Consider the following 56,959-nt stretch of genomic DNA (forward strand, 5'->3'; position numbering starts at 1 on the left):
CGGCGACGACTGCACGGTGCGCGCCGTGAACGACTACCTCATCGACGGCACCGTGCCGCCGAGCGGCACCACCTGCGGCTAGCTCCCGGCCACCGCAAGGCCACCCAGCGCCGCGGGCAGTTCGCCCGTGTGCAGCACCCCGAGGCGCTGGGTGGCGCGGGTCAGCGCGACGTACAGGTCGCTGACCGCGTACCCGGCCGGCTCCACGACGAGGACCGTGTCGAACTCCAGGCCCTTGGCCTGCCGCGGGCCGAGCAGCACCACCTCGCGGGTCAGGTCGGGCGTGGGCCCGTGGCCCGCGTCCGGCAGCTCCGCGAGCAGCCCGGCGTGCAGCTCGGCCGGGGCGATCACCGCGACCCGGCCGCCGTCCCTGGCCACCGCCGCCTGGCGCGCGACGGCCACGGCCAGCTCCGCCGGTTCGGCGCGCAGCGCCCAGGGCCGCACCCCGGTGGAGCGCACCGAGCCCGGCGCCCGGAACGCGGGGTCGTGCGCGCGCAGGTACGCGGCGGCCACCTCCATGATCTCGGCGGGCGTGCGGTAGTTGACGCCCAGCCGCACGTGCTCCCAGCGGTCGCCCACGTACGGCGTGAGGACGCGCTCCCAGGAGCCGAGCCCGGCGGCGTCCGCGGTCTGGGCCGGGTCGCCGACCAGCGTCATGGAACGCGTCGGCACCCGCCGCATCAGCAGCCGCCAGGCCATCGCCGACAACTCCTGCGCCTCGTCCACGACGATGTGGCCGAACGCCCAGGTCCGGTCGGCCGCCGCGCGCTCGGCCGCGCTGCGGTGGTCGGCCTCCTCGTGCCGCTCGGCCATCCGCTCGGCGTCGATGATGTCGTGCGCCGCGAGCACCTCGGACTCCTCGTCCTCGAACTCGTACGTCTCCGAGCCCGCCGACAGCTCCAACACGCCCTGCGCGTACGCGATCCGCTCCTGGCGCGCGGCCTCGGCCGCGACGCGGGCCGCGCTGTCGTCCTCGCCGAGCAGTTCGGCCGCCTCGTCCAGCAGGGGCACGTCGGCCTCGGTCCAGGCCCCGCCCGCGCGTCGGATCAGCGCGACCGAGGTCTCGTCCAGGTGGGTCGGCTCGGCCAGGAAGTCGGCGACGAACTCCTGCGGGGTGAGCCTCGGCCACAGCTCGTCGATGGCCGCGTGCACCTCGTGGCTCGTCGCGATCTCCTTGCCCATCTGCGCCAGGTCGTCGGGTCCGAGCAGGTTGGGCCCGCCGAACGGGTCGGCGCCGATCCGCTCGGCCAGTTGCGCGGTGAGCGCGTCGATGACGTGGAAGGCGAAGGTGGGCCGGGCCAGGTTGTGCGGCAGCCCGCTCTCGCGGGCCCGCCAGCGCGCGTCCTCGGCCATGGCCCGGTCCAACCGGAGCGTCCCGTACCCCTCGTGGTCGATCTCCCGGGCCCGCTCCGGCACGGTCTGCCGCTCCCGCAACGCCTTGGCCAGCACGTCGGCCATCGCGGCCCGCCCCTTGACCTCGGCGGCGGCCGGGCTGTCGGTGCCGGTGGCGCGCACGCCGGGGAAGAGTTCGCCCAGGGTGGCCAGCAGCACGCCGGTCTCGCCGAGCGAGGGCAGCACGTCGCCGATGTAGCTGAGGAAGGCCGGGTTCGGGCCGACGATCAGCACGGCGCGGCGGGCCAGCAGCTCGCGGTGCTCGTACAGCAGGTACGCCGCCCGGTGCAGCGCGACGACGGTCTTGCCGGTGCCGGGGCCGCCCTCGACGACCAGGACGCCCTGGTGCGGCGCCCGGATGATGCGGTCCTGCTCGGCCTGGATGGTGCGGACGATGTCGTGCATCCGCCCGGTGCGCGCCGCGTCCAGCGCGGCCAACAGCACCTCGTCGGCGTCGGCGCCCTCGTGGCCGGTACGGGTCGGGTCCTGGAGGTCCATCAGCTCGTCGTGCAGCGCGGTGACGGTGCGTCCCTCGGTGCTGATGTGCCGCCGGCGCCGCAGGCCCATCGGGGAATGCCCGGTGGCCAGGTAGAAGGGCCGTGCGACATCCGCCCGCCAGTCGATTACCAGGGGCGTACGGGACGCGTCGTCCTGGCGAATTCCGATGCGCCCGATGTGATGACTCTGGCCGTCCCGGAAGTCAAGGCGACCGAAACAGAGCCCGTTCTCCCCCGCATTGATCGCACTGAGCAGCCCGGCCTGCTCCGCCACCTGCGTATCCCGCTCAAGCCTGGCCTGGAAACCGTTCCCCACCTGCACGAGCGCGGCCCGCATCGCCTCCTCGGCCTGCTCCCTGAGCTGATCGAGCCGGGCATAGAGGCCGGTGATGAATTGCTGTTCCTGCCGCATTTCCTCGGTTGACAATTCCACTCCCGACGCGTTAAGCTTCCCGCAGATGACTTGATTCCGCGTTTTCTTCTGACGAAGACACGAAGGATCAAATATACGCAGAGATAAGCCCCGGATGTCAATTCATCCGGGGCTTATCTCTTTTGCGCACGCGCCGCCTCACACGCGGCGGCGGTGGCGGTACGTGGGAGCGGCGCGGGCGACGGGCGGCCCGGGGCCCGGCCCGCGGCCGGACACGCGCGGGGCCGGGTCCGCCGCTGACTGACGGTGGACCCGGCCCCTGCGCTCGTGCTCCCGGCCGCGCGGCGACGCCGCCGCGGGTCGCAGGGCGTGCCGTGGCGGTCAGTAGACCGGCTTCTCCGGCTCGATCTGGTGGACCCAGCCGATCACGCCGCCGCCCACGTGCACCGCGTCCGCGAAGCCCGCGGACTTGAGCACGGCGAGCACCTCGGCCGACCGGACGCCCGTCTTGCAGTGCAAGACGATCTTCTTGTCCTGCGGAAGGCCCTGCAGGGCGTCGCCCATCAGGAACTCGTTCTTCGGGATCAGCCGGGCGCCGGGGATGGAGACGATCTCGTACTCGTTCGGCTCGCGGACGTCGATGATCTCGATGCCCTCGCCGTCGTCGATCCACTGCTTGAGCTGCTTGGGCGTGATGGTCGAACCCTGCGCCGCCTCCTGGGCCTCCTCCGAGACCACGCCGCAGAACGCCTCGTAGTCGATCAGCTCGGTGACCGTCGCGTTCGGACCGCAGACCGCGCAGTCGGGGTCCTTGCGGACCTTGACCTGGCGGTAGGTCATCTCCAGGGCGTCGTAGATCATCAGGCGGCCGACCAGCGGCTCACCGATGCCGGCGAGCAGCTTGATGGCCTCGTTGACCTGGATGGAGCCGATCGAGGCGCACAGCACCCCGAGCACGCCGCCCTCGGCGCAGGAGGGCACCATGCCCGGCGGCGGGGGCTCCGGGTACAGGCAGCGGTAGCACGGGCCGTGCTCGCTCCAGAACACGGACGCCTGGCCGTCGAAGCGGTAGATCGAACCCCACACGTACGGCTTGTTGAGCAGCACGCACGCGTCGTTGACCAGGTAACGCGTGGCGAAGTTGTCCGTGCCGTCGACGATCAGGTCGTACTGGGAGAAGATCTCCATCACGTTCTCCGCCTCAAGGCGGTCCTCGTGCAGCACGACGTTCACGTACGGGTTGATGCCGAGGACGGTGTCGCGCGCGGACTCCGCCTTGGAGCGGCCGATGTCGGCCTGGCTGTGGATGATCTGGCGCTGCAGGTTCGACTCGTCGACCTCGTCGAACTCCACGATGCCGAGCGTGCCGACGCCGGCGGCCGCCATGTACATCAGGGCGGGCGAGCCGAGGCCGCCCGCGCCCACACAGAGCACCTTGGCGTTCTTCAGTCGCTTCTGCCCGTCCATTCCCACATCGGGAATGATCAGGTGACGCGAGTACCTGCGGACCTCGTCCACGGTGAGCTCGGCAGCCGGCTCGACCAGGGGTGGCAGCGACACGGGGAACTCCGTAGTTGATGGGAGCAGCGTTGTTCTTCTGGTAACACTGCCACGCGGTGTCTCATTCCGTGACACCTGGTCCGATGCGCGAGACGATTTCGTCCCAGTAGCCGGGCAGCGTCTCCCACGCGTCGGCCTGGCCGTGGCCCTGCCGGTCGGTGAAGTAGATCGTGCCCGCTCCCTGCCAGCGCGCGATGCGCAGCGCCTCGTCCAGATGCGTGCGGGGCACGCCGTGCACCAGGTGGCAGAACCGCTCGGGCGGGTAGTCGGCCGTCCACGCGGCGGCCTGCGACCACCGGTAGTCGGCCCACTGCCCGGAGAAGGTCACCAACTGGTCGGCGCTCTCCACGTAGCTCGGATGCGGGTGCGTGCCGTGCGCGAACACCAGGTACGCCGGCGCGCGCAGGGCGCGCAGGGTGGTCGCGATCCGGCGCACCTCGGCGAGGCCCGGCCGCTCGGTGGGACATCGATCGAGGTAGAAGCCGTCCACCTGGTACCACTCCAGGAAGCGGTGCGCGTCCGAGAGCAGTTCACCGAACGGGCGGGTGCCGAACCGCACGTCGAGGTGGCCGAGCACCCGGCCGCGCGCCTCGTGCAACCGGGCCGCCGCCGCCAGGCAGTGCGGATCGGGGCGGGCGCCGGGGCCGCGCGCCACGTTGAGCACCGCCCAGTGCAACGGGGTGTACGGGCGCGCCAGTTCGGCCCACTCGGCCGGCGCCACCAGCGGGTGCGCGCAGCCGGGCACCCCGAAGCCGAGCCGGCCCGCCACCGCACCCGTGCGCCGGGTGCCGGTGGAGGTCACATACGGCATGCCGCCTCCATCCAGATGTCGGCCAGGGATTCCTCCAGGCCGATCCGCGTCCGCCAGCCCAGCCGGTCGCGCGCGGTGCGCACGTCCGCCTGCTGCCAACTGCCGCAACCGTCCGGGTACACGTGCCCGACCGGCCCCGTCGGGTGGTCGGGCCCGTGCTCGCCCCGGCCGTGCCCGGGGCCGTGGCCGGACCCGCCCGCCGGGCCGTGGCCGGCGCCGAGCGGCAGCCCGTGTCCGCCGGCGTGCGCCAGACCGGGGGGCTGGGCGGGGTGCGGCACGGAGCGCAGCGGGTGCGATCCGCCCTCCATGTCGTGCAGCGCGCCACCGAAGCCCGCCACCCGGGCCAGCACGGCGGCGGCGTCCCGCATCCGCACGGCCCGGCCGGTGCCGATGTTCACCACGCCCTGGGCGGCCGACAACGATGCCGCGTGGACGGCCCGCGCCACGTCCCGTACGTCGACGAAATCGCGTTGCGCGCCGAGCCCGGGGAACTTCAGCTCGTTGTCGCCCGCCTGCATCGCGCGCCGCATGGTGTCGGCGAGCCGGCCGAGCGGCGAGCCGGGCGGGGTGCCGGGCCCGACCGGCGAGAACACGCGCAGCACGATGGCGTCGAGCCCGGAACCGAGGACCAGCTCCGTCGCGGCCAGCTTGCTCACCCCGTACGGGCCGCCCGGGCGCGGGATGGCGTCCTCCGCGGTGGACGAGCCGGGCTGCGATGGCCCGTACTCGGCGGAGCAGCCGAGCTGCACCAGGCGGGCGCCGCAGCCACTGCGCCGCAGCGACTCGCAGATGGTGGCGACGGCCACCGTGTTGTGCCGGGTCAGCTCCCGGGCGCCGCCACGCGTCGTGCCCGCGCAGTTGATCACCACGCCGGGGTGGACGGCGTCCAGGAACCGGGTCAGCGCCCCGGGGCTGCCGGTGGACAGGTCGAACCGGACGTCGGCGGCGTCGCCCCGGCCCAGCTCGGTGAGCTGCACCGCCGGGTCGGCGAGCAGATGGTCGGCGACGTAGCGCCCGATGTAACCACTGGAGCCGAGCAGGAGAACGCGCATCAGCCACGCCCCCGTTCCGCGGTGCCGCTGACGAGCGGGGCGCCGGCGGCGCGACGGCACTGGGGACGGGCTGTCCCGGCGAGCCGGACGGCTCCGGGGGTCCCGGCCGCACGGCGGGCGGGGCGGTCGACGGAATGGTTGGTCATCTCGCTTGCTCCTTGTGAGGGTTGCGCCGCCCCGGCCCCGTGGACGGGAGGTGCGGCGGCAGAGGTCGTGGGTCGTGCGCCGGCTTGCGCGGCGCACGCGGTGCCGGCGGCGGTGCGCCCTACGGGGACACGGCCGGGCCACGGGATCGCCGCGCCCAGCCCTCGCACGGCGCGGGGCTGCCCGCGCCGATCTCCCGTGGCACAGCGCCGCGACGGCGGGTGCCGTCGGTCGCCGTGCGCGTGGACGTGGCGTCCCGCACCGGGGTGCGGTGCGCGCCGGTGTCGGGGGCGGCGGGGTGACCGCCCCGGGTGGCTGGGCCCGTGTCGTACGCGCGCGGGCGCGCGCCGGCCGGCGGGTGGGCGTCGGCGGCGTGCGCCCAGGGGCGGGCGAGCGCGCCGAGCGCGTAGGCGCCCAGCACCAACGCGCCGGTGGCGCAGGCGAGCGTGGTCACGGTCGCGGGCCCGCCGACCGCGACCAGGCGCTCGACCGGTCGGGCCAGCCCCGCGCCCCGGGGCGCTTCGGCGGCCAGCGCGGTCGCCACCGCCGCCGCCTCGATCCCGCAGGCCAGGGCGAGCCCGCGGCGCGCGGCGCGGCGGAACCCGTGCGCGGACAGCAGGCGCGCGACGAACAGCAGCAGGCCGAGCGCGCCGGCGGCGAGCGCGGCCCCGGGCCCGAAGCCGGGTCGCGGTCCTAACCCGTGCCACGACAGGGCGCACCAGGCCGCGACGAGCAGCGCGCCGAGCGCGCACCCGAACAGCGCCAGCGCACCAGCGAACGCCCTGCGCGCCCCCGTCGCGAACCCCGCCAACTCCCGGCTCGCCCACAGCGCACGGCGGGTGCGCGCGGCGAACCACCGCGCGCACCAGGCGGCGGGCGGCCACGCGCCGATGAGCGCCGCCACGCCCACCGCGCCGGGCGCGACCTGCCGCCAGTCGTCGGACCCCCGCCACTCGTGGAAGTCGGGCCACCCCTGGAGATCGAGCCAGCCGTGCGGGTCGGGCCACCCGCCGAGGCCCGGAAGGCTCGGGTACGGCGGCTGCCCGGTGCTCCAGCCGGCACCGAGCGCGCCCGCCAGCGCCTCGGTGAGCAGCCAGTTCCCACCCAGCAGGAACCCGAACAGCCAGCACCACCACACCGGCCCGAGCCCCCACCGCCACGGCACGCGCCGAGACCGGCGCGCGGAGGCCGAAGCCGACTTCCCGCGCGCCACGCCGCGCCCCGGCGCACCGCCGCACGCCGCACCGCCCGCGCGCGGGGTGCTCGCGCGGGAGCAGACGAACGGGGCGCCGGCAGGGGGTCGCGCCGGCGAGCCGTACGGCGGGGCCGCGGGCGCGGCGTGCCCGCACGGGGTGTGCTCGAACGGGGCGTACGCGTACGGGGGGTAGGGGTCCGGTGGGTGGGCGTCGGGGGCGTACGCGTACGGGGCGTTCTCGTACGCGTGGGGCGTGGGGTACGGGTACGGGTACGGGTACGGGTACGGGTACGCCGAGGCGACGGGCGGGGTGGCGGGGCCGTACGGGCTGGCGGCGGGTGCGCCGGGGTGGTCGGCCCCGGCGGCTCCGGCGGCTCCGGCGGCCGGCCGTGGTGCTGTGTCGTCCGCCAGTGCGCCGGCGCGTGGCGTTCTGGCGTACAACTCCTCGGCCAGCGAGAACACGTCGCGATGCCGGTAGCGCGCGGCGGAGCGGTCGCCGACCCCGCGCGCCTCAAGCCCCGCGGCGATCTCCCACGGGTCGACGGCCCGCTCGCACAGCTCGCGGTGCTGGTGCAGCAACTGCCGCACCGGATCGACGTACCTCCCGCGCCGCCGCTCCCCCGGCCGCGCCCGCCCGGCGCCCGGGCCCGGGCCCGACGAACCAGCGCCGGCCGACCGCGCGGGGGCGGGCCCCTCGTCGTCCGACGGCGCCTCGATCGACGGCGTCTCGTCAGACGGCGCGCCATCCGACGAGGCGGCCTGCGCACGCCCGAAGGCCGCAGGGGCAGCCGGAGTCGAGGCAGCCGGGGTCGGGGCGGGCGTCACCGAGGCGGGCGGGCCGTCGTCGGTCGGGTCGGTGGGGTGGGGGCGTGGGCCGAGGGGGGCCGGGTGGCGGGGCGCCGAAGCGGACGGTTCCGCATCGGCCGGCCCGCCTCGCCCGCCGGGGGTGCGCACCTCCCGCGTGGTCTCGGCCGTCGCGCGAGGCTCCGCAGCGCCGGCCAGCGGGGCGGGACCGGCGTGGTGCGGGGGACGCGGGTCGGGTTCGGGCGCGGTCGGGACGGCGGGCGTCGGGCCGGTGGCGGCGGCGCTGGCCGGGGGCGGGGGCGGGGTGTCGGGGGCCCGCTCGGGCGGCGTCATGCCTCGGCCCCCTTTCGCTTTCTCGATCGGCCCCGCGGCGCCTCAGCCGCCTCGGCACGGGGCGCGCCCGCGCACGCCGTCAGCGGCGGGGCCGCGTCGGGTCGCCTCGCCCAGCCCGGCGCGGCGCGCCCCGCTGCCTCGCGCGCCGGCGCGCGACCCGCGCGGTCCAGCGCCGTCCAGTGGCCCGGCACGTGTGCCTCCGCGGGGTGGGCGAACGGCAACGGGCCGCCGTCGGCGCTCACTTCCGCATCGGCGCGGCGCACCGGGGCGTGCGACATCAGCTCCAGGTAGAGGCCGCGGAACACCGCGGCGTTGTGCTCGGCGTCGAAGAGTTCCAGCGCCCGGGACCGGGCGGCGGCGCCGAGACGCTCCCGGCGCACGCCGTCGCGCAGCAGCGTCAGACACGCCGCCGCCAGCGCGCGCGGGTTGCGCGGCGGCACCAGCAGTCCGGTGTCCCCCACCACCTCGGCCACCGCGCCGACGTCCGTCGAGACCGTGGCCCGCCCGCGGAGCATCGTTTCGATCAGCCCGACCGGGTCCCCATCGGCCAGGCTCGACCGCACGACGACGCTGGCGGCGGCGTACGTCTCCGGCAGGTTCGGCACGTCCCAGTCGCCCAGCGTCTCGAAGGTGACCGGGCTCCGCCCCGCCGCGTGCGCGTGCGGCGCCTCGTCGGGGAAGAGTTGCGCGGCGAGCGCGGCGCACCGCGTCCGGTAGGCCGCCGCACCGAGCGGCCCGGCGCCGGCCCGGGGCCCGTGGCCGTCGGTCCCGGACCACGGCCCGCGAGCGTCAGAGCCGACCCCGGGAACGCCGGACCACGGCACCACGGCCGCGCGCCGGGCGCACCCGCCGGCGCCGTGGCGCGCACCGGCGCGCGCCGCGCGGCGCCAGGCGCGGCGCGACACGCCCTCCCGGCGTTCCCGCACCACACCGCCGCCGGCCGCCGCCGCACATCCGAGGCCGTTCCGACCGGCCGTCGCGCAGCCGCCGCCGCGCGCCACCACGGCGGCGCAGCCCACGGGCACCGCGCCACCGCGCCCCGGCGGGGCCGCCGCGACCGCCCCGTACGCCGGCACCCCGTACCCCGGTGATCCGCAGCTCACCGGTCCGCACGGCACCGATCCGCACGCCAACCCCTCGTAGCCGAGCGGCCCGTGCGCCGCCGCGTCGCAGGCCGCTCGCCCGTAGGCCAGTGCCAGCGGTGCGGCGGCGTCGAGGTGGGCCGTGTCGAGGTGGGCCGTGTCGGGCGGGCAGGTGGCGAGGGCGCCCGGCACGCCGGGGGCGGCCGGTCCGGTGTCCACGATCCGCAGTCGGGCGCCGGGCTCCGCGCGGCGCACCTCGGCGAACGCGTGCAGCAGCCCGATCAGGTCCCGCGTGGGCTCGATGCGGCCGACCCACAGCAGCGTGCGCCCGTCGTCGGCGTCGGCCGCACAGTCGCCGCCCGCGGCGTCGCCCGCGCCGTCGTCGCCCACGGCGGCGAACCGGCGCGCGTCCAGGCCCGGGTAGACCGTCCGCACCCGCGCCGGGTCGGCGCCGCAGCGCTCCTGCCAGCGCCGGGTGTGCGCGCCGCCGGCCGTGACGAGGTCGGCCCGCGCGTAGACCTCGGCGGTCAACTGGCGGTGGAAGGAGGCGATCAGGGCGCGCACCGGCGCGGAGTGGGAGGCGTGGCCCGGCGGCGACACCGGGTCGGTCGGGTCGGGGACAAGGGGGGTGAGGTAGTGCTCGCGCAGTCGCGAGCCGTGCTCGGTGACCAGCAGCGGCGTGCCGAAGAAGCGCTTGGCCAGCAGCCCCGGCAGCGCGGCGAGCCCGCCCGACGTGGCGTGGCACAGGTCCACGCCGGCCAGGCCGCGCCCCGGCCGCTGGCCCCCGGCCGGGTCGGGACCGCGCCCGGCCCCGTACCAGTCGAGCGAGAGCGGGCGCAGCGCGCGCTCCAGGTAGCGCAGGACGGTGAGCAGGTCGGCGACGCTCGCGCGGTGCGCGTCGCCCATGGCGCCCGGCGCGCGGCAGGCGGCCTCCAGCAGCCGGGCCGCCGCGTCGGAGCGGATCGCCGAGGCCAACCCGCCGCGCTCCCGGGCCAGCTCGGCCAACCCGTAGAGGCCGTCGGCGAAGGTGCGGGAGGGGACGGCGTACCCGCCGGGGCGCTCGGGGGGCGCGTCGGACCCGAGCGGACGTGGGGCGTCGTGCCCCACAGTGGCGAAACGGTCCGCCTGACGCGCGCGGCGCGCCGCCCCCGCACGACCCCGCACCGGCCCCGCCGACCCGGCCCGCACGCCCCCGCCCGCGTCGGCCTCCGGATCGGCGCTCGCCCCGGCCTCCGCCCCGAGCTGCGTGCCGGGTTCCGCACCGAGCTGCGTGCCGGGCTGCGTACGGGCGTCGCCGCCGTCCGCACCACGCGTTAAGGCGTCCGCCCCGACGCCGCACGCGACACCCGTCGCGTCGGTCTCCACCCCCTCGACACCCGCCGCCCCGCCGCCCGGCACGTCGACGGCCGGCGATTCGATGGCCGCCGCGCTGATGGCCCGCGCGAGGCGCCCGAAGTGCTGGGCGAACAGCGCGCGCTCCCGGCGTCGGTAGGGGCGCGCGGGGCCCGGCATCGACGCGTACGGAGGCTCGCCCCACAGCGGCGCGGTGCGCACCCGGCGCACCTGGCTCGGCAGCGGCAGCCAGCCGGCGGCCTCCTGCTCGGCGCTACGGCTGAGCCCGCAGACCTCGAACTCGTGCTGGGCCAGCTCGCGCACGAGCCGGTCGCACCACCGCCGTTCCGCACCGTTCGCGTACGGATAACCACCTTCGGTCAGCAGTCCCACGCGCACGTTCGCACCCCGATCTCCCTGGTAGGCAGCCGCCGTGAGGCAGCGGCAGCACGCTATGCGCGGGGCGGGGCGGCGCGACGGACGGTTGTCCGTCGCGCCACCAGAAGGGGTGAACAGCCGTAACTTTTACGGCCAGTCGGCGTTGCGAGGCGCTATACGACGGCCTCCACCCGCTCGGTCGCCACGGCCTCCACCGGCCGCTCGGCTCCTGCCAGCAGGGGCACCGCCGCCAGCAAGGAACGGGTGTACGGGTGTTGCGGGTCGTCGTACACGGCGTCCGTCTCGCCCTCCTCGACGATCCGGCCACCGCGCATGACGGCGACCCGGTCGCTGACCTGTCGTACGACGGCCAGGTCGTGGGCGATGAAGATCAGCGCGAGGCCCAGCTCGCGCTGGAGGTCGCCGAGCAGCCGCACGATCTGGGCCTGCGTGGTGACGTCGAGCGCGGAGACCGGCTCGTCGCAGACGATGAGCCGGGGCTCGGGCGCCAGCGCCCGCGCGATGCCGACCCGTTGCCGCTGGCCGCCACTGAACTCGTGCGGGTAGCGGTGGTACCAGTCGGGGTCGAGGCCGACCCGTTCCAGCAGCCCGCGCACCCGCGCGACGATCTCCGGCCCGGTCAGCCTCCCCGCGGCGCGCAGCGGGTCGGCGATGGACTCGCCGATGCTGCGGCGCGGGTTCAGGGACGCCACCGGGTCCTGGAAGACCATCTGCAACTCGCTGCGGAACGGGCGCAGTTGGCGCTCGCGCAGCCCGCCGATCTCGCGGCCCCGGTAGCGCAGCGAACCGCCAGACGGCTCCAGCAGGCGGACGATCATCCGGCCCAGGGTCGTCTTGCCGCTGCCGGACTCGCCGACGACGCCCAGCGTCTCGCCGGCGCGCAGCGTCAGCGAGACGTCGTCCACCGCGACCGTGCGGGCCCGCCGCCCGCCGAACTCCCGGCGCAGCCCGGCCACCTCCAACAGCAGTTCGGGCTCCGCCGCTCCGCTCGCCTCCCGGTACGCGGCGGCGGCCGTGGTCGGCGCGGGGCCAGCGAGGCCCCTGCCCGCCGCGTCCGACGCCGCCGCCTTCGGCTCGCCACCGGGGGCGGCCTCGGTGGCGGGCTCGGGCGCCGTCTCGGCGGTGGTCCCCGCCTCGCGCCGGCTCTCCGCCGGCGCGGGGACCGGGACCGGGGCCCGGTCCCCGCATGCCTGCTCGACGCGTGGCACCGCCGCCAGCAGCGCGCGGGTGTACGGCTCGCGCGGGGCGCTGAGCACCGCGTTGACCGGGCCGCGCTCGACCGCCCGGCCCGCGCGCATGACCAGCAGGTCGTCCACGCTGGAGGCGGCGACCCCGAGGTCGTGCGTGACCAAGAGCAGGCCCATGCCCGTCTCGGCCCGCAGTTCGGCGAGGAGCGCGAGGATCTGGGCCTGCACGGTGACGTCGAGCGCCGTGGTGGGCTCGTCGGCGATCAGCAGACGCGGTTCGCACGAGAGCGCCATGGCGATCAGCGCGCGCTGCCGCATGCCGCCGCTGAACTCGTGCGGCCGGGACCGGGAGCGGCGCGCCGCGTCCGGGATGCCGACACGGTCGAGCACCTCGACGGCGCGGGCGCGCGCCGCGCGCCGGGACGCGCCCCGGTGGTGCACCCGGTACACCTCGGCGATCTGGTCGCCGATCGCCAGGTACGGGTCGAGCGAGGACAGCGGGTCCTGGAAGACCATGGCCGCCACCCCGCCGCGTATCCGGCGCAGCGCGGCGTCGTCGGCGGTGAGCACGTCCCGCCCCGCGACCCGTACGACGCCGCTGGCCTGGGCGCCGGTGCCACGGTGCAGGTCGAGCAGGGCGAACGCCACGGTGCTCTTGCCCGATCCGGACTCCCCCACGATGCCGAGCGCGGCGCCCGGCTCCAGCGTGAAGGAGAGCCCGTCCACGGCCCGTACGGTCGCCGCCCCGGCGCCGGGACCGGAGGTCGCGGCGCCGCCGTCCGCCGCCGGGAAACCGACGCTGAGGTCCTCGACCCGCACCAGCGGCTCCGGCGCCGACGCCTGCTCGGGACCGGTCGCGGCCTCGGTCGCGTTCTGCCCGGGCCCGGGCCCGACCCTGGTCGCGTTCCGCTCGGTCGTGACTCCTTCCGGTTCCCACCGTTGTGCGCTCATGTCAGGGTCACCCTCCGGTCGGTTGCCGCGTAGAGAAGGTCGGCGACGATGTTGGCGATGACCACGGCCGCGCCGGTGACCAGCACGACGGCGACCACGACCGGCAGGTCGATGGTCCGCACCGAGTGCACCAGCAACTGGCCGAGCCCCGGCAGTCCGAAGAGCGTCTCGGTGAGCATCGCGCTGCCGAACAGCGACCCGAGGTCGAGCGCGGTCAGCGCGATCACCGGTGGCAGCGCCCCGCGCAGGGCGTGCCGCCCCACGATGGCGCGCTCGGAGACCCCGTAGGCGCGGAAGGTGCGGATGTGGTCGTCGGCCAGCGTCTCCAACAGGGAGCTGCGGGTCAGCCGCGCGTACTTGGCCGACTCGATGAGCGCGAGCGCGGTCCACGGCAGCAGCATGTTCCACGCCCACTGCTCGGGGTTCTCGGTCAGCGGCACGTACGACGGGAAGGGCAGCCAGCGCAGTTGGGCGCAGAAGACCATGAGCAGCAGCAGCCCGATGATGAACACCGGCGTCGCCGTCCCGGCCAGCGTGAACCAGGTCAGCACCCGCTCGGTGATCCCGCCCCGGCGCAGCGCCGAGAGCAGCCCGGTGCCGACGCCGAGGATCAGCCACAGCACCATGGCGCCCAGGGCCAGCGACGCGGTGACGGGCAGCCGCTGCGAGATCAGCTCGGTGACCTGCTGGTCGTTCTGGTACGAGAGGCCGAAGCAGGGGGCGTCGCAGTGCAGGACCGAGGTGCCGGTGGAGAAGTCCTGCCCGACGAAGAGGCCCTGGAGGAAGTGCCAGTAGCGCACCGGAAGCGGGTCGTCGAGGCGGAGTTGGTCGCGGACCTGGGCCAGTTGCTCCGGGTTGCAGCGCGGGCCGCAGGCCAGCTTGGCCGGGTCACCGGGCACGGCGTAGAACATCGCGTACACGACGATCGACAGCACGAACAGCACCAGGACGGCACCGGCCACCCGGCGCAGCAGATACGGGATCATGCCGGGCCTCCCTTCTGGGGCGCGCTGGTCGCGCCGGCCATGTCGGCCGTGTCGGCCGCGCCAGCCCCGCTGACCCGCGCGGACACGCTCGCCCCGCCGGCCTCGTCGACCTTGTTGGCGTTGTCGGCCTTGTTGGCATTACGGGTACGCCGCCTGCCGACGCCGAGCCGGGACGCCTCGCGCGGGTCGAGCGCCACCCGCAGGGCGTCGCCGATGACCGTGAACGCGAGCACGGTGAGGAACAGCAGGCCGGCCGGGAGCAGGACGTAGGCCGGGTCGGCCCGGAACCAGGTCGTCGCCGTCGAGAGCATCTGCCCCCAGGACGGCGTGGGCGGCCGGATGCCGACGCCGAGGAAGGACAGCGCTGCCTCGGCCACGATGTTGCTCGGCAGCAGGATCGCCGAGTAGGTGATGACGGGAGCGGCGAGCGAGGGCAGCAGTTCGCGGCGGGCGACCCGGAAGGGCCCCGAGCCGCCGAGCCGCGCCGCGGCGACGAAGTCGAGCTTCTTGAGCGACAGCGTCTGGGCCCGCACCACGCGGGCCGTGCCGGCCCAGCCGAACAGCGCGATGACCAGGACGAGCAGCAGTGGGCGCGGGAAGTCCGCGGGCACCACGGCCGTCAGCGCGATCACGAACGCCAGCATGGGCAGCGCGATGAACACGTCGCTGACGTGGCTGAGCAGCCCGTCCACGAACCGGCTGCCGAAGCCGGCCGCGATGCCGACGATCACGCCGATCAGCACCTGGAGCAGGGTGGCGCCGACGGCCACCACGAGCGAGACACGGGCCCCGTAGGCGAGGCGGATGAACAGGTCGCGCCCGGTGCCCGGCTCGACGCCGAGCCAGTGCTCGGCGCTGATGCCGCCCCAGGTGCCGGTGGGCACGCCGCCACGGGCCGAGTCCACCAGGTCGTCGTGGTACGTGTTGGGGTCCTGGCCGGTGAGCGCCGACAGCAGCGGCGCGGCCAGGGCGAGCAGGACGAGCAGGGCCAGCCCGGCGCCGGCCACCACGGCGGCCTTGCGCGCCCGCAGCCGCCGCCACACCTGGCGGGCCCCCGAGGCGGGGGCCGGGGCCCCCGCCTGGGTCGTGGCCAACACCTCGCTGGTCACGGGGTCTCCTCGCGGGCCGCGCGGGGCGCGGCCCAGGCGATGGTCGTGCGCACCCGGATCACCGGACCGCGACCTGCGAGACGTCGAGCACGCCGGTCCAGTCGCTGATCACGATGTTCTTGACGTCCTTGCCGTAGAGCCGCTTGTAGACCGGGTGGAACAGCGGCACGGACAGCGCCTGCTCGCCGATCTTCTTGTCCAGCGCGCCCCACCGCTTGGCCGCGGCCTTCAGGTCGGTCAGCTTGTTGATGGCGTCGATCTCGGCGTTGACGGCCTTGTCGTCGAGCTGCGCGTGGTTGTAGTTGGAGCCGTCCTTGACGATCTGGCGGCCGTCGTAGATCGGTGCCAGGAACGGGCCGCCGGCGGGCCAGTCGGCGCCCCAGGCGGAGAGGAAGAAGCCGGGCGCGTCCTTCACGCTCTTGGTCTTCTCGCTGTAGTCGTTGTCCTCCAGGCCCTGGAGCTTGACCGTGATGCCGGCCTTCTTCAGCCCCTCCTGTACGGCGGTGGCCACCTCGGGGCTGGTCGCGAAGTCCTTGACGGTGGAGTGGGTGAGGGTGATCGTCAGCCCGTCCTCGTGACCCGCCTCGGCCAGCAGCTTCCTCGCCTTGGCCGGGTCGCCCGTCTTACCGGCCGGGAAGTGGTCGTAGGGCGTGTATCCGAAGAAGTCGCGCTCGGGCAGGAAGGTGGTGGCCGGCTCGGCGAGCGAGGAGCCGCCCGCCGCGTTGACCACGCTGGTGCGGTTGATGGCGTGGCTGATGGCCTGCCGCACCTTGGGGTTGTCGAACGGCTTGACCTTCGGGTTGAACGCCAGGTAGTTGGTGTACCCGAAGTGCCCGGTGCCGACCCGGCCCGCCAGCTCCTTGTCGCCGCTGACCTGCGCCAGCTCGGCCGGGCCCAGGTTGGTGTCGGTGGTCACCGCGGCGGCGTCGGCCCCGGAGCCGGTGGACAGCCGCTGGTTGATGACGGCCGAGTCGAGCCCGGCCGTGATCTCCACCTTGTCCGGGTAGGCGTGCCGCTCCGCGTCGGTCTTCTCCGACCAGTGCGGGTTGCGCTCCAGCGTCATCCGCTCGCCGTCGCCGACGTTCTTGACCACCTTGTACGGGCCGGAGGAGACCGGGTGGTTCTCGTACGCGGTGCCCTTGTCCTTGTCCCTCGGCACCGGCGCGAACTGGGTCTGCGTCGCCACGAACGGGAAGTCGCCCTCGGGCTTGCGCAGGTGGAAGACGATGGTCTTCTCGTCGGGCGTCTCGATCGAGTCGAGCCCCTTCTTGTCCTTGTACGGGCCCTGGTAGGTGTCGCCGCCGATCAGCCAGTCGCGCAGGTAGGGCGCGCCGCCGGACAGCTCGGCCGCGAACGAGCGCTCGATGCCGTACTTGATGTCCGCCGTGGTGATCTTGCTGCCGTCCTCGTACTTGAGGTCGTCCTTGAGCGTGTACGTCCACACGGTGGCGTTCTTGCTCGGCTTGCCGGTGTCGGTGGCCAGGTCGGGCACGACCTTGGCGCCGGCCGCGCCGTCCTCGCGGTTGCGGGTGGTCAGGGTGCGGAAGACGAGCCCGGGGATGTTGCCGCCGCCCGAGGTGTAGAGCCGGGCCGGGTCGAAGTCCGACTGCGGATGGGAGTTGAGGATGGTGAGCGTGCCGCCCTTCCGCGGCGCGTCGCTCCCGCCCCCCGCGCCCTTGCTGTCACTGTCCTCGGGTCCGCAGGCGGCCACGCCGCCGAGCAGAACGACGCTGACGGCCGCCGCGGCCACGCGGCGGGATATGAGGGGCAGTTGACGCATGACGAAGTACGCCTTTCGCAGCAGGAGGCATCCGGTGCGCGGCGGGCGGAGGCAGGCCCGTCAGTCGACGGGGCGGACCGCCACCGGGCGGATGCGGAATGAGGGAGACGGCGGTGAGGCCGTGAGACGCGCGATGCGGTGCGCGGGCGGGGCGGGCCGGTCCTGAGTCCGCGTCAGGCGGAGGTCAGGTGACGCTGGCCCTGGCGACAGTGGATGTCGGCGACGGCGTGTCCGGTCACGCCAATGAGCGCCAGCTCGAAGCTGGCGATCTCGATGGCAGGACGACGCGACATGCGCAGAAGACTGAACGATTTTTCGCCACCTGGCAAAGATGTCTCATATAAGGAGACGATGAGTATCGCCATGCGGGACGGCCGCGCGCCCGGCCAACGCCGCCCCACGTTCCGCGCAACGCGGCGCGTCGGCGAGCGAAACCCCTGGTGACGGGCGTGGCGGCGGCTCCCCCGACACCGCGCGCGGCTGCCGGAGGCCGTTCCGCCGTGCCACGACGGGCAGCCGCGGAGTGGCCCGCCGGCCCGGTTCGGGGGCCGGTTCGGCGGCCGGAGTCATGGCCCGCTCGCCGCCGCCTCCGTGGCCCTCGGGCGCGGCGCCTCCGCCACGCCCCGGGCTCGGCGCCTCCGCGCGGCGAGCGCCGCGCCCCGCGCCCCCCCTACCGGCCGCGCTCGTCCTTCGCGCCGTCCGGATACGGCCAGGCGTTCACCCGACAGGTGGCGTCGCCCGTGCGCAGCAGCTTGGTCTGCTGCATCATCACCGGCGCCAGCGCCCCGTCGCTCGGGCAGCCCTCGTGGTCCCGGCCGAGCCGGTGCCCCACCTCGTGGTTGATGAGCATCTGCCGGTAGATCGTCGTCTGGTCGTCGCGGAACGTCTTCGCGCCCTGGGCCCACCGATAGGCGTTGATCATGATGCGTTCGGTGGCCGCCGAGTCACACGAGACGTTGTCCTGTGTGATGTCCAGGCCGGACTTGGCGCACCAGGTGGCCGTCGTCCCGGGGCTGGCCAGGCTGATCACGAAGCGCGCCGACCCGGACGAGACCCGCTCGAAGGTGCGCTGACCGCCCCGGCCCCAACTACGCTCGTCGTTCAGCGTCTTGTGTACGGCCTTCGCGAACAGCTCGGCGTCCAGCGGCAGTTCGCCCTCCACGTCCACCCGGTAGCGCACCACCTCACCCCGGCCCGGCGCCTTGTCACGCCCCGGCACGGTGGTGAACTTGCCGGGCCCCTTCAGCTTCGGGTCCAGCGGGTACTTGGTCGCCAACTTCTCCTCGTACGAGGGCGGGGGCGGCGGCGGGGCCGGTGTGGGGCGCCCGTCCGAGCGCGACGCCTCGCCGCTCTCGGCGCGCTCCGTGGCGCCGCTGGGCTGGGTCGCGTCGCTGTCCTGCGAGTCGGCGGTCACCTGGCCGGCCACCACCACCGCGAGCACGGTGGTCACCGCCGCTGCGGCGATCCCGGTGAACGTGCGGCCCCTGCCGCCGGCCGGCGGCGCGGCGCGCCCGGCCCGTCCACGGTCGGGCCGCCCCGTGTCGTCGCCACCGCCCGCCGAGCCGCCGGCGGCCGGCTCCCTCGGCTCCTTGCCCTCCGCCTCGTCGTCTCGCGCACGCGCCGGCGCGCCCGCCTCCTGGTCGCCCCCGGCCGGAGGCACGGCCTGTCTGGCCGAGGGCACGGCCGCGGCCGGGCCGCGCCGGCGCCGCGCCGCTCCCGTGTCGCCGGCCTCGCCGGCGCCGGGCCCGTCGAACGCCTCCAGGTACTCCCGGCGCGGCCCGGGAATGCCGCCGCGCCCCGGCGCGCGCCCCGCGCCCGCCGGATCGGCGCCTGCCGCACTCCGACCGCCCGCCCCGCGACCGGCCGCACCCCGACCGTCCGGGCCCCGACCGGCCCGCCGCCGCGCAGAGCCGCCCAGCGCGCCCCAGCCGCCGCCGGCCTCGCGCTGCTCGGGATGGCCACCGGGGCCACCGCCGACCGGGGCACCCTCGTGCGGCGGGGTGGCGGCCGGCTGGCCCGGTCTCTGCGGGCGAGGAGCGCCGACGCGCGGCACGCCACGGGCCGGAGTGCCGTCGCCGATGCCATGGGCCGGCGTGCCGTCGACGTACGGGACGCCGTGCGCCGGGGTGTCCGCGGAGGCCGGCGCGCCGCGCGGCGCGCCCTCGCCGGTCGCGGGGGCCACGGCGGCCTGCGGGAACGTCTCTCCGTACCCCCCGGGCGCGGCCGGGGGCGGGCCGGGTTCGCCGGTGCCGCTGCCGCCGGAGCGCCCGTCGCGGGGTCGCGGGCCGCGCGCGCTGTGCCTACCCACGCGCCGCAGCGCCCCTGCTCGCGCCCTGCTCCGCGGCGGGCCCGGTGGGCCGCGCCGGGCGCCGGCCCGGGGCGCCCTCGGCTTCGTCAGACTCCACGGGCTCCACCTTCGCGCGCAGTTCGAGGTCGTTCAGCAGTTCACGGAAGGCTCGCGCCACCGCTTCGGGGTACTCCATCATCGCGACGTGTCCCGCGTCGAGGAGGGTCAGCAGCCGGGCGTCCCGGAACGCGGCCTGCGCGCGCCGGGCCATCCGCAGCGAGATGAGCTGGTCCCGCATGCCGTACACCAGCAGTGTCGGCGCGAGCACCCGCTCCACCTGCCGCCACAGCGAGTGCTGGCCACCCAGGGTGTACGAGTCGACCACGCCGCGCGCCGAGCGCGCCAGCACGTCCCAGAAGTACGGCAGGGCCAGCCGTCGCTCGAACTCGGCGACGGCGGCGGCCAGGTGTTGCGGGTCCACCCGCGTGGGATCGCCGTAACACAGCGCCAACAGCTCGTGGGTGCGCCGCTCGGCCGTCCAGTCCCTGGTCAGGCGGCGGAAGAGGCGGGTGACGCCCGGCACCGCGAGCAGCGCGGTGGGCAGCGCCGTGCGCTGGGGCGGCACCTCGGGCAGCGCGGGCGAGACGAGGGTGACCGTGCGCACCAGGTCGGGCCGCGCGGCGGCGACCCGGGTGACGACCGCGCCGCCCATCGAGTTGCCGAACAGGTGCACCGGACCGCGCCCGCCCGCCTCGATGAGGCGGACCACGGCCCGGGCATGGCTCGCCAGCGAGTACGTACCGTCCTCGGGCGGCGGCGAGAAACCGAACCCGGGCAGGTCCACGGCCTCGCCGTCCACCACGTCCGTCAACTGGGCCATCAGCAGCGACCAGTTGTCGGAGGAGCCGCCGAGGCCGTGCACGAACAGGGCCGGCGGCAGGTCCGCGCGGTCGGGCGCCCGGGAGCGCACCGCCAGCGTGTACCCGGCCAGCCGCACCTCGCGCAGCCGCTCTCCGGGACGGGCCGGCTCGCCCGGCACCGACGCGGGCACACTGCACGGCCTTGGCGAGTCGGTGGAAGACATGGAGCAATGTTACGAGACGATCACGTGGCACGTTCGTGTGTTCGCCATCACGGGTACGAACGACCACGTCATTCGCCATTTCCCTGACTTCTCCTTACGCCTCCCTATCTCCTTGTCCGGCCCCATCCGCCTGACCCGCCCCGCACACCCCTCCCGTACCGCTCCGGACCGCGTGCGTGCGGGCGCCGCGATGCGGGAGCTTCGCCGTGGGAGTGCGCCGGGTCGCGCGCGGTGGCGGCGCATAGCGCGCGACAGAGACCCCTCGTAGGCTCGTATAGAGGGCGCTCGCCCTGGAAAGGGGAGCCATATGCCCATCGAGCCCATTGATCCGACCGATCTGACCGAGCCCATCGATCCCACCGATCCGGAGCACTTTCCCGACGAGGAGCCCACCACGGACACCGACGGCGACCGCAGCGTCGAGGCACCCGAGGCGGACAGCGCGGAGCAGCGCGCCGCCCTCGCACCCGACCGGGACGAGCAGCCCATCGACCTCGACCCGACGACGGCGAACCCCGCCGATGTCGCCGAGCAGCACCGGATCGTGGAGACCGACGAAGAGGACTACCGATGATCCATCCCTTTTGTCGGCTTCCCCCGGTGCCCGGTCCGTGAAATTCTCCGCACGGGCCGCGCGCGCCTCGGTTACCCAAAAGTACGATGGCGGGCGCGGTGAACACCGTGCACGGAACGACCCACCTGGGAGGCGGCGTGACAGCCATCGAGCAGACCGAGGCGCGCCCACGAGGCACGCGCCTGCCGCGCCGAGCCCGACGTCATCAGCTCCTGGGCGCCGCCCAGGAGGTCTTCGTCGCGCAGGGCTACCACGCCGCGGCGATGGACGACATCGCCGAGCGCGCCGGAGTCAGCAAGCCGGTGCTCTACCAGCACTTCCCTGGCAAGCTCGACCTCTACCTGGCCCTGCTGGACCAGCACTGTGAGGCGCTGCTGCAGGCGGTGCGCACCGCGCTCGCCTCGACGACCGACAACAAGCTGCGCGTCACGGCGACGATGGACGCGTACTTCGCCTACGTCGAGGCCGAGGGCGGCGCCTTCCGCCTCGTCTTCGAGTCCGACCTGACCAACGAGCCCGCGGTGCGCGAGCGCGTGGACCGGGTCTCGCTCCAGTGCGCCGAGGCGATCTCCGAGGTGATCGCCGAGGACACCGGGCTGCCGTCCGAGCAGTCCATGCTGCTGGCCGTCGCGCTCGGCGGCGTCTCGCAGGTCGTCGCGCGCTACTGGCTCTCCAGCGAGAGCGACATCCCGCGCGACACCGCGGTGCAGCTCGTGACCTCGCTGGCCTGGCGGGGCATCGCGGGCTTCCCGCTGCACGGCGCGGACGGCCAGGGCCCGGAAGCGGACTAGCCCCACCGTCCCGCAGCCCGCCGGCCCGGCCGGCGGGCCCGCCTCACCGCCGCGACATACGCCCGCCCGGCCCGCCAACGCCGGCGGCCGGGCGGGCGTCGCGCACGCGCCGGGCCGCCCGCGCGCCCGCGCGCGACGGTGATCGTCCACGGACCCCCGGACCCGCCGCGCGTTGCGGCTAATGTGTCCGTACGGCGCGGGAACCGCGCACCTCCCCTGGCCGGTGGCCAGGGGTAACCCGGACCGTCGGAGGGACATGGCCGTGGAGGTCAAGATCGGCGTGCAGCACGCGCCTCGCGAGATCGTCTTGGAGAGCGAGCAGTCTGCCGAGGAGGTGGAGCGCGCCGTTGCGGACGCGCTCGGTGGCAAGGCGCAGTTGCTGAGCCTGGTGGACGAGCACGGCCGCAAGGTCCTGGTTCCGGCCGACCGGCTCGCCTACGTGGAGATCGGTGAGCAGTCGACCCGCAAGGTCGGTTTCAGCGCGCTCTGAGACTCGGGCTCGACTCTTCCGGCCTTCGGGCCGCGGCAGACGACGGCGGGGTCGGTGGATCAGTCCACCGACCCCGCCGTCGATGTGTCGACAAAGATTGTCGCCGGCGCGCGCAGGGTAGTACGGCTAGGACCGATTTGCGACTGCTCAACGGCATGCGCGGGAGGAAAAGCACATGATCCTGGAAGCGCTCGGTTCGATTCTGATCGGCCTCGCCGTCGCCGTCGCGGCGCTCCGCTGGTTGCCGCGACAACTGCCGGCGACCCCGCTGGTCCTGTCCACCGGTCCCGGCGCCGCGCTGTTCGGCGCCCTGCTCGGACACTCGGTGCTCGGCGACGGTCACCCCACGGCGACCCTGACGACCTCGCTGATCATGGCCGTCGCCCTGCTGTCGCTCCTCGTCCGCCGCCCCAGCAGGCGGCTGCACCGCTCCGCGGCTGCCTGAGGAGCCGGCGGCACCAGAGCCCGACGGTCCAGCCCGACGACCACCCGACCCCGACACACACGCCGCGCGCCCCGGCCCCACGGCCGGGGCGCGCCGCTGTGCGGCCGGGCCCCTCACAGGCCGGGAGTCAGGCCGAAAGGCCGAGCGCGGCCATCCGCTTGGTGTGCGCCTCGGTGATCCGCGAGAACATCCGGCCGACCTCGGCCAGGTCGAAGCCGTCGGCCACGCCGCCCACCAGCATCGTGGACAGCGCGTCCCGGTCGGCGACCACCCGCTGCGCCTGCGAGAGCGCCTCGCCCATCAGCCGCCGCGCCCACAGCGCCAGCCGCCCGCCGACCCGCGGGTCGGCCTTGATGGCGGCGCGCACCTTCTCCACCGCGAAGGACGCGTGCCCGGTGTCGTCCAGCACCTGGAGCACCAGGTCGCGGGTGTCGGTGTCGAGGCGGGTGGCCACCTCGCGGTAGAAGTCGCTGGCGATCGAGTCGCCGACGTACGCCTTGACCAGGCCCTCAAGCCAGTCCGAGGGCGCCGTCTGGCGGTGGAACTCGTCCAGCGCGGCGGCGAAGGGCTCCATGGCCTCGTTCGGCTCCGCCTCGATCGCCGCGATCCGGTTCCGCAACCGCTCGAAGTGGTGGAACTCGGCCGACGCCATCTTCGCCAGCTCCGCCTTGTCGTCGATGGTCGGCGCGAGCTTGGCGTCCTCCGCGAGCCGTTCGAAGGCGGCCAGCTCGCCGTAGGCGAGGGCGCCGAGCAGGTCGATGACCGCGGCCCGGTACTGCGGCTCAGCGGACGCCTGCGCCCAGTCCTGGGCGGCGATTCCGGTGCTCTCGGGGGCGTCGTCGGGCGTGCTGTCAGCGGCGTTGGGCGTCTCCATGACGCGCACAATAGTCCGCCTGGGGGCACGCGGAAGCCCCTGGTCAGCCCCGGCGGCCCCGGGCGGTCCCGAGTGTGTTCATCGTCGCACTCAAACAAGCCTCCGGATGGAGCGCCGTATCCGGGGTACAGTGGTAAGGAGCCCGCCCATTATCGGCGGGTCGTTCCACGCATGCGGATGCCCGGTCGGTGGCCCGATCGGCTCCAAATCGACCGCCCTCCACGCGGCGCGTATGAGACATACGTACGGCGAGAGGGAAACGCTCGCGGTGTGCGCGCCTGAGCGGAGGCAGTGGTCCCGCGCCATCCGGCCCGTCCCCGGTCGGCCAAGTACCCGGTGCGGTACGACCCCCTTCGCCGCCTCGCGCCGCGTCTCACAGAAGAGGCAAGCATCCTGTCTACGTTTAGAGAACTCGGGATTCTCCCCGAGACCGCCGAGGCCCTCGAGGCCGTCGGCATCACGTCCCCCTTCCCCATCCAGGAGATGACGCTCCCGGTGGCCCTCAGCGGCTCCGACGTCATCGGCCAGGCCAAGACCGGCACCGGCAAGACGCTCGGCTTCGGTCTCCCCCTGTTGGAGCGGGTCACCGTGCCCGCCGACGTCGAGGCCGGCCGGGCCACGCCCGACCAGCTCTCCGACGCCCCGCAGGCGCTCGTGGTCGTCCCCACCCGCGAGCTGTGCCAGCAGGTCACCAACGACCTGCTGACCGCCGGCAAGGTACGGAACGTGCGCGTCCTGTCGATCTACGGCGGCCGGGCCTACGAGCCCCAGGTCGAGGCGCTCAGGAAGGGCGTCGACGTGATCGTCGGCACCCCGGGCCGCCTGCTCGACCTGGCCGGACAGAAGAAGCTGGACCTCTCCAAGATCCGCGGCCTCGTCCTCGACGAGGCCGACGAGATGTTGGACCTGGGCTTCCTGCCCGACGTCGAGAAGATCATCCAGTTCCTGCCGGCACGTCGGCAGACCATGCTGTTCTCGGCCACCATGCCGGGCGCGGTGATCTCACTCGCGCGCCGCTACATGTCGCAGCCCACGCACATCAGCGCCACCTCGCCGGACGACGCGGGCCAGACGGTCGCCAACATCACGCAGCACGTCTTCCGCGCCCACTCCATGGACAAGCCGGAGCTGGTCTCGCGCATCCTGCAGGCCGACGGCCGCGGTCTGGCGATGATCTTCTGCCGTACCAAGCGCACCGCCGCCGACATCGCCGAGCAGCTCGCGCGCCGGGGCTTCGCCTCCGGTGCCGTCCACGGCGACCTCGGCCAGGGCGCGCGCGAGCAGGCGCTGCGCGCCTTCCGCAACGGCAAGGTCGACGTCCTGGTCTGCACCGACGTCGCGGCCCGCGGCATCGACGTCGAGGGCGTGACCCACGTCGTCAACTACCAGTCCCCCGAGGACGAGAAGACCTACCTGCACCGCATCGGCCGCACCGGTCGCGCGGGCAACTCGGGCATCGCGATCACCCTGGTGGACTGGGACGACATCCCCCGCTGGAAGCTGATCAACAAGGCGCTCGACCTGCCGTTCGACGAGCCCGAGGAGACGTACTCCACCTCGGAGCACCTCTACGAGCTGCTGTCCATCCCGACCGGTACCAAGGGCATACTGCCGCGAGCCGAGCGCACCAGGGCCGGCCTCGCCGCCGAGGAGGTCGAGGACCTCGGCGAGACCGGCGGCCGGGCCGCGCGTGGTCGCAAGCCCGCCGCCGCCCCGGTGGAGCGCGAGCGCCCGGCGCGTACCCGCCCGCCGCGCCAGCGCCGGCGCACCCGCGGCGGCCAGGACCTGGACGGCACGGCCGACGCCGCGACGGCCACCACCGAGGCCACGACCCCGACCACGGCCAAGGCCAGCGACGCGCTGGACGCGGCCGACGGCACCGCCGCCACCGCCGAGCCGGGCGTCGCGCGCCAGCCGCGCCGCCGCCGGCGCACCCGCTCCGGGGCCGCCGAGGCCAAGCCGGTGACGGACGTCGCGTCCGAGGCCGGCGCGCCCGCCAGCGCCGCTGACGCCGAGGCCAGCGCCCCGGCGAAGCGGTCGCGCCCGGCCCGCAAGTCCGCCGCGGCCCGTACCGCCACGGTCGCCACCGGCGAGGCCGGCGCGCACGAGGCGGGTGGCGCCGAGGCCGGCGAGGCTTCGGCCAAGCCGCGCCGCCGCCGTACCCGCAGCCGCACCGCGGCCGGCTCCGAGGCCACTCAGGAGAGCTGACCCGCGCCGCCCAGCACGGCACCGAGGCCGAGGGCCCGACGACGCCACCCAGCGTCTCGGGCCCTCGGCCTTCGCGCTGCCCGCGCGCCCACCCCGCGCCCGGCCGGCCAGCCCGGGCCGCCACCCCGCCCCGGCGCCGCGCCCCGGGCGCGCGGGGAACGGCGGGCGCCGGGGCGCCCGCGGCGGGTCGAACGCCTGGCGACGAGCCCGTTGCCGGCCGGCCGACGTCGCCGCCTCGGGTTAGCCTCGACCGCATGAGCAGGCCGCCCCACCTCGACCTCCCGCCGCGCGCCCAGGCGTACGCCCTCCCCACCGAGCGGGGCGCCTTCGCCGTGCACGACGCGCTCCCCGAGGGGGCCACGGTCGGGACCGCGCTGCTGTTGCCGGGCTTCACCGGCAGCAAGGAGGACTTCATCACGCTGCTCGCGCCGCTGAGCGAGGCCGGGTTCCGGGTGGTGGCCGTGGACGGCCGCGGGCAGCACGAGAGCGACGGCCCGGCCGACGAGTCGGCGTACGCGCGCGCGGAGTTGGTCCGGGACGTGCTCGCGCAGGCCGCGGCGGTCGGCGACGGCCGCCCCGTACACCTGCTCGGACACTCGCTGGGCGGCCTCATCGCCCGCTCCGCGGTGCTGCGCGAACCGGCCGCGTTCGCCTCGCTCACGCTGATGAGCGTGGGCCCTGGCGCCGTGGCCGAGAGCCAGCAGGCCAGGTTGCGGCTGCTGACCGAGGCGCTGGCGGCGTGGGAGATGCCCGAGGTGTGGCGGGCGATGCGGCAGCTCGACCCGCCGGAGGCCGCCGACGCGAGCGAGCCGGCGGTCGTACGGGAGTTCCTCCAGCGCCGCTGGCTGGCCACGCGCCGGGAGCAACTGACGTGCACCGCACGGCAGTTGATGACCGAGGAGGACCGCGTGGCGGAGCTGGCCGAGGTGGCGTTGCCGATGCACGTGCTGTCCGGCGCCGTCGACTACGTCTGGCCCGTGTCGCGGATGGACGCGATGGCGGCCAGGCTCGGGGCCCACCGCACCGTGATCGCCGGCGCGGAGCACTCGCCCGCGGTGGACCGGCCGGCCGAGACGGCCCGCGCCCTGATCGCCTTCTGGCGCGCGGCGGGCCCGCGCCCCGGCGACCGCGCGCCGGGCACCGCCCGGCCGAGCCCGCGCACGCCCGCGCCCTGAGCGGCCCGCGACCCGACTGCCAATCCGCCAATATTCCCGCTCTGACCAGCGGAAATCCGTCGCCACCAGGGCCTGACCGCGACGGTTGCGGACGGCGGTCCCGGCAGGTCACGCTTCATGACGCTCCGTGTACCGCGGGGTTACAGGACTCGTCGTCCCCGATGACCCGGTAGAAAGCGAGAGGTCCCGATGCGGGCAGCGTTCATGTACGAGGCCGGAGACCTGCGTGTCCTGGACGCGCCGGACCCGGTGATCGAGCAGCCAACCGACGCGGTCGTGCGCATCCTGCGCTCCTGCGTGTGCGGCACCGACCTGCACCCCTACCACTCCATGACCACCGACGAGGCGCCCCGGGCGATGGGCCACGAGTTCATCGGCCTCGTCGAGGAACTCGGCTCCGAGGTCTCCGGCTTCCGCCGCGGCGACCTGGTGGTCTCCCCGTTCTTCTTCGCCGACAACACCTGCGAGTACTGCCGCGCCGGTCTGCACACCGCCTGCCCGAACGGCGGCTGGTACAGCGCGGACGGCATGGGCGGCGCCCAGGCCGAGGCCGTGCGCGTCCCGCAGGCCCAGGGCACGCTGGTGAGGCTGCCGGCCGACGCGGACGACGCGCTGCTCTCGTCGCTGCTGACCCTCGCCGACGTGTACGGCACCGGCTACCACGCCGCCAAGCAGGCCGGCGTGCGCCCCGGCGACGCGGTCACGGTGATCGGCGACGGCGCGGTCGGCCTGCTCGCCGTCCTGTCGGCCAGGCAACTCGGCGCGGAGCGGATCATCCTGATGGGCCGCCACAAGGACCGCACCGACATCGGCCGCCTCTTCGGCGCCACCGACGTCGTCCCCGAGCGCGGCGAGGAGGGCATCGCCACGGTCCGCGAGCTGACCGGCGGCCACGGAACGCGCGCCGTCCTGGAGGCCGTCGGGCACCTGCCGGCGTACGAGATGGCCGTCGGCGCCGTGCGCGCCGGCGGCGTGATCAGCCGGGTCGGCGTGCCGCAGTACGAGCAGGCGCCGATCGGCTTCGACAGCCTGTTCGGCGCGAACGTCACGCTGACCGGCGGGCCCGCGCCGGTGCGCGCCTACATCGACGCGCTGCTGCCCGGCGTGCTGGACGGCACGGTCGACCCCGGCCGCGTCTTCGACCGCACCCTGTCTCTTGAGGAGACCCCCGAGGGGTACCGGGCGATGGACCGGCGCGAGGCGCTGAAGGTCATGATCACCCTCTGAGCCACCGGCGCGGGCGCCGGCGCGCGGCGGCCCGCCGTGCCCACCGCGCGCGGCGACGGGCGCCGCACGCGCGGCGCCCGTCCAGCGGGTCAGTACTGCGCCTGGAGGTGGTCCCAGAACCCGTCCCGTACCGCCCGGCGCAGGTCGGCGTGGGCCCGCAGCGAGAGCTGGAGCAGCGCCTCGGCCTCGATGAGCAGTTCCTGATCGACCGAGCCCGGCAGGTAGGGGTGGCCGGGCAGCAGGTCGGCGAGGGTGCCCCGGCCACGGCTGGCCAGCCACTGCGCGGCCACCTGCGCCCCGACGAAGCGCACGTCCTCGCGGCTGGGCAGGTGGCCGGGACCCGCCTCGCCGGAGAGGTCCGTGACCACGGCCCGGCGCATCACGTACGGCTTGCAGAACTCCAGGTCGAAGGTGCGCTGGCTGTCGACCTCCCAGAGCAGCGGCTCGGCCTGGTTGCGGCCGGTGGCCGCCTCGATGCCCCACAGGTGGACGCGCGCCCCGTAGCCCTGGGCCGCTTCCACCGCCGAGACCAGGTCCTCGTCGCCGCCGACGAGCACGGCGTCGCCGATCGCCCGGTGGCGGGCGAGGGACTCCAGGTCGGTGCGGATCAGCGAGTCGACGCCCTTCTGCTGGTTGTTGGCGTTGAGGTTGCCGAGCCTGACCTTGACGTCGGGCAGCTCGGCGATGCGCTGCTGCTCGGTGGTGTGGATGCGCCGGCGCGCCCCGTCGTACCAGTACACCCGCAGCAGCCGGCTGTCCGGGAAGATCGTGCGGGCCCGGTCGATGTACGCCTCGATCAGCCCCTCGGTGTCCAGCTCGAAGGTCCTGCGGTCCTCGGTGCCGGTGACCAGCCGGCCGGCCGCCGCGTACACGTACCCGGCGTCCACGAAGATCGCGTGGGTGGAGGGTGTCGTGGCGACCTCGGCCAGCACCCGCTGGAGCAGTTCGTTGGTGCGCTCGATCCCCGCGGCGATCGCAGCCAGGTCGGCCCCGCCCGGGGGCTCGACGTCATGCATGGCGGCCCCTTCCGGGCCATGACGCAGCAAACACAACCACTCCTGTTACGTGCCAGTAATTAGCATGTCGAAAAATTTCCTTAGCGTAGGGAATGTTTGCTCGGGGCAACTCGTTGTTCCCATAGAACGCCTCGCAGGGTGGCGAGGCGTTCGACTACTCACAGTTCTCCTCAGGAGGATCAGACGAAGGGAGAAGCCTTGCGCTTCGAGATCATGCGCCTTGACGACATCGACGGCACCGCCGTGGAGAGCACTGTCGTGGACGCCGCCTCCGTCAACCGGATCGTGCAGCAGGCCGCCTCTGTCGGCCAGCGCATCTACATCCGTCCAGCCGACTCCGCCGCCCGGTAACACGACCGGTCGCCGCGCGACGACGCAGCCCATACCCGAGGCGCCCCCGTACCACCACACGGTACGGGGGCGCCTCACGTCGTCGTACGCCAGCCGTCACACACCGCTCTCCCGCCACTTCCGCGCATCCGACGCGTGTCTGCGCTCCCCCGGCGCGTACGCCCGCGCATCGAGGCGCGGGCCAGGCGCTCGCCCCTGCGAACCCCCGTCCGAACGACGACCGCGCCCCGACCCCGGGGACACGGGATCGGGGCGCGGCGGTACGGGCGGCGGTACGGGTCGGCGGACCGCGAGCCTCAGGCCGCCTGGATGAACTGGGTGATCCCGTTCGCGATCTGCTGGACGGCGATGGCCGAGAGCATCATTCCGGCCAGCCGGGTCACCAGCACCACGCCGCCGTCCTTGATGACCCGGATGATCAGCAGCGAATAGCGCATGACCAGCCAGAGCACCACGTGCATGGCCACGATCGCGGACCACACCGAGAGCTGGCCGCCGAAGCCGTCGGCGTGCTGCACCGCCAGGATCACCGAGACGATCGCGCCCGGCCCGGCGAGCAGCGGCATGCCCAGCGGCACGAGCGCCACGTTGACGTCCTTGGTCTGGGTCGGCTCCTCGGACTTGCCGGTCAGCAGGTCGAGGGCGATGAGCAGCAGGAGCAGCCCGCCCGCGACCATCAGCGCCGGCACCGACACGTGCAGGTAGTCCAGGATCTGCTGGCCGCAGATGCCGAAGAGGGTGATGACGCTGAACGCCACGGTCGCCGCCTGCCACGCCATCTTGCGCTGCACCTTCAGGGGGCGCCCGGAGGTCAGCCCGAGGAAGATCGGCGTGATGCCAGGGGGGTCCATGATGACGAAGAGGGTGAGGAAGAGGGAGCCGAAGAGGGCGAAGTCGAACACGATGTGCCTTGCGAGGAGAGAGCCGGGGCCTGGGACAGGCCAGGGGGCGGAGCGGATGGGACAGGGGACCGGACGAAGCGAACGGCGGGGAGACGAGCGAGGGGAAGAAGTGGGGGCGGGGGCGGCGGAAGGGGCGCCTGGCGGCGGCCGTAGCGCACCGCCGGCGGGGGCGCGGCCCCGCACACGCCGGCGGACGCGACCGCACCCGGCTCCACGGCGCGCACCGGACCGCACGCGGTCGAGCGGGGGCGTGACGTGGCGCGGGAGGCGCGTCAGTGGGCGTGCGGCGGCCTCGGCCGGCCGGGAAGGCGGGGGCGCACCCGGCCGAAGCGCGGGTGCCGAGCGGCGGCTACGGGGCGCGGACGGGCTCAGCCACCGGTGCCCGGCACCGGGAAGGCGCCGGTCGCACGGCGAATGATCTCGCCGTAGACCTCCGGGTCGGTGGTGTACTCGCCGAGGCGACAGGTCTTGCGGCTGCCGTGGTAGTCGCTGGAGCCGGTGGCGAGCAGCCCGAGGTCGGCGGCGAGGCCGCGCAACTGAGCCCGGGTCGGCTCGTCGTGGTCCATGTGGTCGACCTCGATGCCGTCCAGGCCCGCCGATGCCAGCTCGGCTATCGCGCTCTCGGGCACGCACTGGCCCCGCTTCAGCGCCAGCGGATGGGCGCAGACGGTGACCCCACCGGCGGCCTTGACCAGGCGGATCGCGTCGAAGGGGTCCAGCTCGTGCTTCTCGACGTACGCCCGCCCGTCGTTGGCGAGCCACTGCGGGGTGAAGGCGTCGGAGACGCTGGGCACGATGCCCAGCTCGACCATGGCCGCGGCCACGTGCGGCCGGCCGACCGCGCCGTCGCCGGCGATCCGGGCGACCTGCTCCCAGGTCACGGGCGCGCCGAGGGCGCGCAGCTTGTCCACCATGGCCCGGGCGCGCGGCACCCGGTCGTCGCGGACCAGCTCGCGCTCGCGGGCCAGCTCGGGCTCGTGCGGGTCGAAGAGGTAGGCCAGCAGGTGCAGGCTGACGCTGTCGGGCGCGTCACCGCCGTCCGCGGCGGGCCCGGGCAGTCGCAGCCGGCAGGAGAGTTCGGCGCCGGTGACCAGGGTGAGCCCGGCCGGCAGCGCCTGTCGCGCCTCGGCGTACCCGGCCACGGTGTCGTGGTCGGTCAGCGCGACGACGTCAAGACCGCTGGCCGCGGCGTTCCGTACCAGCTCAGCGGGGGTGTCCGTGCCGTCGGACGCGGTGGAGTGGGTGTGCAGGTCGATGCGCACGACGCGGACTCCAGGGCGGTCTCGGGGGGACGACGGGGACATCTTCACTGTACCGGGGCACAGCGGCGCCTCCGCCCACACAGTCGTACGAGACGAGCGCCTCGCGCCCACGGCCCGCCCCACGGGCGCACGAACGCGTGCGGGCCGCGTGCCCACCACGCCCTCGGGCCGACGCGCTGTCGGCTCCCCGTCACATACGGCCGGCCCGGGCCGCGCCGCGCTGTCGCGCGCTCGCTCAGGACAGCACGCGCGGCGACAGCGCGCCGCACGGCAGCAGGTCCACCTCGGCGCCGGCGTCCCGCAGGTCGGTGAGGACGAACTCGTCGTAGAGCAGGACGCCGGCCTGCTCGGGCCAGACGATCACCCACAGCCACAGGCCACGGGCCTCGCCGGCGAAGACGGCGCGGTCGTCGGGCACGCCGCTCACGTGCCACAGCGGGGTGGGCCGGCCGGCGGCGTGCACCTTGGTGTGCGGGGGCTGGTCGACGCGCATCAGGGGGCCCGGGTCGAGGCCGTCGATCCCCGCGTACCGGGCGCCGAGGCCGACCCCGAGTTCCTCCGCGACCAGCAGCATCTCGCCCGCGCCGCCCAGCGGGCCGGGGCCCGAGCAGGCCACGGCGGTGGCCCGGCCGCCGCTGCGATCGTCGCCGGCGGAGACGACGCCGGTGAACAGCCAGCCGACCGGCAGCGGCCACGGCATCCAGACCGGCACCTGGGCGCGGTTGACCACGACGGCGAGCGCCTCGACGCTCGGCGGCACGACCGGCTGGAGGGGGTGCACGGTTCCGTGCACACCGCACTGCCAGGAGTCGGCGAACAGACCGGGCGCCCGCACCCGGCCACCGCACTTCGGGCAACTGGGTTCGCCCCTCATAGTCGTCAACGGTCCTCCCCCCTCGCCGCCGCGTCAAGGACGATCACCCGTCCGGCGCGACTCATCAGGGAAAACTACATGCAGCTTGCACTAGTTAGCTCAGCTAACTTAATATGTGTAATTACCAACGATCTCTGTTCGACGCGAGACCCAAGGAGAAGGGCATGCACAGCGCGCGTGACGACGCCGGCGAGGACCCCTTCGACGCCGGTAGTGGCCGGGGCCGGGGCATCCTGCGCCAGCCGATGGCGGTCTGGGCGACCGCCGGCGCCTCGGTCGTGGCCTTCATGGGCATCGGCCTGGTCGACCCGATCCTGCCCTCGATCGCGGGCGGCCTGAACGCCTCGCCGAGCCAGGTGTCCCTGCTGTTCACCTCGTACTTCCTGATCACCGCCGTGGCGATGCTGGTCACCGGCTACGTCTCCAGCCGCATCGGGGGCCGCAGGACGCTGCTCGTCGGGCTCGCGCTGGTGGTCGTCTTCGCGGCGCTCTCGGGCACCGCGACCTCGGTCGACCAACTCGTCGGCTTCCGCGCCGGCTGGGGCCTGGGCAACGCGCTCTTCGTCTCCACCGCGCTCGCCGTCATCGTGGGCGCGGCGCACCCCGTGGGCCCACGCGGCGCGGACGGGAAGCAGGCCAGCGGCAGCGCGACGGCGATCCTGCTGTACGAGTCGGCGCTCGGGCTCGGCATGGCCTGCGGGCCGCTGCTCGGCGCGGTCCTCGGCGACATGAAGTGGCGCTACCCGTTCTTCGGCACCGCCGTGTTGATGGCGGTCGGCTTCCTGGCCATCAGCGTCTTCCTGCGCGAACAGCCCGTGCCGGCCCGCAGGACCGGGCTGCTCGACCCGTTGCGGGCGCTCGGGCACGGCGGGCTCGCCTCGGCCGCCGCCTCGGCCTTCTTCTACAACTACGCGTTCTTCACCGTGCTGGCCTTCACGCCGTTCGTGCTGGACATGTCGCCCTACCGCTCCGGCGCCGTCTTCTTCGCCTGGGGCGCGCTGCTCGCCGTCTTCTCGGTGCTGGTCGCGCCCCGGCTCCAGGAGCGGTACGGCTCGCTGCGGGTGCTCGCGGCCTCGCTGGTGCTGATGGGCGCCGACCTGGTGGTGCTCGGCTACGGCGATCACACCACCGCCGTCGTCTGCACCATCGCGTCGGGCGCGTTCATCGGCGTCAACAACACGGTCTACACGGAACTCGCGCTCGGCGTGTCGGACGCGCCACGCCCGGTGGCCAGCGCGGGTTACAACTTCGTGCGCTGGTTCGCCGCCGCGGCGGCGCCCTACCTGGCGCCCAAGATCGAGGAGTGGAGCGACCCGCACACGCCGTTCGTGGTCGCCGCCGCGGCGGCCCTGGTCGGCGCGGGCATCGTGGCGGCCCGCCGCTCGGCCCTCAGGCTGCGGGCCGAGGAGCTGGAGCCGGCGCACGCGACACGGGACGGCGTCGGCGTGTTCGCCGAGCAGCCGCCGCGCCCGGCGCCGGCGGCCGAGTAACGCCCCCGACCGAGCTTCGCCCGGGCCCCCGTTGGGGCCCACGGGCCGGCCGCCACGCCGGCGCCCGGCGTGTGCTTGCTCACCATCGCGCGCCCCGCGCCGGGGTCAAGTTCCCAGCCCGTACGGATGAATTGACTCGCCGTCAGTCCTCCAGCGAGACCGAGCGGCGCAGCGGGTCGCGCAGGTCCGTGCCGCGCGCCAGCCAGCGGGCCTCCAGGGCGCCCGCGCCGTGCACCCGCTTCCACGCCGCCTCGTTCGCCGTCATCGGCAACAGCGGCAGGAACCGCACCGGGTCCATGGGCGCCGGCAGCTCCAGGTCCTCCACCAGGCCACCCGGCTCGGCCACCAGGACGGAGCTGAACGGCGCCCCCGGCCACAGCGGCTCCCCCACCTCCAGCGAGCCACCCGGCGCCACGATCACGCCCTCGACCTGCGGCGACGCGGCCAGTACGGCCAGCGGGCGAAGCGCCTTGTCGGTGTCGGCCCGCCGCGCCCGCACGGTGAGCAGCAGCTCGGCGCGAGGCCCGCGCACCGGGTCGGCGAGCGGGTCGGCGGGGTCCGCCATGGGCTGGGCCGACATGCCGAGGGTGGCGTAGCGCACGACGTCGGCCCCGCCCCGGTCGCCGGCGGCGTCACCCGTGAAGCGCAGCACCTCGATGCGGTCGGTGCCGACGAAGGTGATGGCGGCGCGGGCGTCCGGCTCGCCCAGCGCCATCCGCAACCGGGCTTCTACCAGCTCGAGAACATTCGCCATGCGGCGAGCATAGAACCCGTATCGAAGAGGCGAAGCGGCACGCCGGGGCCATACACCCCTGGTAGCCTTGGCGCCTGATCAGGGACTTACGTCGTCCCCTACGGGGGACCGGCCGGAGGAGGTGGGGCTGCGGTGGATCCTAGTCGACCGTGCAGTACCGACTGTTCTCCCGTCCTCTCGCTCGGGACGCGCCCCTTCTCTCGGTGATCTGCTGCCTTCCGTACCCGGCTGCCACGGGGTGAAACCCCGCGCCGGCAAGGAAGTTGAGGAGTCTTTCGCGCCCGCGCCTTTCGCACGGAAGAGCATGCCCCACCGCTTCATTCCGTCTTTCCGTGTTCCGCCACCCGTGGAACACGTCAGCGCCCAGCTCATGGAGTGCCATCCGCTTTGCGGACGTACGGCTCGATGACGCACCGTACGTCCACCTTCCGGATCGCGCTGCGCCCCGCGCTCTGCCGCTGACGACCGGCCCGCTGAGGAGTCCGTATGTCGATGATTCGTGACCTGCGCGCAGCCGTCCGCCCCGCCCTTCGGCGAGGGCATTCCGTAAACGAGTACGACACCACCCGCGATCCGTCCGCCACCAGCGCCGTCGTGGACTGCGGCGTCTACCGCGACGGCCGGCGGGTCAGCGACCACGTCAGCCCCACCGAGGCGATGGCCCGGGTGCGCGCCGACGGCGGCTTCGCCTGGATCGGGCTGCACGAGCCCACCGAGCGCGAGTTCTCCGGAATCGCGCAGGAGTTCGGGCTGCACCCGCTGGCCGTCGAGGACGCCGTCCACGCCCACCAGCGGCCCAAGCTGGAGCGGTACGACGACACGTTGTTCACCGTCTTCAAGACCATCCACTACGTCGAGCACGCGGAACTCACCGCCACCAGCGAGATCGTCGAGACCGGTGAGGTGATGTGCTTCACCGGTCGGGACTTCATCGTCACCGTCCGGCACGGCGGCCAGGGCTCGCTGCGCGCCCTGCGCCACCGCCTCCAGGACGACCCCGACCTGCTGGCCAAGGGCCCGTCGGCGGTGCTGCACGCCATCGCCGACCAGGTGGTGGACGGGTACATCGCGGTGGCCGACGCCGTGCAGGACGACATCGACGAGGTGGAGATCGACGTCTTCTCCGCCACGAACGGCGCCACCAAGGGCGGTCGCGCCTCCGCGCGCGGCGGTGACGCCGGCCGGATCTACCAGCTCAAGCGCGAGGTGCTGGAGTTCAAGCGGGCCGTCTCACCGCTGCTGCGGCCGATGCAGTTGCTGAGCGAGCGCCCGATGCGGCTGGTGGACCCGGACATCCAGAAGTACTTCCGGGACGTGGCCGACCATCTGGCCCGGGTCAACGAGCAGGTGCTCTCCTTCGACGACCTGCTCAACTCGATCCTGCAGGCCAACCTGGCGCAGGCGACCGTCTCGCAGAACGAGGACATGCGCAAGATCACCGCGTGGGCGGCCATCATCGCCGTGCCCACGATGATCTGCGGCGTGTACGGCATGAACTTCGACCACATGCCGGAGCTGCGCTGGAAGTACGGCTACCCGGCGGTGCTCACCCTCATCGCCGGTATCTGTTTCACCATCCACCGCGGCTTCAAGCGCAACGGCTGGCTGTAGCCGTCGCGTACCGGCCGGCCCGGGGCCCGCGCGGGCCGGCCGGCGGGGGCGCGCGGGCTGGGCCGGGCCGCGCCCGGTCGGACCGCGCGGACCTCGCCGGCGGGGCGGCCGGGCTCAGCCGCCGCGTCTGCCGCGGCCGTCCAGGACGACCAGGGCCAGGCCGAGCAGGATGATGCCGAGCGCGGGGTAGGCGGCGGCCGGCGGGTGCTGGCCGAGCCACAGGGCCGCGATCAGCGCCGCGCCCGGCGTCTCCAGGAGGATGCCGGTCGAGGTGACGGCCGGGCCCAGGCCCTGCACCACGCGGTTCAGCAGCGAGTGGCCGAGCAACTGGGCGGTCAGCGTCAGCACGGCCAGCTTCAGCCAGGTCTCCCCGCTGTAGCCGCCGAGCCGCACACCGGCGATGAGGCACACCACCAGGAGCACGGCGGCGGCGGTGGCGTAGCAGACGCAGGTGTACGCGGTGGTGCTCACCGTCCGCCGGACCTCGGAGCCGACCAGCATGTAGCCGGCGCCCGCCATGCCGCCGGCCAGGGCGAGGGCGTCGCCCGCGAGGGCGCGCGGCGACAGCGAGAGGTCCACGCCGGTGAGCAGGAGCACGCCGAGGAAGGCCACCGTGATGCCGGCCCACACCAGGCCCGACGAGCGGTGGCCGCGCAGCCGGAGCAACACGGTGGTCCAGATCGGCGTGGTGGTGGCCAGGGCGATCGAGGAGGAGACCGACGTCATGTGCAGGCTCGGCAGCCAGAGCCCGAAGTGCAGCGCCAGCAGCACGCCCGCGGCGGCCGACAGGCCCACCTCGCGCGCGCCCGTCGCGCGCAGCTCGGCGCGGTGGCGCAGCAGCGCGACCGGCGTCAGCACGCCCACGGCCAGCACGTTCCGCCACAGCGCGACGGCCAGCGCGGGGGCCGCGGTCGCCGCGATGAGCGGGGCCGACAGCGAGATGCCGGCGATGGCGACGCCGAGCAGGGTGAGGTCCAGCGACACCGGTCCGCCGCCCGTGCCGGCGACGGCGGCACCGGTCGCGGAGCGCGGGGCGAGGCCGCCTGGTTTGGCCGATCGAAGGCGCACGGCCACAGAGTAAGGCGTGCCGGGGTGGGACGGTACTGGCACCGCCTCGCGCGTGCGCCCGGTTCCGGCCCGCGCCCCGTGGCCCGGCGCGTGCGGCGCGTGCGACGCGTGGGGCCGGGGGTGGCCGGGCGCGGTACGGAAGCCCTGGTGGGGGCCGGGCAGGCGGCGTACGGCGGGCGTACGGCCCGCCGTACGCCGCCGAGGGCACCCCATAAGCTGGGGCCATGACGCACAGCGTGGAGCAGGCCCTCACGGATCGGGCGCTGATCGAAGAGGCGACGAAGAAGTCCGGCCTGATCTGGGTGCTGGGCGACGCCGGTGCCACCCGGAGCGCGCCGCGCGCGCTGTGGCACGTGTGGCACGAGGGCGCCGCCACGCTCGTCGGCTCGCGCGGCCCCGACGCCGGCTCCGCCGCCGCGCGCGACGGCGCCCCGTCGCGCGGCATGGGGCTCATGGAGCAGCCGCTGGACGGCCTCGGGCTGGCCGACGGCGGCACCGCGGCGGTGACGGTGCGCAGCAAGGACAAGGGCGGGCGCCTGGTGGGCTGGACGGCCCGGGTGGTGGAGCTCGCGCCGCGCAGCGAGGCGTGGGAGGCCGCCGTGGCCGAGCTCAAGCCGAAGCGGCTCAACGCCCCGGACTCGGCGCAGGTCGTCGAGCGCTGGGCGCGCGAGTGCCGGGTGCTGCGCCTGGAGCCGGCCCCGGCCCCGCTGGCCGCGCTGCCGGACGGCGCGCTGGCCGCGACCCCGGCGCCCACCCCGGCCACCACCCGCAAGCCGATGCCCGAGGCGCTGCCCAGGCTGCTGCGCCGCCGCGCCCGCAAGAGCGCCCGCGAGAACCCGCGCTGAGCGGTGCGCCCCCGCGGGCGGGGTCGGGGTCAGGGCCGGGGTCGGGATCGGGGTCGGGGTCAGGGTCAGGGTCAGGGTCAGGAACGTAGGCCGCCGTCGACCCGGAGCACCGTTCCGGTCACGTACGAGGAGCGGTCGCTGAGCAGCCAGGCGGCGGCCTCGGCGATCTCGACGGGGTCGGCCGCGCGGCGCAGCGGGGTCTGGGCGTTGAGGCGTTCGATGGTGCCGGGGGACGCGACGTCCCAGTCGTACATCATCTCGGTCAGCGTGGTGCCCGGGGCGATGGCGTTGACGCGGATGCCCTCTGGGCCGTAGGTGATGGCGGCGGATTCGGTGAGGCTGTTGACGGCCCGCTTCATCGCCGCGTAGGCGGCCAGTTCGGGGTTGCCCATCAGGCTGCCGACGCTGGAGGTGTTGACGATGGCGCCCGATCCCGAGGTGGCCCGGATCGCGGCGACCTCGGCGGCCATGGCCTGCCAGGTGCCCTTGAGGTTGACGGCGTAGACGCGGTCGAGTTCGGCCACGGGCACCTGGTCCAGTGGGCCGGGCGGGGCGCCTGTGGCGCCGTTGTTGAAGGCCACGTCGAGCCGGCCGTACAGCTCGACGGCGCGTTCCACGGCGGCGTGCACGCTGTCGCCGTCGGCCAGGTCGCATGGCGTGTACTCGGCGATGCCGCCGGCGGATCTGATGTCCTCGGTCGCCGTCTTGAGTTCGTGCTGCGCCCGGGACGCGAGCAGGACGTGGGCGCCCTCGCGGGCGAACAGGCGTGCCGCTGCGGCGCCGATACCGCGGCCCGCGCCGATGACTAACGCGACCTTGTCGGCCAGCAGGTCCGCGGGCTTCTGCTCCCGGCGCAGTGGGGCGGTCGTGGCGGAGGTGGTGGACGTGGTGAGTGCGGTGGCTGTGGTGTTCATGGTGGCAAGGCTATGAAAATCGGCCACTCCCAACCAGGGCGCCGCCGACCTGACGCACCCCTAAAAGACCGCACACCGGGTGCGCGGACGGGCGAGAGTTGGCCACAGTCGCCACCCGTCGGGTGCCGCGTGCGGTCAGCCGTCGCTCTGCGGCAACTGCTGGCCGTAGTCGACCAGTTCGCCCTTCGCGGGCGCGGTGAGGGGGAAGTCCTTGTTCCAGTCGGCGAGCTGGATGACGCCCGCGCCGCCCGCGCGCTGGAGGCGCAGCGGGTAGGGGGTGCCGCGCAGCGAGACGTCCAGCGTGCCGCCGTTGCCCCGGTCGCCGGTGACCCGGATGGTGGGCACGCCGGCCACGTTGGCCCGCTCGCCGCTGGTGATCTCGCCGTGCAGCCCGAGCAGCCCGTCGAGGAGCATGGCCTTGTCGGTGAAGCCGCTGAGCTGCTCGTACGCGGGGTCGCCGGCCGGGACCTTCACGTACTTGCCGTCCAGCTTCCTGGCCACCGCCCGGTCCGCCGCCGAGCCGCCGTCCTTGCCGGAGCCGGCCGTGGGGGTCGCGTCGCCGCCCCGCTCGTGGACCCAGAAGTCGGCGCCGGCCTTGAGGTACAGCTCCTTGTCGATGCGCAGCAGTTGGAAGGTGCTGCCCTTGCTGGAGACCTGGCCGGTGCCGCCGTCGCCCTTGAGTCGCATGTCGAGGGTGTACGTACGGCCCTTGCTGACGACGTTGCCGGTCAGGTGGACCGCGCCGGCGCGCTCGGCGGCCTGGCGCGCCCTGGCCTCGATCTTGTCGGCGGGAAGCTTGCCGACGCCGTTGGTGCCCGCGTCGGGGTTCTTCTTCTCGCCGTCGCCGCCGCAGCCGGCGAGCGTCGCGACGGCCAGTCCCGCGCAGGTCGCCGCAGCGAGAGCCGTCTTCCAGGTGCGCACGTCCGCTCTGCCTCCTGATGCCGGTGCACGGGCAGCGTACCGGTGCCGTGTGAGCACGATGACAGCGCACCGTGAGGGAAGGTGGGGCTTTCGGGAACCCGGTCGCTCGAAGTGCCGCACGCCAGAGCGAAACGGAAGATCCGTCACATATCAGATATCGACCGCGATCGCCCGCCGAACGCCCCGGCCCGCCCGTGCCACCGCGTAAGGCACTCCGGGCTATCAACTGATATTCGAGGATTCCTGGATACAAGGAGGTATACAGAGGTACCCGAGGAGGCCGGACCCCGCGCCGTCGACAGGTGACGGCCACCTCGGGTCCGTCCGTGAAAGGAGGCGCGTGGCATGGGAGCGGCAGCCCCGCGCGTGTTCGTCTCGCACCTGGCCGGTGTCGCCGTGTTCGACCCGAACGGGGACCCGGTGGGCCGGGTGCGGGACCTGGTGGCGATGTTGGGGTTGAGCGGCCGGCCGCCGCGCGTCCTCGGCCTGGTCGTCGAGGTGGTCAGCCGGCGCCGGATCTTCCTGCCGATGACCCGGGTCACCGGCGTGGAGTCGGGCCAGGTGATCACCACGGGCGTGGTCAACATGCGCCGCTTCGAACAGCGCCCCACCGAGACCCTGGTCCTCGGCGAACTGCTCGACCGCAGGGTCACGCTGGTGGAGACCGGCGAGGAGGTGACCGTCCTCGACGTGGCCGTGGCCCAGTTGCCGGCCCGCCGCGACTGGGAGATCGACAAGGTCTTCGTACGACGCGGCAAGGCCCCCACGCTGCGCGACAGGTGGCCCGGGGGCGGCCGGCGGACCGGGGAGGCGCTGACCGTCGAGTGGTCGGCGGTGACGGGCTTCTCGCTGGAGGAGCCGGGGCAGGGCGCCGAGAGCCTGCTGGCCACCTTCGAGCAGTTGCGCCCCGCCGACCTGGCCAGCGTGCTGCACCACCTGACGGCCAAGCGGCGGGCCGAGGTGGCCGCCGCGCTCGACGACGACCGGCTCGCGGACGTCCTGGAGGAGCTGCCCGACGACGACAAGGTGGAGATCCTGGGCAAGCTCCAGGAGGAGCGCGCGGCCGACGTGCTGGAGGCGATGGACCCCGACGACGCCGCCGACCTGCTCTCCGAGCTTCCGGAGGAGGACAAGGAGCGGCTGCTCACGTTGATGCGCCCACGGGACGCCGCGGACATGCGCCGGCTGCTGTCGTACGAGGAGCGCACGGCGGGCGGGCTCATGACCACCGAGCCGATCGTGCTGCTCCCGGACGCGACGGTGGCCGACGCGCTGGCCCGGGTGCGCAACCCGGACCTGTCCCCCGCGCTGGCCGCGCAGGTGTACGTGTGCCGGGCGCCCGACGAGACGCCCACCGGCAAGTACCTGGGCACGGTGCACTTCCAGCGACTGCTGCGGGACCCGCCGTTCACGCTGGTCAGCGCGCTCGTGGACAGCGACCTGAACCCGCTGCCGCCGGACACCGGGCTGCCGGAGGTGACCAGCTACCTCGCCGCGTACAACATGGTCGCCGCGCCCGTCGTGGACGCCAGCGGGGCGCTGCTCGGCGCGGTGACCGTGGACGACGTCCTCGACCACCTGCTGCCCGACGACTGGCGCGAGCGCGAACTGCACGGCGCGCGCGTCCCCGACCTGCCGGAGGTGGCCGATGGCCGGTGAGCGCATTCGCCTGGACCAACCCCGCGAGCCACGGCGCAGCCTGCTGCCGCGCTGGGATCCGGAGGCGTTCGGCCGCGTCTCCGAGCGCACGGCACGCTTCCTGGGCACCGGCCGGTTCATCGTCTGGATGTCGGTGGTCATCGTGCTGTGGGTGGTGTGGAACACCAGCGCCCCGGCCGACCTGCGCTTCGACAACTACCCCTTCATCTTCCTGACCCTCGCGCTCTCCCTCCAGGCGTCGTACGCGGCCCCGCTGATCCTGCTCGCGCAGAACCGGCAGGACGACCGGGACCGGGTCAACCTCGAACAGGACCGCAAGCAGAACGAACGCAGCATCGCCGACACCGAGTACCTGACCCGGGAGATCGCCGCGCTGCGGCTCGGCCTCGGCGAGGTGGCGACCCGGGACTGGATCCGCTCGGAGTTCGAGGACCTGGTGCGGGAGCTGGAGCGGCAGCGCACCGCCACCGCGGACCACCCGACGCAGCGGCACGGCGGCCACCGCGAGCACGCCCGGGCCGACGAACGGGCCGCCGAGCACGGCCCGAACGCCGCCGAGGCGACCCACGAGCAGCCGCCCCGGGGCGGCGCGGCCCGCGGCCGGGGCAGGCCGCCGCGCGAGGGCCCACCGCGCGAGTCGGGTGGGCCACGGGGACCCGGCGGCGCCGGGCGCTGAGCCGGCCCCGGGCGCGCGGGCGGGACATCCGCGGGGCAGCCCGGCTATTCCCGGCATACGACGCCCGCGGGCGTGAGGAAAGCGACCGTCCACAGGCTTTCCCGCGCACTGGGCGCGCGCCGTACCATCGGGGCATGGCTACCGAAACGACCGGCCCGCAGCACGGCGCCGCTCCCGCCGAAGAGGCGGTCCGCGACGCGCTCGCGACGGTGAACGACCCGGAGATCCACCGCCCGATCACCGAACTCGGGATGGTCAAATCGGTGGAGATCGCCCCGGACGGGGCGGTGGCGGTCGCGGTCTATCTCACGGTCGCCGGCTGCCCGATGCGGGACACCATCACCAGCACGGTGCGCGAGGCGGTGGCCCGGGTTCCCGGCGTGACCGACGTCAGCGTCGAGCTGGACGTGATGAGCGACGAACAGCGCAAGGAGCTGGCCAGCTCGCTGCGCGGCGGACAGACCGAGCGCGAGGTGCCGTTCGCCAAGCCGGGCTCGCTGACCCGGGTGTACGCGGTGGCCTCCGGCAAGGGCGGCGTCGGCAAGTCGTCCGTGACGGTCAACCTGGCGGCGGCGATGGCCGCTGACGGCCTGAAGGTCGGCGTCGTGGACGCGGACATCTACGGCCACTCGGTGCCCCGCATGCTCGGCGCCTCCGGCCGGCCGACCCAGGTCGAGAACATGATCATGCCGCCGTCGGCGCACGGCGTGAAGGTCATCTCCATCGGCATGTTCACGCCGGGCAACGCCCCGGTGGTCTGGCGCGGGCCGATGCTGCACCGCGCGCTCCAGCAGTTCCTCGCGGACGTCTTCTGGGGCGACCTGGACGTGCTGCTGCTCGACCTGCCGCCGGGCACCGGCGACATCGCCATCTCGGTCGCCCAGTTGGTGCCCAACGCGGAGATCCTGGTGGTCACGACGCCGCAGCAGGCCGCGGCCGAGGTCGCCGAGCGCGCCGGGTCCATCGCCGTGCAGACCCACCAGAAGATCGTCGGCGTGGTCGAGAACATGTCCGGGCTGCCGTGCCCGCACTGCGACGAGATGGTGGACGTCTTCGGCACGGGCGGCGGTCAGACCGTCGCCGACGGCCTGACCCGCACGACCGGCGCGACGGTGCCGGTGCTCGGCGCCATCCCCATCGACGTGCGGCTGCGCGAGGGCGGTGACGAGGGCAAGCCCGTCGTCCTGACCGACCCCGAGTCCCCGGCGGGTGCCGCGCTGCGCTCCATCGCGGGCAAGCTCGGTGGCCGCCAGCGCGGCCTGGCCGGCCTGTCGCTGGGCATCACCCCGCGCAACAAGTTCTAGTACGTACGAGGGCGGCTGCCCAGGGCGCGCACCGCCCCGGAGCAGCCGCCGCGTTCGGCCCCGCCCGCTCCCGGATCACATCGACGACGGGCCGGCCGTTCCCCCGGAACGCGTAGGCGCCGTACGCCGTATGCCGGAGCGATTCCCACGGGCACGTAGCCACCGCCGCCCGGCGCGACCGGGCTCACTCGGTCCGCCCGGCCCAGCCCTGCCCGACTCCGCGCCCCCGGCCCGCGCGGAGCCGCGTCCGGCGCCGGCGTGTCGGGACAGGGCGGCGGCGGGCCGGCGCGGAAGCACGTCGAGGCCGGGCTTGACGACCGCGGCCTCGTGGCCGGGGCGAGGCCCCTACGCGTACGTCGTGATGTCCTTGACCACGGAGAACCCGAGCCCGTAGGCGCTCATCCCGCGCCCGTACGCGCCCACGTGGACGCCCTCGCGGGCCGAACCGGCGAGGACCCAGCCGTACTCGGACTCGCGGTAGTGGAAGTCGGTCGGCACGCCGTCCACGGGCAGCGTGAGCTGCGACCACGCGGAGCCGCCGAGGTCGTCCGCCAGCTCCCAGGCGATCGCGGTCTGCTGGTCGAGCCAGTCCTGCCGCAGCGCCCGCTCCATCTGGGACGGCCAGGTGCACGAGAGCAACCCGGAGCCCGCCAGCCAGGCGGCCGACGACACGGAGGTCGCCTCCAACATCCCGGTGCCGTCGGCGCTGCGCCGCACCGGACGGCTGGCCACCGTCACGACGACGGCGAAGCGCTGCTTGGCCCGGCTCTCCGCGGTGGTCTCCACCTTCAGCGAGGGCTCCTCGCCGTGCCCGGTCGCGCCGTGCTCCACGGTGCCGTCGGCCGCCGCGCCCACCTGCATCAACCAGCGGGGCCCGGCGAACGCCTCGTCGAGGCCGTACCAGGGGAAGGCGGCCATCAGGTAGCCGTCGACCGTCCTGCGCACCGCTGCCGGCATGCCCTGCCCGGCCGCCGCGACGTCCTCGCCGGGCACGCCCGGAGTCGCCGCCGCGTCCTGCACGTCTGCCCGACTCGTCGTCTCCATCTGCGCGGAGCCTCCTCGTTGCCCTACGTCGTGGCGGCCCGCCCCCCTTCAGGCGACCTCACCTGGACACAGGGAGGATAGCCATACAGGTCGGCCCGAATGGGATCAGGTGGCGTCCGAGTCGAAGGGTGGCCGGTCGTCGCGCTCCGGCTTGTCGCGCTTGCGCAGCAGGTCGGAGCCGCCGGAGGCGCCGCCTGAGGAGGGGGCGGAGTCGACTCCGCCAGTGGTGTCGCGCGCCTGCGTCACGTCGCCGACCTCGGCCATCTCCTTGCTGAAGTCGAATCCGTTGCGGATCTCCTTCAGGCCGAGCTCGTCCTTGTCGAGCAGGTGCTTGCGCGCGAACGTCTTGGGATTCAGGTCCTCGAACTCGAAGTCCTTGAAGTCCGGACCCAACTCTGTCCGGATGTCTTCCTTCGCACTGTCCGAGAACTCCCGGACCTTGCGGATGAAACGGGCGGCATCCTGGATCACCTTGGGCAGCTTGTCCGGGCCGAAGATGAGCACCGCAAGGATGATGAGAGCGATCAGCTCTAGGGGTCCTATGTCGAAGAACACCTTGCAGCTCCTTGATGCGTCCGTGGCCAACGGTCCAGGCCATCCAACACGGTACCTGCCTCACGGTGTGGTACGGGAGACGGCCAGACCAACATCAGACCACGCGCCGCGCACCGCCGAAGCCGGCCGAACCCGCCCCTCGCGTGGCGCGCTCCCCGCCTCCCACCGCCCCGCGACCCCGGAATCACCGCCCCGGCGCCCCCGACGCACGCCGTGCGCCGCCGGGCCGTCCTCCTCCCGCACAGCAAACTCCGGGTGACGTCCGGCGCACAACCCCGCCTCCGTCACCACCGCGCTGTCACAGACGCCACACCCGCCACCGCGCGGCGCGGGGGTCGCCCCGTCGGTCAGCGATCCATGTCGCTCGCGGAGCCCAGTGCCAGTTCGACGGTGCGCTCGTCGCCGTCCCGCTCCAGGGTCAGCTTCAGCCGGTCGCCGGGGCGGTGGCTGCGGATCTTGACGATCAGTTCCTGGCCGCTCCGCACCGGCACGCCGTCCACCTTGGTGATCACGTCGCCCGACCGGATGCCCGCCTTGTCGCCGGGCCCGCCCTCGGTCACCGCGGGACCGTCGCTGCCGGACTCGGCGACCCGGGCGCCCTCGCCCCGGAACTTCATGTCGAGCGTGACGCCGATCACCGGGTGCGTCGCCTTGCCGGTGTTGATCAACTCCTCCGCGACCCGCTTGCCCTGGTTGATCGGGATCGCGAAGCCCAGGCCGATGCTGCCGCCCTGACCGCCGCCGAGCCCGCCGTCGTTCGCGGCGCGGATCACGCTGTTGATGCCGATCACCTGCGCGTCGGCGTTCACCAGCGGACCACCGGAGTTGCCGGGGTTGATCGGCGCGTCGGTCTGCAACGCGTCCACGTACGAGATGTCGCTGCCGTCGACCTTCTCGCCGCCCGCCGTGATCGGGCGCCCCTTGGCGCTGATGATCCCGGAGGTGACCGTGCCCGCCAGGTCGTACGGGGCGCCGATGGCCACCACCGGGTCGCCGACCCGCACGGAGTCGGAGTTGCCGAGGGCCAGCGGCTTGAGCCCGGTGACGCCCTGGACGCGGATGACCGCCAGGTCGTACCCGGCGTCCCGACCGACGATCTTGGCCCGGGCGGTCTGGCCGCCGTTGAACGTCACCGATATGGCCGCGTCCGAGTCGCCCTGGTCGGCCGGCTCCACGACGTGGTTGTTGGTCAGGATGTTGCCGCGCTTGTCGAGCACGAAGCCGGTCCCCGTGCCCCGCTCGCCGGCGCCCTTGACGTGGATGGTCACCACGCTGGGCAACGCCCGGGCCGCGATGCCCGCGATGCTGTCCGGGTCCCTGGCCCGCTGGGTGTCGGACGGGGCCTGCGGCAGGTGGATCTGCTCGGTGTCGCCGGTCTCCCGCTCCAGGTAGACCCCGATGCCGCCGCCGATGCCACCGGCCAGCAGCGCGAGCACCAGCGCACCGACCACCAGCGGGCCGCGCCGCCGCGCCGCGCGCGCCGGGCCGGGCTGCCCGGCGGCGGCGACCGGCGCGCGCCACGGGTCGTAGTGCTGCCACTGCGCGCCGGGCTGGTTCTCGCGCCCGGCCTGCGCGGCGTACACCCCCGGCGCCTGCGCCTGTGACGGGGCCGGCTGCCCGGCGGCGGGCTGGGGGTGCTGGTGCGCGGGGTACGGCTGGGGACCGGGCGTCGGGTGCGCCGGCATCGTGGTGCCGTGCGCGGGCGTCATCCCAGGGTGCGGCGGGTTCGCGTGGTGCGGGGGCACGTGGGTGCCGTGCGCCGGCGTGGCCACCGGGTGCTGCACGGGCGGCGCCGGAGCCCACGGGCCCGGCTCGCCGTAGGGCGGCGTGCTGTACGGATCGGGCTCGTGCCGGGGCCGGGGCCGCTCCGCCGGCGCACCCTCGTCCGCCGCCCCGGCGGCGGGCTCGGCGCCCCCGGTGGCCGACGCTTCCGCCGGGCGTACGCCGGCGCCTCCCACGGCATCCCCGGCCTTCGCGGCACCGGAGGCCGCGGCACCAGCGCCAGCGCCACCGGGGACGGCGTCACCGCCGGGACCGTCAGAACCGTCCGATGCCGCGTCACCGCCCGGGCCGCCAAGGCCGCCAAGGCCGTCCGACGTCGCGTCGCCGGCAACGGTCGCGTCGCTAGCGGGGGTGCCGTCCGTGGTCGCGTCGCCGGCGGCGGCGTCGTCGGAGGTCGCGGACGCTGGGCGTACGTCGGGCTCGGGCTCCGGGGTATGGTCCGCCGGTCGGGGGGCGTCGCTCGGCGCCGCCTTGGCCAGCACGAAGTCGGTGCCCGGGGCGTCGGGCGCCGCGGGCGCGGCGCCGGCCGTGGCGTCCCGCGCGTCGGCCGCCTCGGTGCCGGCCGCGTCACGCTCCACGGCGGCGCCGGCCGCGTCGGTACGCGGTGGGGCCTGGCCCGCGGGCTGCTCGGGCGTGGGCTCGTCCGCCGCGTGTGCCGCTTGGTCCGCCGCGTGCGGCTGTCCCGCGAAGCCCATGTGCGGACGGCTCCACCACTTCGGCTTCGGCCTCGGGGTCTTCCCGTCGTTCATGCTCTCCCCACAGTTCGCCCGCGGTCCGGCGCGGGCCGCGCTCCCGGCGGGCGTGCTTCACCACACCCGCTCGGCGCGACCCACTGGCGATTCAATCAGGTCTGCCCGAACCCGCGCAGTGGGCCGGTCAGGCCGCGCCGCGGGTCGGCCCCGACCGGCGGGGCCGACCCGCGGCGCGTCGTGCTCTCGCGCCCGTCCTCGTCGGCGGTCAGCGGGGGCTGCTACCCAGGTCCGCCCCGGCGCCGGTCAGCGGCGTCGCCTGGCTGGCCGGGTGCGAGGGGACGTCCATCTGGGTGGGCGCCGGGGCCGCCTGCCGCTCGCGCGCCTCGGGCTGGCCGCCCGGCGAGCGGGCCGCCACCGACAGCACCGGGTGGAGCAGCGGCGGCAGCGCGCTGCCCATCGAGTGCAACGGTGCCTCGTGCGCGCGCGGCCGCACGCCGGGGTGGGTGGTCGCGGTGGGCGGCTGCGTGAGCGGCATGCCGGTCCGCGGGTCGAGCTGCGCCGAGCGCTCACCGCTGGCCGAGAAGAACCCCATCGACCGGCGGGCGTTCTCCTGCGCCCCGGCCCAGGTGCGGTCCCCGCCGTCGTGACGCAGCGGCGTGGTCGCGGTGCCGTTGCCCTCACCCCGGCCACCGGGCGAATCCACCGCGGCGTCCAGGGGCAGCGCACCGCCGAGCGCGACGGCGGCCAGCGACACGGCGCCGGCCGCGGCGAAGGCGAACCGCCTGCCGCGGGGCAGCGCGCGGTTCACCTCGTGTATCCGGAAGCCGCGCTCACGGGGAGCCGAGGCGCCCGCCGGCAGGAACGCGAACGTTTCCTCGCGCGGGTCAAAAGGGTCCCGGTCGCGCGCCGGGCCGTCGAGCGGGGAGCGCTCGTCGTCACCGGTGAGCGCGCCAGCGGGCAGGTTCTGGAGCCGCGCGAGGAACCCCTCCGACGGAGGAGGCGGCGCCGCCTGGGCGAACACGTTCTTCAGCCGTCGCTGTTCGTCAGCCTCTGCCTTGCAGCGAGGACACGTCGCCAGGTGCGCGAGCACCCGCTCGCGCGCATCATGTCCCAACTCGCCGTCGACCAGAGCCGCGAGGCGGTCGCCGAGGTGCTGCTCGGCGGGGGACTGACCGCCTGATCCGGTCACGCGATCCCTACCTCCCCGCTGAGCCCCGGTGCGACCGGGGACACCGAGGCGACCGCGCGCTGCTCGGCGCGGGCCGATGGGGAGCGGTGCTGGAGGGCCTTGCGCAGGTGCGACCGGCCGCGGTGGATGCGGCTGCGCACCGTGCCGAGCTTCACGCCGAGCGTCGCGGCGATCTCCTCGTACGAGAGGCCCTCGATGTCGCAGAGCACCACGGCGGCCCGGAACTCCGGCGCGAGGGTGTCCAGCGCCTGCTGGACGTCGGCGTCGAAGTGGGTGTCGTTGAAGTGCTGCTGCGGGGACGGCTCGCGGCTGGGGAGCCGCTCGGCCGCGTCGTCGCCGAGCGCGTCGAAGCGGATGCGCTGCCGGCGGCGGACCATGTCCAGGAAGAGATTGGTCGTAATGCGGTGCAGCCAGCCCTCGAAGGTGCCCGGCGTGTACGTCGACAGGGAACGGAAAACCCGGACGAACACTTCCTGGGTCAGGTCTTCGGCGTCGTGCTGGTTACCAGTGAGACGGTAAGCGAGGCGATAGACCCGTGCGCTGTGGGTGCTGACGATCTCCTCCCAGGTGGGAGGGGTCCACGCCTGCGAATCCGCATCGGTGGCGAAAGTCGCGGTAGCTGCGGATTCGGTAGTGCGGAAACGGTCAGCAGTGTTTGTCACGGATTTCGGCTCGTCCGTCGGCCCGCGAAAGCGCCGCAGCACTCTTCGGCCACCGGTCGCAGCCGCACCTCCCCTGTCGGCTCTGGTGGTCTCCAGTAGAGCCCCTACCATATCCACCTCGCCCGTTAGCTCCGGATAAGCAATATTGACCTGCATTTGGACTTGATCGTTCGGTGCTCGCGCGGTCTATCCGCCCCCTTTCAACGCCCGGTCCCATCTGCGGGTTCCCGAGCGCAGCGGATACAGTCACCGTTGCGTCAACTACGGGGACAGGAGAGGGCCATTACCGGCAACCGGCAGACGAGCTGGGCGTTCGCCGAGGCGTACGGCGTCGAGCACATCGACGACACAGCGCTGCGCTGGGCTCGTGAGCGGGCCCGGGAGGCGGGGCTGCGTTCGGTGTCCTCGGGCACGGGCGCCGCGCTGCGGCTGCTCGCCGCCACCGCCGACGCCAAGGCCGTGGCCGAGATCGGCACCGGCACCGGCGTCTCCGGCATCCACCTCCTGCACGGCATGCGGCCCGACGGCGTCCTGACGACGGTGGACCTGGAGCCCGAGCGGCAGCAGTTCGCCCGGCAGGCGTTCCGCGCGGCGGGCTTCGCCGGGAACCGGGCCCGCTTCATCCCCGGCCGCGCGCTCGACGTGCTGCCCCGGCTCGCCGACGGCGGGTACGACCTCGTCTTCTGTGACGCGGATCGCGCCGAGTGCCTCGACTACCTCGCCGAATCGTTGCGCCTGCTGCGCCCCGGTGGGCTGGTCTGCTTCGAGGGCGTGTTCGCCGACGGCCGCACGGTGGAGTCGGCCGTCCAGCCGACGGAGGTGCTGCGGCTGCGCGAGCTGCTGCGCGCCGTGCGCGAGTCGACGGTGCTCCAGCCGTCCCTGCTCCCGGTGGGCGACGGCCTGCTGTGCGCGGTCAAGCGCGGCTGACCGGTCACCTCCCTCTATAGGGGGCTCTCTCCGCGCCTTCCCATGGCGACCGCTACGGGGCGCGCGCCCAACCCGTACGCCGCGCGAAACCGTGCCCGACCCTCGTTTCGCTCCCCGCGCCGCGAGTGGCGCGGAAGCGCCCGCGGTGCCGGAACTTCCGGGCCGCGCGATCAGCCATCGGGGCACGGCGCGAGCGGCCGGGGCGGCCGGAGCGAATTCACTCAAGCCACGCGAATCCCCCGCCCCGCCGGCAGAGACGAAGGTCACGCCGCGTGGCGGCCCTCCGGCGTCGCGGCGGGCCCGGAACGGGCGCGGACGGGGACGTGGGACAGGGAAAACGGAAGGCGGCGCGTACCGGTTCCGCGACCCGGCGCGGCCCCGGCGGGCGGGGCCGGACGCGGCGGGCGTGAGCGCGGCGTGACGGGCTCGGGGTCGGGGTCGGCGTGGGGCGGGGCGGGCGTGGGTCGGAGCCGGCATGGCCCGGGGCCGGCGTGGGCCGAGGCGGGGAGTAGGCCCGGCGGGCGGCGGGAACGCCGCTGCCCCGGCTCCTGGTTCTCACCAGTGACCGGGGCAGTGCGCATGATTCCTGTGGCCCGCTGCTAGCCGACGACCTTCTTCAGTGCGTCGCCCAGCGCGTCGGCCTCGTCCGGTGTCAGCTCGACGACGAGTCGACCGCCGCCTTCGAGCGGAACGCGCATGACGATGCCCCGCCCCTCCTTGGTCACCTCGAGCGGGCCGTCGCCCGTCCGCGGCTTCATGGCCGCCATGCTCGTTCCCCTTCCTGAAACCAGCTCATCGCAGCCGACAACCTAGGCGTCACCGGCATCGAACACATTGCTTCCCCGCCATTATCCCGCATGCCATGACCCGATGACCAACGGCGGCGGTCATGGCCTCCGCGCCCGACTCCCCCAAAACCACTCAATTCGGCGATCGGGCCGCGATCTCGCGCGACGGCTCGGCCCGAACGGTAGGTCGGTTCTTTGACGCAGGTCACATGACGGGCGCGCGGATCTCCGGCATGCTGATCGCGGACCGCGGGAGCGTACACCGACCTCCGCGCCCGGACCGGCCGGCATATCCACAAGCTGATCGGAACGCGGCGGTCCGCGGCCGGGCCGCGGCGGTGGTCGTGGCCGGCCGTGGCGGCTCCGTACGGGCCGCGCGCGCCGTACGGCACCCCGCCGCGTGGCACCGTGGTCCCCGCGCGGCGTCCCCGACCGGGGCGGGCCGCAGCGCGGCGCACCGTGGCCCCGGACGACGCCGCCCGCACGTCCCGCGGGCCCGCGGACCGCGGGCGCGACGGACCCACGGACCCATACGGAGGGGACCCACCCATGGCCGACACCGTGCTCTACGACGTGACCGAGGGACTCGCGACGATCACCCTCAACCGCCCCGACGCCATGAACGCGCTCAACACCGAGCTGAAGGTGGCGCTGCGCGACACCCTGCGGCAGGCCGCGGACGACCCGGCCGTACGCGCCGTGCTGCTGACCGGCAGCGGGCGCGCCTTCTGCGTCGGACAGGACCTCAAGGAGCACATCGAGCGGCTGCACGACGACGCGGTACGCGCCTCGGGCGCCACCATGGACACCGTCAGGGAGCACTACAACCCCATCGTCGCGGCCATCGCCGAGATGCCGAAGCCGGTCGTCGCCGGGGTCAACGGCGTCGCGGCGGGCGCCGGCGCGGGCTTCGCCTTCGCCGCGGACTACCGCGTCGTCGCCGACACCGCCTCCTTCAACACCTCCTTCGCCGGGGTCGCCCTCAGCGCGGACTCGGGCGTCTCCTGGACGTTGCCCCGGCTCGTCGGCCACGGCAGGGCGGCCGAACTCATGCTCTTCCCCCGCTCCGTCAAGGCCGAGGAGGCCGCCGGCCTCGGCATCGCCAACACGGTGGTCCCGGCCGCCGAACTCGCCGCCGAGGCCACGAAGATCGCCCGCCGGCTCGCCGAAGGACCCACCGTCGCGTACGCCGCGATCAAGGAGTCCCTCGCCTACGCGGCCGGCCACGGACTGCTCGACACACTGGCCAAGGAGGACGAACTGCAGGCCAGGGCGGGCGCGTCGGAGGACCACCGGATCGCCGTGGACGCCTTCGTGAAGAAGGAGAAGCCGACCTTCCTGGGCCGCTGACCCCGCGCACGCGCCACCCACACCCCCGGGCTGCCCCGGCCCCGCACCCGCCCGGAGCGCGGCGGCGCCCTGAGCACGGCCCCCGCTGAGCACGGCGCGCCCCGCGCCCGGCGACCCACCGCGCCCGTCCCGCGTCCGCCCCGTGGGGCGGGCGCGGTGGGCTAACCGCCCTGGCCGGCCCGCCGCACGTGGCAGTCGGCCAGGTGGTCGTTGACCAGGCCGCACGCCTGCATGAGGGCGTAGGCCGTGGTCGGGCCGACGAAGCGGAAGCCGCGCTTCTTGAGGTCGCGGGCGAGGGCGGTGGACTCCGGCGTTATCGGGGGCACCTCCTGCGCGGTGCGTGGCGCCGGGCGGTCGGCGTGGTCCGGCGCGTACGACCAGATCAGCTCGTCCAGCTCGCCCTCGGCCAGTTCGGCGGCCACCGTGGCGTTGTGGATGACCGCCGTGATCTTGGACCGGTTGCGGATGATGCCCGGGTCGGCGAGGAGCCGCCGCACGTCCTCGTCCGTGAACTCCGCCACCGCCTTGATCCTGAAGCCCGCGAACGCCGCCCGGAAGCCCTCGCGCCGGCGCAGGACGGTGATCCACGACAGGCCGGACTGGAAGGCTTCCAGGCTCAGCCGCTCGTAGAGCGCGTCGTCCCCGTGCACCGGGCGGCCCCACTCGTGGTCGTGGTAGGCGCGGTAGTCCGCCATCGACTCGGCCTGGAGTCCCCACGCACACCGCAGCAGGCCGTCGGGCCCCGCCTCGGCCCCCACCGGTGTCTGCGTCTCGCTCACGACCGCTCCCCCTCTTCGTCGCCCCGGTCCGCGCGGCCCGACCCGGGCTCGGCCGCCCGACGCCCGGGCTCGCCACCGTCGCCGGCGGCGGGCTCGGCTTCCTCCTCGGGCTCGTCGCCCCCGGCGGGGTCGTCGCCCCCGGCGGGCGCGGCCACGTCCCCCGCGGGGTCGGCCCGGTCCGCCACGGCCGGCGCGCTCTCGACGGGGGCGAGCGGCGCGCCCCCCGACCCGCTGCTCCCGCCGACCACCGCGCTGGCGCCGCCGGCCACCGCGCTGGCGCCGCCGGTGCCCGGCCCGGGGGCCTCGCCGGCGCGCGCGGCGCCCAGGTCGCCTATCAGCCCGGGGCCCCCGTACGCCCTGGCCTCGGTGCCGGCGACGACGGCCTCCAACTCGGCGATCCGGGCGTCCCGCTCGGCGAGTTCGGCGCCGAGCCGGCCGAGGGCGTCGTCCACCTCCGCCATCCGGTACCCCCGCAGGGCCAGCGGCAGCCGCAGCGCCTCGATGTCCGCGCGGTCCACCGGCCGGTCTTCGGGCAGCGGGTCGAGGAGCCGATCCGGCTGGGCCTCGGGCAGCGCGGCGCCGTCGCCACCGCCGACCACGACGAGCGTCACCGCCCCGACGACCGCGACGAGCGCGATGAGCAAGAACCAGAACACGACGACTCCCCGAGGTGCATCCGCGATTCAACAGCCTCGATCGTGCCATGCCCCACTGACACCGTCGCCGTACGCCGCAGCGGTTAGGGTCGCTGCCGGACCACGGACGAGGGAGTGAGGCAATGTTGCGGCTGGGACGGCGCCAGTTCGACACGCACGAGTCGGTGATCATGGCGATCGTGAACCGTACGCCGGACTCCTTCTACGACCAGGGGGCGACCTTCCGGGACGAGCCCGCGCTGGACCGTGTCGAGCGGGCGGTGTCGGAGGGGGCGGCCATCATCGACGTCGGTGGGGTCAAGGCGGGCCCCGGCGAGGAGGTGAGCGCGGCGGAGGAGGTGCGGCGCACGGTCGGGTTCGTCGCCGAGGTGCGCCGGCGCCACCCCGACGTGGTGATCAGCGTCGACACCTGGCGGCACGAGGTGGGCGAGGCGGTCTGCGAGGCCGGCGCCGACCTGCTCAACGACGCGTGGGGCGGCGTCGACCCGAAGCTGGCCGAGGTCGCCGCCCGGTACGACGTGGGCCTGGTGTGCACGCACGCCGGCGGTGCCGAGCCCAGGACCCGGCCGCACCGGATCGCCTACGACGACGTGATGGCCGACATCCTGCGGGTCACGCTCGGCCTCGCCGAGCGCGCCGCCGCGCTCGGCGTGCGCCGCGACGCCATCCTGATCGACCCCGGGCACGACTTCGGCAAGAACACCCGGCACTCGCTGGAGGCCACCCGGCGGCTGGACGAGATGACCGCGACCGGCTGGCCGGTGCTCGTCTCGCTCTCCAACAAGGACTTCGTCGGCGAGACGCTCGACAAGCCGGTCAGGGAGCGGGTCATCGGCACCCTGGCCACCACGGCCGTCTCGGCCTGGCTCGGCGCGCGGGTCTACCGGGTGCACGAGGTGGCCGAGACCCGCCAGGTGCTGGACATGGTGGCCACCATCGCGGGCCACCGGGCCCCGGCCGTGGCCCGCCGCGGCCTGGCCTGACGAGCCGCCCGCCGCGACCGGCACCACGCCCCGCCGCGCGGCTCGCCGCCCGCCCGGGGCGCGGAGCCGCCGGCAGGGGCGGTCAGCGGGCGCTCAGACGCCCGTCTCCTTGCTGACCAGCGCGACCGCCTCTTCCACGTCGTCCGAGACGTGGAACAGGTCCAGGTCCCTGGGCGACGCCTTGCCCTGGGCGATCAGCGTGTTCTTCATCCAGTCCACCAGCCCCTCCCAGTAGGCGGTGCCGAACAGGACGATCGGAAAGCGGGTCACCTTGCGGGTCTGGACCAGGGTGAGCGCCTCGAACAGCTCGTCCAGCGTGCCGAGCCCGCCCGGCAGCACCACGAAGCCCTGCGCGTACTTCACGAACATCGTCTTGCGGACGAAGAAGTACCGGAAGTTCACCCCGATATCGACGTAGCGGTTCAGGCCCTGTTCGAACGGCAGCTCGATGCCGAGTCCGACCGAGACGCCACCGGCCTCGTACGCCCCCCGGTTCGCGGCCTCCATCGCGCCGGGGCCGCCGCCGGTGATCACCGCGAAGCCCGCGTCCACGAGCGCCCGTCCGATCCGTACCCCCGACTCGTACTCGGGCGAGTCCGGGGCCGTGCGCGCCGAACCGAACACGCTGACCGCCGGCCCGAGTTCGGCCAGGGCGCCGAAGCCCTCCACGAACTCCGACTGGATGCGCAGCACTCGGAACGGGTCCTCGTGCACCCAGCCGCTGCCGCCGTGGGTGTCGAGGAGGTGTTGGTCCGTCGTACCCGACTGCATCTGGCCCCGGCGGCGCACCACTGGCCCAAGTCGCTGCTCCCGCTGCGGGGCCTGCTCCCCCGGCGTACGTCCGGTCTCGGCAGGCGTACGCCCGTCCTCGGCATTGGCCATATGCGCTCCCTTCGCGTGCACCTCCCCCCGCTGGGCGGGCGGAGGACCTGTGCGCTTCAGCGTATGCCTCCGGCACGGCCGACCAGCGGGGTTTCACACGAGCAAGGCCAGCGGTACGCGTGCGGGACGGGCACCAGCCACCGCGTGTTCAGGCCAGCCACGCGGCCGCCCGCGCCCCGGTCGGCACGCCGGTGGCGCGGGTCGAACGGCCGGCTCAGGCGGTCAGCCAGGCGCGCAGCCGCTCCTCGGCGCGCAGGATGGCGCTGACCGAAACGTGCTCCTCGCGCGTGTGGGCCAGCTTCGGGTCGCCCGGGCCGTAGTTGACCGCGGGCACCCCGAGCGCGGAGAAGCGGGCGACGTCGGTCCAGCCGTACTTGGGGCCGACCTCGGCGCCGACCGCGGCGACGAACGCGGCGGCGGCCGGGTGCTCCAGGCCCGGCAGCGCGCCGGGCGAGCTGTCGGTGAGGACCACGTCGTACCCGTCGAAGACCTCGCGCACGTGGGCGAGGGCCTCCTCCTCCGAGCGGTCCGGGGCGAAGCGGAAGTTGACGGTCACGGCGCAGGCGTCGGGGATCACGTTGCCGGCGTGGCCGCCCTCGATCCGTACCGCGTTCAGGCCCTCGCGGTAGGTGAGTCCGTCGATGGCCACGCTGCGCGGCTCGTACCGGGACAGCCGGTCCAGGATCGGCGCCGCGTGGTGGATGGCGTTGTCGCCGAGCCAGCTCCGCGCCGAGTGGGCGCGCCTGCCGGTCGTCTCGACGCGCACCCGCAGCGTGCCCTGGCAGCCGCCCTCGACCTGGCCCTCGGTTCCTTCGAGCAGCACCGCGAAGTCGCCCGCCAGCCAGTCCCGGTGCCGCTCGGCCAGCCGCCGCAGGCCGTTC

Annotated in this window: 49 protein-coding genes and 1 pseudogene (2 of these 50 only partly in view); 18 read left to right on the forward strand and 32 right to left on the reverse strand. The window is 74.4% G+C overall.

The window, feature by feature from the left end:
- Positions 1-82 carry the end of an alpha/beta hydrolase gene (locus H7H31_RS10515; RefSeq protein ID WP_187062921.1) on the forward strand. 1,523 nt of this gene lie to the left of the window's left edge, so 82 of the gene's 1,605 nt are visible here — the last part of the coding sequence; its start codon lies off the left edge, out of view; its stop codon occupies positions 80-82.
- Here the strand turns inward: H7H31_RS10515 and H7H31_RS10520 are convergent.
- The 13 genes from H7H31_RS10520 to H7H31_RS10580 form a co-directional block, all read right to left on the reverse strand.
- Entirely contained in the window at positions 79-2,301 is a 2,223-nt protein-coding gene (locus tag H7H31_RS10520; protein ID WP_187062926.1) for a HelD family protein, read from the reverse strand. The genes H7H31_RS10515 and H7H31_RS10520 overlap by 4 nt on opposite strands.
- Positions 2,302-2,643: 342 nt before the next feature.
- Positions 2,644-3,822 (reverse strand): adenylyltransferase/sulfurtransferase MoeZ, encoded by a 1,179-nt coding sequence (gene moeZ / locus H7H31_RS10525; RefSeq protein WP_176163952.1) that lies wholly within the window; start codon positions 3,820-3,822, stop codon positions 2,644-2,646.
- Positions 3,823-3,883: 61 nt separating this feature from the next.
- Positions 3,884-4,633 (reverse strand): spherulation-specific family 4 protein, encoded by a 750-nt coding sequence (locus tag H7H31_RS10530; protein ID WP_187062922.1) that lies wholly within the window; start codon positions 4,631-4,633, stop codon positions 3,884-3,886.
- Entirely contained in the window at positions 4,621-5,685 is a 1,065-nt protein-coding gene (locus H7H31_RS10535; protein WP_187062923.1) for an NAD-dependent epimerase/dehydratase family protein, read from the reverse strand. The genes H7H31_RS10530 and H7H31_RS10535 overlap by 13 nt, the downstream gene beginning before the upstream one ends.
- A gap of 265 nt (positions 5,686-5,950) precedes the next feature.
- Positions 5,951-8,161 (reverse strand): hypothetical protein, encoded by a 2,211-nt coding sequence (locus H7H31_RS34960; protein WP_187118305.1) that lies wholly within the window; start codon positions 8,159-8,161, stop codon positions 5,951-5,953.
- Positions 8,158-10,974 (reverse strand): DUF3492 domain-containing protein, encoded by a 2,817-nt coding sequence (locus H7H31_RS10545; RefSeq protein WP_232109780.1) that lies wholly within the window; start codon positions 10,972-10,974, stop codon positions 8,158-8,160. Before H7H31_RS10545 ends, H7H31_RS34960 begins: the two co-directional genes overlap by 4 nt.
- Positions 10,975-11,126: 152 nt before the next feature.
- Positions 11,127-13,112, reverse strand: a complete 1,986-nt coding sequence (locus H7H31_RS10555) for a dipeptide ABC transporter ATP-binding protein (RefSeq protein WP_232109781.1) — start codon at positions 13,110-13,112, stop codon at positions 11,127-11,129.
- A complete protein-coding gene (locus H7H31_RS10560) occupies positions 13,109-14,098 on the reverse strand; it encodes an ABC transporter permease (protein ID WP_187061598.1) in 990 nt (329 codons plus the stop codon). Before H7H31_RS10560 ends, H7H31_RS10555 begins: the two co-directional genes overlap by 4 nt.
- Positions 14,095-15,207, reverse strand: coding sequence for an ABC transporter permease (locus H7H31_RS10565; protein ID WP_187061599.1), 1,113 nt, complete (start codon positions 15,205-15,207; stop codon positions 14,095-14,097). Before H7H31_RS10565 ends, H7H31_RS10560 begins: the two co-directional genes overlap by 4 nt.
- Positions 15,208-15,265: 58 nt before the next feature.
- On the reverse strand, positions 15,266-16,987 hold the full coding sequence (locus H7H31_RS10570) for an ABC transporter substrate-binding protein (protein ID WP_187061600.1): 1,722 nt from the start codon (positions 16,985-16,987) through the stop codon (positions 15,266-15,268).
- 173 nt (positions 16,988-17,160) lie between these two features.
- Positions 17,161-17,280: an Ms4533A family Cys-rich leader peptide gene (locus H7H31_RS34730; RefSeq protein ID WP_372454648.1), complete on the reverse strand. Its 120-nt coding sequence runs from the start codon at positions 17,278-17,280 to the stop codon at positions 17,161-17,163.
- 377 nt (positions 17,281-17,657) lie between these two features.
- Positions 17,658-19,295, reverse strand: a complete 1,638-nt coding sequence (locus H7H31_RS10575; protein ID WP_232109782.1) for a DUF3152 domain-containing protein — start codon at positions 19,293-19,295, stop codon at positions 17,658-17,660.
- Complete coding sequence (locus H7H31_RS10580) at positions 19,288-20,358, reverse strand: alpha/beta fold hydrolase (RefSeq protein WP_187060740.1); 1,071 nt, start codon at positions 20,356-20,358, stop codon at positions 19,288-19,290. Before H7H31_RS10580 ends, H7H31_RS10575 begins: the two co-directional genes overlap by 8 nt.
- Positions 20,359-20,665: 307 nt before the next feature.
- On the opposite strand from H7H31_RS10580, the gene H7H31_RS10585 reads away from it, so the two are divergent.
- The 4 genes from H7H31_RS10585 (at position 20,666) to H7H31_RS10600 (ending at position 22,658) form a co-directional block, all read left to right on the forward strand.
- The gene (locus tag H7H31_RS10585; protein WP_187060741.1) at positions 20,666-20,932 is read left to right on the forward strand and encodes a hypothetical protein; all 267 of its coding nucleotides are present in this window, start codon (positions 20,666-20,668) and stop codon (positions 20,930-20,932) included.
- A gap of 137 nt (positions 20,933-21,069) precedes the next feature.
- A complete protein-coding gene (locus tag H7H31_RS10590) occupies positions 21,070-21,723 on the forward strand; it encodes a TetR/AcrR family transcriptional regulator (protein WP_176163944.1) in 654 nt (217 codons plus the stop codon).
- Positions 21,724-21,985: 262 nt separating this feature from the next.
- A complete protein-coding gene (locus tag H7H31_RS10595; protein ID WP_187060744.1) occupies positions 21,986-22,213 on the forward strand; it encodes a DUF3107 domain-containing protein in 228 nt (75 codons plus the stop codon).
- 175 nt (positions 22,214-22,388) lie between these two features.
- The gene (locus H7H31_RS10600; RefSeq protein ID WP_187060742.1) at positions 22,389-22,658 is read left to right on the forward strand and encodes a hypothetical protein; all 270 of its coding nucleotides are present in this window, start codon (positions 22,389-22,391) and stop codon (positions 22,656-22,658) included.
- A gap of 127 nt (positions 22,659-22,785) precedes the next feature.
- On the opposite strand, the gene H7H31_RS10605 is transcribed toward H7H31_RS10600, so the two are convergent.
- Positions 22,786-23,541, reverse strand: a complete 756-nt coding sequence (locus tag H7H31_RS10605; RefSeq protein WP_372455976.1) for a ferritin-like fold-containing protein — start codon at positions 23,539-23,541, stop codon at positions 22,786-22,788.
- Positions 23,542-24,015: 474 nt separating this feature from the next.
- On the opposite strand from H7H31_RS10605, the gene H7H31_RS10610 reads away from it, so the two are divergent.
- From H7H31_RS10610 to H7H31_RS10620, 3 genes are all read left to right on the forward strand, one after another.
- Positions 24,016-25,740, forward strand: a complete 1,725-nt coding sequence (locus tag H7H31_RS10610; protein ID WP_232109783.1) for a DEAD/DEAH box helicase — start codon at positions 24,016-24,018, stop codon at positions 25,738-25,740.
- Between the two features lie 254 nt (positions 25,741-25,994).
- The gene (locus H7H31_RS10615; RefSeq protein WP_187060233.1) at positions 25,995-26,915 is read left to right on the forward strand and encodes an alpha/beta fold hydrolase; all 921 of its coding nucleotides are present in this window, start codon (positions 25,995-25,997) and stop codon (positions 26,913-26,915) included.
- 189 nt (positions 26,916-27,104) lie between these two features.
- A complete protein-coding gene (locus H7H31_RS10620) occupies positions 27,105-28,142 on the forward strand; it encodes an alcohol dehydrogenase catalytic domain-containing protein (protein ID WP_187060234.1) in 1,038 nt (345 codons plus the stop codon).
- An 89-nt stretch (positions 28,143-28,231) separates the two neighbouring features.
- Here H7H31_RS10620 and H7H31_RS10625 read toward each other — a convergent pair whose 3' ends face one another.
- A complete protein-coding gene (locus H7H31_RS10625) occupies positions 28,232-29,158 on the reverse strand; it encodes an NYN domain-containing protein (protein WP_187060235.1) in 927 nt (308 codons plus the stop codon).
- 198 nt (positions 29,159-29,356) lie between these two features.
- Here H7H31_RS10625 and H7H31_RS10630 point away from each other — a divergent pair, with 198 nt between their 5' ends.
- Entirely contained in the window at positions 29,357-29,509 is a 153-nt protein-coding gene (locus tag H7H31_RS10630; protein WP_176163936.1) for a hypothetical protein, read from the forward strand.
- Between the two features lie 296 nt (positions 29,510-29,805).
- On the opposite strand, the gene H7H31_RS10635 is transcribed toward H7H31_RS10630, so the two are convergent.
- From H7H31_RS10635 to H7H31_RS10645, 3 genes are all read right to left on the reverse strand, one after another.
- Positions 29,806-30,411, reverse strand: a complete 606-nt coding sequence (locus H7H31_RS10635) for a MarC family protein (RefSeq protein ID WP_176163935.1) — start codon at positions 30,409-30,411, stop codon at positions 29,806-29,808.
- Positions 30,412-30,779: 368 nt separating this feature from the next.
- Positions 30,780-31,673, reverse strand: a complete 894-nt coding sequence (locus H7H31_RS10640) for a PHP domain-containing protein (RefSeq protein WP_187060948.1) — start codon at positions 31,671-31,673, stop codon at positions 30,780-30,782.
- Between the two features lie 235 nt (positions 31,674-31,908).
- Positions 31,909-32,547, reverse strand: a complete 639-nt coding sequence (locus tag H7H31_RS10645) for a DUF6758 family protein (RefSeq protein WP_187060949.1) — start codon at positions 32,545-32,547, stop codon at positions 31,909-31,911.
- Positions 32,548-32,711: 164 nt separating this feature from the next.
- Between H7H31_RS10645 and H7H31_RS10650 the strand changes: the two genes are divergently transcribed.
- On the forward strand, positions 32,712-34,037 hold the full coding sequence (locus H7H31_RS10650) for an MFS transporter (RefSeq protein ID WP_187060950.1): 1,326 nt from the start codon (positions 32,712-32,714) through the stop codon (positions 34,035-34,037).
- 142 nt (positions 34,038-34,179) lie between these two features.
- Here H7H31_RS10650 and H7H31_RS10655 read toward each other — a convergent pair whose 3' ends face one another.
- A complete protein-coding gene (locus H7H31_RS10655; protein ID WP_187060951.1) occupies positions 34,180-34,791 on the reverse strand; it encodes a suppressor of fused domain protein in 612 nt (203 codons plus the stop codon).
- Positions 34,792-35,277: 486 nt separating this feature from the next.
- Between H7H31_RS10655 and H7H31_RS10660 the strand changes: the two genes are divergently transcribed.
- Positions 35,278-36,402 (forward strand): magnesium and cobalt transport protein CorA, encoded by a 1,125-nt coding sequence (locus tag H7H31_RS10660; protein ID WP_187060952.1) that lies wholly within the window; start codon positions 35,278-35,280, stop codon positions 36,400-36,402.
- 114 nt (positions 36,403-36,516) lie between these two features.
- On the opposite strand, the gene H7H31_RS10665 is transcribed toward H7H31_RS10660, so the two are convergent.
- Positions 36,517-37,470 carry a DMT family transporter gene (locus tag H7H31_RS10665; protein WP_232109784.1) on the reverse strand — a complete coding sequence of 318 codons (954 nt, stop codon included), beginning with the start codon at positions 37,468-37,470 and terminating at the stop codon, positions 36,517-36,519.
- Between the two features lie 224 nt (positions 37,471-37,694).
- Between H7H31_RS10665 and H7H31_RS10670 the strand changes: the two genes are divergently transcribed.
- Entirely contained in the window at positions 37,695-38,315 is a 621-nt protein-coding gene (locus tag H7H31_RS10670; protein WP_187117890.1) for a hypothetical protein, read from the forward strand.
- Between the two features lie 77 nt (positions 38,316-38,392).
- On the opposite strand, the gene H7H31_RS10675 is transcribed toward H7H31_RS10670, so the two are convergent.
- Together H7H31_RS10675 and H7H31_RS10680 are read right to left on the reverse strand one after the other, a co-directional pair.
- A complete protein-coding gene (locus H7H31_RS10675) occupies positions 38,393-39,229 on the reverse strand; it encodes an SDR family NAD(P)-dependent oxidoreductase (protein WP_187060803.1) in 837 nt (278 codons plus the stop codon).
- Positions 39,230-39,364: 135 nt separating this feature from the next.
- Positions 39,365-40,150 carry a hypothetical protein gene (locus H7H31_RS10680; protein WP_187060804.1) on the reverse strand — a complete coding sequence of 262 codons (786 nt, stop codon included), beginning with the start codon at positions 40,148-40,150 and terminating at the stop codon, positions 39,365-39,367.
- 345 nt (positions 40,151-40,495) lie between these two features.
- On the opposite strand from H7H31_RS10680, the gene H7H31_RS10685 reads away from it, so the two are divergent.
- From H7H31_RS10685 to H7H31_RS10695, 3 genes and pseudogenes are all read left to right on the forward strand, one after another.
- Positions 40,496-41,809: a magnesium transporter MgtE N-terminal domain-containing protein gene (locus H7H31_RS10685; protein ID WP_187060805.1), complete on the forward strand. Its 1,314-nt coding sequence runs from the start codon at positions 40,496-40,498 to the stop codon at positions 41,807-41,809.
- Positions 41,799-42,308, forward strand: a pseudogene (locus H7H31_RS10690) (DUF1003 domain-containing protein); the annotation flags it as partial. The gene H7H31_RS10685 and the pseudogene H7H31_RS10690, both read left to right, overlap by 11 nt.
- 311 nt (positions 42,309-42,619) lie before the next feature.
- On the forward strand, positions 42,620-43,789 hold the full coding sequence (locus tag H7H31_RS10695) for an Mrp/NBP35 family ATP-binding protein (protein WP_187060806.1): 1,170 nt from the start codon (positions 42,620-42,622) through the stop codon (positions 43,787-43,789).
- A 345-nt stretch (positions 43,790-44,134) separates the two neighbouring features.
- Here H7H31_RS10695 and H7H31_RS10700 read toward each other — a convergent pair whose 3' ends face one another.
- From H7H31_RS10700 to sigE, 5 genes are all read right to left on the reverse strand, one after another.
- Entirely contained in the window at positions 44,135-44,833 is a 699-nt protein-coding gene (locus tag H7H31_RS10700) for a hypothetical protein (protein ID WP_187060807.1), read from the reverse strand.
- Between the two features lie 105 nt (positions 44,834-44,938).
- Positions 44,939-45,388 carry a sec-independent translocase gene (locus H7H31_RS10705; protein WP_187060808.1) on the reverse strand — a complete coding sequence of 150 codons (450 nt, stop codon included), beginning with the start codon at positions 45,386-45,388 and terminating at the stop codon, positions 44,939-44,941.
- A 347-nt stretch (positions 45,389-45,735) separates the two neighbouring features.
- The gene (locus tag H7H31_RS10710; protein WP_187060412.1) at positions 45,736-47,919 is read right to left on the reverse strand and encodes a S1C family serine protease; all 2,184 of its coding nucleotides are present in this window, start codon (positions 47,917-47,919) and stop codon (positions 45,736-45,738) included.
- Between the two features lie 208 nt (positions 47,920-48,127).
- On the reverse strand, positions 48,128-49,051 hold the full coding sequence (locus H7H31_RS10715) for an anti-sigma factor family protein (protein WP_187060413.1): 924 nt from the start codon (positions 49,049-49,051) through the stop codon (positions 48,128-48,130).
- Positions 49,048-49,824 carry an RNA polymerase sigma factor SigE gene (gene sigE / locus H7H31_RS10720; RefSeq protein ID WP_187060415.1) on the reverse strand — a complete coding sequence of 259 codons (777 nt, stop codon included), beginning with the start codon at positions 49,822-49,824 and terminating at the stop codon, positions 49,048-49,050. The genes H7H31_RS10715 and sigE overlap by 4 nt, the downstream gene beginning before the upstream one ends.
- 141 nt (positions 49,825-49,965) lie before the next feature.
- On the opposite strand from sigE, the gene H7H31_RS10725 reads away from it, so the two are divergent.
- Positions 49,966-50,640: an O-methyltransferase gene (locus H7H31_RS10725; RefSeq protein WP_187060414.1), complete on the forward strand. Its 675-nt coding sequence runs from the start codon at positions 49,966-49,968 to the stop codon at positions 50,638-50,640.
- Positions 50,641-51,239: 599 nt separating this feature from the next.
- On the opposite strand, the gene H7H31_RS10730 is transcribed toward H7H31_RS10725, so the two are convergent.
- A complete protein-coding gene (locus H7H31_RS10730) occupies positions 51,240-51,407 on the reverse strand; it encodes a DUF3117 domain-containing protein (protein ID WP_003966491.1) in 168 nt (55 codons plus the stop codon).
- 570 nt (positions 51,408-51,977) lie between these two features.
- Here H7H31_RS10730 and chcB point away from each other — a divergent pair.
- Complete coding sequence (chcB, locus tag H7H31_RS10735; RefSeq protein ID WP_187062099.1) at positions 51,978-52,778, forward strand: 2-cyclohexenylcarbonyl CoA isomerase; 801 nt, start codon at positions 51,978-51,980, stop codon at positions 52,776-52,778.
- Between the two features lie 161 nt (positions 52,779-52,939).
- Here the strand turns inward: chcB and H7H31_RS10740 are convergent, their stop codons facing one another.
- Positions 52,940-53,557, reverse strand: coding sequence for a DNA-3-methyladenine glycosylase I (locus tag H7H31_RS10740; RefSeq protein WP_217200275.1), 618 nt, complete (start codon positions 53,555-53,557; stop codon positions 52,940-52,942).
- Positions 53,554-54,213: a DivIVA domain-containing protein gene (locus tag H7H31_RS34965; RefSeq protein WP_187062100.1), complete on the reverse strand. Its 660-nt coding sequence runs from the start codon at positions 54,211-54,213 to the stop codon at positions 53,554-53,556. Before H7H31_RS34965 ends, H7H31_RS10740 begins: the two co-directional genes overlap by 4 nt.
- A 122-nt stretch (positions 54,214-54,335) precedes the next feature.
- On the opposite strand from H7H31_RS34965, the gene folP reads away from it, so the two are divergent.
- Positions 54,336-55,196 carry a dihydropteroate synthase gene (gene folP / locus H7H31_RS10750; RefSeq protein WP_187062101.1) on the forward strand — a complete coding sequence of 287 codons (861 nt, stop codon included), beginning with the start codon at positions 54,336-54,338 and terminating at the stop codon, positions 55,194-55,196.
- Positions 55,197-55,289: 93 nt separating this feature from the next.
- Here folP and H7H31_RS10755 read toward each other — a convergent pair whose 3' ends face one another.
- Positions 55,290-56,078, reverse strand: coding sequence for an LOG family protein (locus tag H7H31_RS10755; RefSeq protein ID WP_187062102.1), 789 nt, complete (start codon positions 56,076-56,078; stop codon positions 55,290-55,292).
- A 214-nt stretch (positions 56,079-56,292) separates the two neighbouring features.
- Positions 56,293-56,959: the 3' portion of a succinyl-diaminopimelate desuccinylase gene (gene dapE, locus H7H31_RS10760; protein ID WP_187062103.1), read on the reverse strand. The gene runs 422 nt beyond the window's last position; the window shows 667 of its 1,089 coding nt (coding positions 423-1,089); its start codon lies beyond the right edge, outside the window; its stop codon occupies positions 56,293-56,295.

This window comes from Streptomyces buecherae (assembly GCF_014295035.1).
Lineage (GTDB): Bacteria > Actinomycetota > Actinomycetes > Streptomycetales > Streptomycetaceae > Streptomyces > Streptomyces youssoufiensis.

What these genes read in the sequence shown, in the direction of transcription:
- H7H31_RS10520 (WP_187062926.1), bottom strand. Translation starts at nt 2,301, where the DNA reads ATGCGGCAGGAACAGCAATTCATCACCGGCCTCTATGCCCGGCTCGAT.
- H7H31_RS10530 (WP_187062922.1), bottom strand. Translation starts at nt 4,633, where the DNA reads ATGCCGTATGTGACCTCCACCGGCACCCGGCGCACGGGTGCGGTGGCG.
- H7H31_RS10535 (WP_187062923.1), bottom strand. Translation starts at nt 5,685, where the DNA reads ATGCGCGTTCTCCTGCTCGGCTCCAGTGGTTACATCGGGCGCTACGTC.
- H7H31_RS34960 (WP_187118305.1), bottom strand. Translation starts at nt 8,161, where the DNA reads ATGACGCCGCCCGAGCGGGCCCCCGACACCCCGCCCCCGCCCCCGGCC.
- H7H31_RS10555 (WP_232109781.1), bottom strand. Translation starts at nt 13,112, where the DNA reads ATGAGCGCACAACGGTGGGAACCGGAAGGAGTCACGACCGAGCGGAAC.
- H7H31_RS10560 (WP_187061598.1), bottom strand. Translation starts at nt 14,098, where the DNA reads ATGATCCCGTATCTGCTGCGCCGGGTGGCCGGTGCCGTCCTGGTGCTG.
- H7H31_RS10570 (WP_187061600.1), bottom strand. Translation starts at nt 16,987, where the DNA reads ATGCGTCAACTGCCCCTCATATCCCGCCGCGTGGCCGCGGCGGCCGTC.
- H7H31_RS34730 (WP_372454648.1), bottom strand. Translation starts at nt 17,280, where the DNA reads ATGTCGCGTCGTCCTGCCATCGAGATCGCCAGCTTCGAGCTGGCGCTC.
- H7H31_RS10580 (WP_187060740.1), bottom strand. Translation starts at nt 20,358, where the DNA reads ATGTCTTCCACCGACTCGCCAAGGCCGTGCAGTGTGCCCGCGTCGGTG.
- H7H31_RS10585 (WP_187060741.1), top strand. Translation starts at nt 20,666, where the DNA reads ATGCCCATCGAGCCCATTGATCCGACCGATCTGACCGAGCCCATCGAT.
- H7H31_RS10600 (WP_187060742.1), top strand. Translation starts at nt 22,389, where the DNA reads ATGATCCTGGAAGCGCTCGGTTCGATTCTGATCGGCCTCGCCGTCGCC.
- H7H31_RS10610 (WP_232109783.1), top strand. Translation starts at nt 24,016, where the DNA reads ATGACGCTCCCGGTGGCCCTCAGCGGCTCCGACGTCATCGGCCAGGCC.
- H7H31_RS10615 (WP_187060233.1), top strand. Translation starts at nt 25,995, where the DNA reads ATGAGCAGGCCGCCCCACCTCGACCTCCCGCCGCGCGCCCAGGCGTAC.
- H7H31_RS10620 (WP_187060234.1), top strand. Translation starts at nt 27,105, where the DNA reads ATGCGGGCAGCGTTCATGTACGAGGCCGGAGACCTGCGTGTCCTGGAC.
- H7H31_RS10625 (WP_187060235.1), bottom strand. Translation starts at nt 29,158, where the DNA reads ATGCATGACGTCGAGCCCCCGGGCGGGGCCGACCTGGCTGCGATCGCC.
- H7H31_RS10645 (WP_187060949.1), bottom strand. Translation starts at nt 32,547, where the DNA reads ATGAGGGGCGAACCCAGTTGCCCGAAGTGCGGTGGCCGGGTGCGGGCG.
- H7H31_RS10650 (WP_187060950.1), top strand. Translation starts at nt 32,712, where the DNA reads ATGCACAGCGCGCGTGACGACGCCGGCGAGGACCCCTTCGACGCCGGT.
- H7H31_RS10655 (WP_187060951.1), bottom strand. Translation starts at nt 34,791, where the DNA reads ATGGCGAATGTTCTCGAGCTGGTAGAAGCCCGGTTGCGGATGGCGCTG.
- H7H31_RS10660 (WP_187060952.1), top strand. Translation starts at nt 35,278, where the DNA reads ATGTCGATGATTCGTGACCTGCGCGCAGCCGTCCGCCCCGCCCTTCGG.
- H7H31_RS10670 (WP_187117890.1), top strand. Translation starts at nt 37,695, where the DNA reads ATGACGCACAGCGTGGAGCAGGCCCTCACGGATCGGGCGCTGATCGAA.
- H7H31_RS10675 (WP_187060803.1), bottom strand. Translation starts at nt 39,229, where the DNA reads ATGAACACCACAGCCACCGCACTCACCACGTCCACCACCTCCGCCACG.
- H7H31_RS10685 (WP_187060805.1), top strand. Translation starts at nt 40,496, where the DNA reads ATGGGAGCGGCAGCCCCGCGCGTGTTCGTCTCGCACCTGGCCGGTGTC.
- H7H31_RS10695 (WP_187060806.1), top strand. Translation starts at nt 42,620, where the DNA reads ATGGCTACCGAAACGACCGGCCCGCAGCACGGCGCCGCTCCCGCCGAA.
- H7H31_RS10700 (WP_187060807.1), bottom strand. Translation starts at nt 44,833, where the DNA reads ATGGAGACGACGAGTCGGGCAGACGTGCAGGACGCGGCGGCGACTCCG.
- H7H31_RS10710 (WP_187060412.1), bottom strand. Translation starts at nt 47,919, where the DNA reads ATGAACGACGGGAAGACCCCGAGGCCGAAGCCGAAGTGGTGGAGCCGT.
- sigE (WP_187060415.1), bottom strand. Translation starts at nt 49,824, where the DNA reads ATGGTAGGGGCTCTACTGGAGACCACCAGAGCCGACAGGGGAGGTGCG.
- H7H31_RS10730 (WP_003966491.1), bottom strand. Translation starts at nt 51,407, where the DNA reads ATGGCGGCCATGAAGCCGCGGACGGGCGACGGCCCGCTCGAGGTGACC.
- chcB (WP_187062099.1), top strand. Translation starts at nt 51,978, where the DNA reads ATGGCCGACACCGTGCTCTACGACGTGACCGAGGGACTCGCGACGATC.
- folP (WP_187062101.1), top strand. Translation starts at nt 54,336, where the DNA reads ATGTTGCGGCTGGGACGGCGCCAGTTCGACACGCACGAGTCGGTGATC.
- H7H31_RS10755 (WP_187062102.1), bottom strand. Translation starts at nt 56,078, where the DNA reads ATGGCCAATGCCGAGGACGGGCGTACGCCTGCCGAGACCGGACGTACG.